General features: G+C 50.6%; 42 protein-coding genes and 2 tRNA genes (1 of these 44 only partly in view). 25 read left to right on the top strand and 19 right to left on the bottom strand.

Translation table 11 applies throughout. The annotated features are described in order from the left end of the window. Positions 1 to 96 precede the first annotated feature (96 nt). The 5 genes from CIK92_RS11610 to hpt all read right to left on the bottom strand — a co-directional run bounded on the left by CIK92_RS11610 (position 97) and on the right by hpt (position 4,479). Entirely contained in the window at positions 97 to 1,224 is a 1,128-nt protein-coding gene (locus CIK92_RS11610) for a M23 family metallopeptidase (RefSeq protein WP_022309488.1), read from the bottom strand. A gap of 53 nt (positions 1,225 to 1,277) precedes the next feature. Continuing rightward, complete coding sequence (pgeF, locus tag CIK92_RS11605; RefSeq protein ID WP_254046082.1) at positions 1,278 to 2,069, bottom strand: peptidoglycan editing factor PgeF; 792 nt, start codon at positions 2,067 to 2,069, stop codon at positions 1,278 to 1,280. Further along, positions 2,050 to 3,234 (bottom strand): GTPase ObgE, encoded by a 1,185-nt coding sequence (gene obgE / locus CIK92_RS11600; RefSeq protein WP_022309486.1) that lies wholly within the window; start codon positions 3,232 to 3,234, stop codon positions 2,050 to 2,052. The genes pgeF and obgE overlap by 20 nt, the downstream gene beginning before the upstream one ends. 136 nt (positions 3,235 to 3,370) lie before the next feature. Beyond that, positions 3,371 to 3,943: an adenylate kinase gene (locus CIK92_RS11595; RefSeq protein ID WP_094389170.1), complete on the bottom strand. Its 573-nt coding sequence runs from the start codon at positions 3,941 to 3,943 to the stop codon at positions 3,371 to 3,373. Then, the gene (hpt, locus tag CIK92_RS11590; RefSeq protein WP_022309484.1) at positions 3,940 to 4,479 is read right to left on the bottom strand and encodes a hypoxanthine phosphoribosyltransferase; all 540 of its coding nucleotides are present in this window, start codon (positions 4,477 to 4,479) and stop codon (positions 3,940 to 3,942) included. The genes CIK92_RS11595 and hpt overlap by 4 nt, the downstream gene beginning before the upstream one ends. 91 nt (positions 4,480 to 4,570) lie before the next feature. On the opposite strand from hpt, the gene CIK92_RS11585 reads away from it, so the two are divergent. From CIK92_RS11585 to CIK92_RS11550, 7 genes are all read left to right on the top strand, one after another. Continuing rightward, the gene (locus tag CIK92_RS11585; RefSeq protein ID WP_094389169.1) at positions 4,571 to 6,085 is read left to right on the top strand and encodes an NAD(P)H-hydrate dehydratase; all 1,515 of its coding nucleotides are present in this window, start codon (positions 4,571 to 4,573) and stop codon (positions 6,083 to 6,085) included. 41 nt (positions 6,086 to 6,126) lie between these two features. After that, positions 6,127 to 7,167, top strand: coding sequence for a DUF4831 family protein (locus CIK92_RS11580; protein ID WP_094389168.1), 1,041 nt, complete (start codon positions 6,127 to 6,129; stop codon positions 7,165 to 7,167). A 635-nt stretch (positions 7,168 to 7,802) separates the two neighbouring features. Beyond that, positions 7,803 to 8,123 (top strand): nucleoside triphosphate pyrophosphohydrolase family protein, encoded by a 321-nt coding sequence (locus CIK92_RS11575; protein WP_022309481.1) that lies wholly within the window; start codon positions 7,803 to 7,805, stop codon positions 8,121 to 8,123. Between the two features lie 798 nt (positions 8,124 to 8,921). Further along, positions 8,922 to 11,642, top strand: a complete 2,721-nt coding sequence (locus CIK92_RS11565) for a type I restriction endonuclease subunit R (protein ID WP_094389167.1) — start codon at positions 8,922 to 8,924, stop codon at positions 11,640 to 11,642. A gap of 10 nt (positions 11,643 to 11,652) precedes the next feature. Next, a complete protein-coding gene (locus tag CIK92_RS11560; protein ID WP_094389166.1) occupies positions 11,653 to 13,086 on the top strand; it encodes a type I restriction-modification system subunit M in 1,434 nt (477 codons plus the stop codon). 4 nt (positions 13,087 to 13,090) lie between these two features. Next, positions 13,091 to 14,263, top strand: a complete 1,173-nt coding sequence (locus CIK92_RS11555; protein WP_173823840.1) for a YhcG family protein — start codon at positions 13,091 to 13,093, stop codon at positions 14,261 to 14,263. Positions 14,264 to 14,266: 3 nt separating this feature from the next. After that, entirely contained in the window at positions 14,267 to 15,637 is a 1,371-nt protein-coding gene (locus tag CIK92_RS11550) for a restriction endonuclease subunit S (RefSeq protein WP_094389165.1), read from the top strand. Between the two features lie 57 nt (positions 15,638 to 15,694). Here the strand turns inward: CIK92_RS11550 and CIK92_RS11545 are convergent, their stop codons facing one another. Continuing rightward, the gene (locus tag CIK92_RS11545) at positions 15,695 to 16,498 is read right to left on the bottom strand and encodes a tyrosine-type recombinase/integrase (protein ID WP_094389164.1); all 804 of its coding nucleotides are present in this window, start codon (positions 16,496 to 16,498) and stop codon (positions 15,695 to 15,697) included. Between the two features lie 89 nt (positions 16,499 to 16,587). On the opposite strand from CIK92_RS11545, the gene CIK92_RS11540 reads away from it, so the two are divergent. Continuing rightward, complete coding sequence (locus tag CIK92_RS11540; protein ID WP_094389163.1) at positions 16,588 to 17,031, top strand: restriction endonuclease subunit S; 444 nt, start codon at positions 16,588 to 16,590, stop codon at positions 17,029 to 17,031. Here CIK92_RS11540 and CIK92_RS11535 read toward each other — a convergent pair. From CIK92_RS11535 to CIK92_RS11520, 4 genes are all read right to left on the bottom strand, one after another. Further along, entirely contained in the window at positions 17,026 to 18,303 is a 1,278-nt protein-coding gene (locus tag CIK92_RS11535; protein ID WP_254046081.1) for a restriction endonuclease subunit S, read from the bottom strand. The genes CIK92_RS11540 and CIK92_RS11535 overlap by 6 nt on opposite strands. A 396-nt stretch (positions 18,304 to 18,699) precedes the next feature. Continuing rightward, positions 18,700 to 18,772 (bottom strand) — tRNA-Lys (locus CIK92_RS11530). A gap of 241 nt (positions 18,773 to 19,013) precedes the next feature. Beyond that, positions 19,014 to 20,126 (bottom strand): AI-2E family transporter, encoded by a 1,113-nt coding sequence (locus tag CIK92_RS11525; protein ID WP_094389162.1) that lies wholly within the window; start codon positions 20,124 to 20,126, stop codon positions 19,014 to 19,016. A 7-nt stretch (positions 20,127 to 20,133) separates the two neighbouring features. Further along, positions 20,134 to 20,733, bottom strand: coding sequence for a thymidine kinase (locus tag CIK92_RS11520; protein ID WP_094389161.1), 600 nt, complete (start codon positions 20,731 to 20,733; stop codon positions 20,134 to 20,136). A gap of 158 nt (positions 20,734 to 20,891) precedes the next feature. Here CIK92_RS11520 and rsmI point away from each other — a divergent pair, with 158 nt between their 5' ends. From rsmI to CIK92_RS11505, 3 genes are all read left to right on the top strand, one after another. Then, the gene (gene rsmI / locus CIK92_RS11515) at positions 20,892 to 21,587 is read left to right on the top strand and encodes a 16S rRNA (cytidine(1402)-2'-O)-methyltransferase (RefSeq protein WP_094389160.1); all 696 of its coding nucleotides are present in this window, start codon (positions 20,892 to 20,894) and stop codon (positions 21,585 to 21,587) included. After that, on the top strand, positions 21,584 to 22,435 hold the full coding sequence (locus tag CIK92_RS11510) for a hypothetical protein (protein WP_094384717.1): 852 nt from the start codon (positions 21,584 to 21,586) through the stop codon (positions 22,433 to 22,435). Before rsmI ends, CIK92_RS11510 begins: the two co-directional genes overlap by 4 nt. Positions 22,436 to 22,601: 166 nt before the next feature. After that, positions 22,602 to 22,967 carry a hypothetical protein gene (locus CIK92_RS11505; RefSeq protein WP_094389159.1) on the top strand — a complete coding sequence of 122 codons (366 nt, stop codon included), beginning with the start codon at positions 22,602 to 22,604 and terminating at the stop codon, positions 22,965 to 22,967. 516 nt (positions 22,968 to 23,483) lie between these two features. Here the strand turns inward: CIK92_RS11505 and CIK92_RS11500 are convergent. From CIK92_RS11500 to CIK92_RS11480, 5 genes are all read right to left on the bottom strand, one after another. Next, positions 23,484 to 23,708: a hypothetical protein gene (locus CIK92_RS11500; RefSeq protein ID WP_022309562.1), complete on the bottom strand. Its 225-nt coding sequence runs from the start codon at positions 23,706 to 23,708 to the stop codon at positions 23,484 to 23,486. Between the two features lie 323 nt (positions 23,709 to 24,031). Further along, positions 24,032 to 24,271, bottom strand: a complete 240-nt coding sequence (locus tag CIK92_RS11495; RefSeq protein ID WP_094384721.1) for a DUF3791 domain-containing protein — start codon at positions 24,269 to 24,271, stop codon at positions 24,032 to 24,034. A gap of 4 nt (positions 24,272 to 24,275) precedes the next feature. After that, positions 24,276 to 24,749, bottom strand: coding sequence for a DUF3990 domain-containing protein (locus tag CIK92_RS11490; RefSeq protein ID WP_022309560.1), 474 nt, complete (start codon positions 24,747 to 24,749; stop codon positions 24,276 to 24,278). Next, positions 24,746 to 24,961: a DUF3791 domain-containing protein gene (locus CIK92_RS11485; protein ID WP_022309559.1), complete on the bottom strand. Its 216-nt coding sequence runs from the start codon at positions 24,959 to 24,961 to the stop codon at positions 24,746 to 24,748. The genes CIK92_RS11490 and CIK92_RS11485 overlap by 4 nt, the downstream gene beginning before the upstream one ends. 133 nt (positions 24,962 to 25,094) lie before the next feature. Continuing rightward, positions 25,095 to 25,168, bottom strand: a tRNA-Met gene (locus CIK92_RS11480). Between the two features lie 238 nt (positions 25,169 to 25,406). On the opposite strand from CIK92_RS11480, the gene CIK92_RS11475 reads away from it, so the two are divergent. The 13 genes from CIK92_RS11475 to CIK92_RS11415 all read left to right on the top strand — a co-directional run bounded on the left by CIK92_RS11475 (position 25,407) and on the right by CIK92_RS11415 (position 38,880). Continuing rightward, positions 25,407 to 27,305, top strand: coding sequence for an LptF/LptG family permease (locus CIK92_RS11475; RefSeq protein WP_022309558.1), 1,899 nt, complete (start codon positions 25,407 to 25,409; stop codon positions 27,303 to 27,305). 42 nt (positions 27,306 to 27,347) lie between these two features. Then, complete coding sequence (locus tag CIK92_RS11470; RefSeq protein WP_094389158.1) at positions 27,348 to 28,559, top strand: bifunctional 3,4-dihydroxy-2-butanone-4-phosphate synthase/GTP cyclohydrolase II; 1,212 nt, start codon at positions 27,348 to 27,350, stop codon at positions 28,557 to 28,559. Positions 28,560 to 28,656: 97 nt separating this feature from the next. After that, positions 28,657 to 29,850: a pyridoxal phosphate-dependent aminotransferase gene (locus CIK92_RS11465; RefSeq protein WP_094384728.1), complete on the top strand. Its 1,194-nt coding sequence runs from the start codon at positions 28,657 to 28,659 to the stop codon at positions 29,848 to 29,850. A 192-nt stretch (positions 29,851 to 30,042) separates the two neighbouring features. Continuing rightward, positions 30,043 to 30,864 carry a MotA/TolQ/ExbB proton channel family protein gene (locus tag CIK92_RS11460; protein ID WP_022309555.1) on the top strand — a complete coding sequence of 274 codons (822 nt, stop codon included), beginning with the start codon at positions 30,043 to 30,045 and terminating at the stop codon, positions 30,862 to 30,864. Between the two features lie 30 nt (positions 30,865 to 30,894). After that, positions 30,895 to 31,521: a biopolymer transporter ExbD gene (locus CIK92_RS11455; RefSeq protein WP_094389157.1), complete on the top strand. Its 627-nt coding sequence runs from the start codon at positions 30,895 to 30,897 to the stop codon at positions 31,519 to 31,521. A 3-nt stretch (positions 31,522 to 31,524) separates the two neighbouring features. Then, the gene (locus CIK92_RS11450) at positions 31,525 to 32,172 is read left to right on the top strand and encodes a biopolymer transporter ExbD (protein ID WP_094384732.1); all 648 of its coding nucleotides are present in this window, start codon (positions 31,525 to 31,527) and stop codon (positions 32,170 to 32,172) included. Between the two features lie 34 nt (positions 32,173 to 32,206). Next, positions 32,207 to 33,040, top strand: coding sequence for an energy transducer TonB (locus tag CIK92_RS11445; protein ID WP_094384735.1), 834 nt, complete (start codon positions 32,207 to 32,209; stop codon positions 33,038 to 33,040). 14 nt (positions 33,041 to 33,054) lie between these two features. Then, complete coding sequence (locus CIK92_RS11440; RefSeq protein WP_022309551.1) at positions 33,055 to 34,014, top strand: PstS family phosphate ABC transporter substrate-binding protein; 960 nt, start codon at positions 33,055 to 33,057, stop codon at positions 34,012 to 34,014. 59 nt (positions 34,015 to 34,073) lie between these two features. Further along, positions 34,074 to 35,498, top strand: a complete 1,425-nt coding sequence (locus tag CIK92_RS11435; protein WP_094389156.1) for a lipopolysaccharide assembly protein LapB — start codon at positions 34,074 to 34,076, stop codon at positions 35,496 to 35,498. 102 nt (positions 35,499 to 35,600) lie between these two features. Further along, positions 35,601 to 36,053, top strand: coding sequence for a nucleoside deaminase (locus CIK92_RS11430; protein ID WP_094389155.1), 453 nt, complete (start codon positions 35,601 to 35,603; stop codon positions 36,051 to 36,053). A gap of 57 nt (positions 36,054 to 36,110) precedes the next feature. Next, positions 36,111 to 36,716, top strand: coding sequence for a hypothetical protein (locus tag CIK92_RS11425; RefSeq protein ID WP_094389154.1), 606 nt, complete (start codon positions 36,111 to 36,113; stop codon positions 36,714 to 36,716). 449 nt (positions 36,717 to 37,165) lie between these two features. After that, the gene (locus CIK92_RS11420; protein WP_094389153.1) at positions 37,166 to 38,041 is read left to right on the top strand and encodes a HindIII family type II restriction endonuclease; all 876 of its coding nucleotides are present in this window, start codon (positions 37,166 to 37,168) and stop codon (positions 38,039 to 38,041) included. Further along, on the top strand, positions 38,038 to 38,880 hold the full coding sequence (locus CIK92_RS11415; RefSeq protein WP_173823838.1) for a site-specific DNA-methyltransferase: 843 nt from the start codon (positions 38,038 to 38,040) through the stop codon (positions 38,878 to 38,880). Before CIK92_RS11420 ends, CIK92_RS11415 begins: the two co-directional genes overlap by 4 nt. Positions 38,881 to 39,070: 190 nt before the next feature. Here CIK92_RS11415 and CIK92_RS11410 read toward each other — a convergent pair whose 3' ends face one another. From CIK92_RS11410 to CIK92_RS11400, 3 genes are read right to left on the bottom strand one after another with little or no spacing between them, the layout of a single operon-like run. Then, positions 39,071 to 39,340, bottom strand: a complete 270-nt coding sequence (locus CIK92_RS11410) for a hypothetical protein (protein ID WP_094389152.1) — start codon at positions 39,338 to 39,340, stop codon at positions 39,071 to 39,073. Then, positions 39,337 to 40,059, bottom strand: coding sequence for a phosphatidylcholine/phosphatidylserine synthase (locus CIK92_RS11405; protein ID WP_022309544.1), 723 nt, complete (start codon positions 40,057 to 40,059; stop codon positions 39,337 to 39,339). Before CIK92_RS11405 ends, CIK92_RS11410 begins: the two co-directional genes overlap by 4 nt. Positions 40,060 to 40,066: 7 nt before the next feature. Continuing rightward, complete coding sequence (locus CIK92_RS11400) at positions 40,067 to 40,762, bottom strand: phosphatidylserine decarboxylase family protein (RefSeq protein WP_094389151.1); 696 nt, start codon at positions 40,760 to 40,762, stop codon at positions 40,067 to 40,069. 130 nt (positions 40,763 to 40,892) lie between these two features. Between CIK92_RS11400 and dnaE the strand changes: the two genes are divergently transcribed. Beyond that, positions 40,893 to 44,612: a DNA polymerase III subunit alpha gene (dnaE, locus tag CIK92_RS11395; RefSeq protein WP_094389150.1), complete on the top strand. Its 3,720-nt coding sequence runs from the start codon at positions 40,893 to 40,895 to the stop codon at positions 44,610 to 44,612. 107 nt (positions 44,613 to 44,719) lie between these two features. Here dnaE and pyrH read toward each other — a convergent pair whose 3' ends face one another. Then, positions 44,720 to 45,230, bottom strand: the 3' portion of a protein-coding gene (gene pyrH / locus CIK92_RS11390; protein ID WP_022309541.1) for a UMP kinase. 200 nt of this gene lie beyond the right edge of the window; only the last 511 of its 711 coding nucleotides appear in the window; the start codon falls outside the window, past its right edge; its stop codon occupies positions 44,720 to 44,722.

Here is a 45,230-nt window from a genome sequence, read left to right as displayed (position 1 = left end):
CTGCTGTGGTCTGGAGTCTATGGATGGTCAGCCAGTGGTTGTCGCTGCCGTCGGCGGGGCGATGGCGGGCGGGACGGAGGCGTGGGGTAGCGGGGGCTATTTCTTGGTCTTCACGCTGCCGTTCTTTCCCAGCACGAGGGTGGTGGCTTTCAGACTGCGCTTGGTATGGTCGAAGATGGTGGACGGATTGATGCGCACGCCACGGTACTTGACCTCGAAGTGCAGGTGCTCGGTGGTGGCCCGGCCCGTGCGCCCCGTGAGTCCGATGACATCGCCAGCCTTGACCTTGTCGCCTACCTTGACCAGATTCTTGTACTGGTGGGAGTAGAGCGTCTCAAAACCGAAAGCGTGGCGGATGATGATGCAGTTGCCGTAGCCCGAGAAGGGGGCTGAGCGGGTGACGACGCCGTCGAAAGCAGCCACGATGTTGTCTTTGGGCTTGGTCTTGAGGTCTACGCCACTGTGGCGCCGTCTGCCGCCATAGGGGCTGATGACCTTGGCACCCGGGAGCGGGTAGGCCCAGTGCTCCTCCTCTATCTGGGTAAGGTCGAGCTCGAAGCTGCTGCTGTTTTCAAACGGGTTGGTTTCCTCGTCGGGGTCGAGGGTCAGTCCGCGCTTCTCGTTGCTCTCTCCGTCGATGTGGGTTATACGGATATTGGCGCCGCGCTTCTCGAACGCCAGCACCTGACGGTAGAGTCGGTGGTTGCGGGCATTGACGATGGTGGCGGGGTTGACGCGTGAGCCGTTGACCATGATGAAGAAGCGGCAGAGACCCTGCTCGCCGTCGTTGCCGATGATGGCGATGGTCTGTCCGGCCTTTACCGTCTGTCCGCTCTGCACCAGGTTCTGCGCATTGTTTTCATAGACAGTCTCCAGACCATTGTCGTGGCGTATCACGATGACATTGCCGTGGCGGTCCATCTTTCGCGCGAGTCGTACGCAGCCGTCAAACATGGCCTTGACGGCATCGCCCTTCTTGGAGGTGATTTCCAGCCGGTCTTCCTTGTCAGAGAGCGTAGCCTTGCCCACGGGCAGCGGGAAGCTGTAGGCTCGGTCGCCCATGCTGGTGAAGTCGATGCTGAAGGCTTTGCTCTTGTCAAAGAGTCCGGGGGTGCTGATACTTATCTGCTGGGTTTCGGCTGGGGTGAACTTGATGTTGGCTGGGGTGGATGCCGACAGCAATGTCGCCAGCAGGGCCCATGTCAGTGTATGCTTGATGTTCATATATATAAAGGTAGACTTTTAGGAGTAAGGGTTAATGGTCGGGGTGTGGGATGTCATTGCATCAGGATGCCAGTGTAGATGCGTCCGGAGTCGATGCCGAGACGGCGCGCCGAGAAGTAGTCGTCGGCATGGTCGAAGGTACAGATGCCGGCATGGTGGATATGCTCGGGCGCCACGCCGCAGCCGATGAGCTCCCGGATATTGATGCCGGGCAGGTCAAGGTGCCACTTGGTGTGCCACTCGGCGGTCTCGGTGAGGTCGAAGCCGGCCTGCAAGAACTGGTCGTAGACCTCCTGTCCCACTTCAAAGTTGGCGAGCGAGATGCCTGGTCCTACCACGGCGAGCAGCCTGTCGGGGGTGGTGCCGTAGTGGAGCTGCATGGCCATGACGGCACGCTGGCAGATGCGCTGCAGGGTGCCGCGCCATCCGGCATGGATGGCGGCGGTGGCGCGGGCCACGGGGTCGTAGAGCAATACAGGGATGCAGTCGGCGGTGGAGACTCCGATGCACACGCCGGTCATCGAGGTCGTCACCATGTCTACTCCGTCGAGTATCTTGTCGCGCACGGCGTTGCTCATGTCGAGCAGTTCGGCCGCCACGGCGCGGTGCTCGATGCCGTGGACCTGATGGGGGAGGACGATGTGGGAGGCGGGCAGTCCGAGCCTGTCGGCCAGCAGCTGGCGGTTGCGTGCCACGTGGTCGGCGCTGTCTCCGCAGTAGGGGTTGATGTTGAACGAGGCGTAGTTTGCCTCACTCACGCCGCCATGTCGGGTGGTGGAGAAGGCTGTGACCCCTTCGCCGAGGTCATAGCAGAGCAGACGGGGTTCAGTCTTGCTGGTCATCATAGTCCTCCTCGTCGTATTCGAAATCTTCCAGGTCTTCGATATCTTCGATGTCGTCTTCATCGACAAACTCGATATCCTCGCCCTCGTCGTGGAGCTCTTCGGCAAAGCGGCTCATATCCTTGTCGCGGTGCACCAGCGTGTCTTCGGCTGTGATGTCTGCCAACTTGTTGCTCTCGCTGTTGAGCTCACGCCACAGGATATCCTTGAGCTCGGGCAGTCCCTTGCCGGTGACGGCAGAGATGAACACCACGGGGAGATCGTCGGGCAGAGTCTCGCGCAGCATGTCGATAAGCTCGTCGTCGAGCAGGTCGCACTTGGTGACCGCCAGCACGCGGTGCTTGTCGAGCATCTCAGGGTTGAACTGCTGCAGTTCCTTGAGCAGCACTTCATATTCGCGCTTGATATCGTCGGTGTCGCCGGGCACCATGAAGAGCAGCAGCGAGTTGCGCTCGATGTGGCGGAGGAAGCGCAGTCCCAGTCCCTTGCCCTCGCTGGCTCCCTCGATGATGCCGGGGATGTCGGCCATGACAAACGACTGGTGGTCATGATAGTCTACGATGCCCAATGAGGGCTCGAGGGTGGTAAAGGGATAGTTGGCTATCTTGGGCCGTGCGCTCGAAAGCGACGAGAGCAGGGTGGACTTTCCGGCGTTGGGCAGACCTACCAGTCCGACGTCGGCAAGCAACTTGAGCTCGAGGATGATGGTCATCTCCTCCATCGGTTCGCCCGGCTGTGCGTAGCGAGGAGCCTGGTTGGTGGCTGTGCGGAACTGGAAGTTGCCCAATCCGCCGCGTCCGCCCTTGAGCAGCAATACAGTCTGTCCGTCATAGTTGACGTCGCACACGTATTTGCCCGTCTCGGCGTTGTAGACCACAGTGCCGCAGGGCACGTCGATATAGATGTCCTTACCATCGGTGCCGTGACACTTGTCGCGGCCACCATTGCCTCCATGTTCGGCAAATACGTGACGCTGGAACTTGAGGTGGAGCAGCGTCCAATAGTTGTGATTGCCACGGAGGTAGATGCTTCCTCCGCGTCCTCCATCGCCACCGTCTGGGCCACCATTAGGGTTGTACTTCACGTGGCGCAGGTGCATACTGCCGCGTCCGCCCTTGCCCGAGCGACAACAGATTTTTACATAGTCAACGAAATTGGATTCTGCCATAATTATAATAGATGATAAGGAGTTGGTGAAAAGTGGAGTCTAATAAAACGAAAAAAGGTTGAAGCGCCGTGTCGTGCTTGTCGTATCTATCTGCATAGGTACGTCTGCCGGCACGCTGCTTCAGCCTTTTATGATATTACAAATTGTCGATGACGGCAGTGATGTCGCCAAAGATGCGGTCGAGCTCACCCAGACCGTTGATGTGATGGTGTATGCCTTCTTTGGCGTACCATTCAATGAGGGGAGATGTCTGGTTGTGATAAACGTTGAGGCGCTTCTTGATAGTCTCTTCGTTGTCATCGCTGCGTCCGCTCTGCTGTCCGCGGAGTATGAGACGCTTCATCAGCTCGTCTTCGGGAACGTCGAGCTCAATCATGGCAGCCACCTTGTGTCCGCGCTCAGCCAGCATCTTCTTGAGGGCTTCAGCCTGGGGGATGGTGCGGGGGAATCCGTCGAAGATGACTCCCTTGTGCTCTTTGCCGAAGCTGTCGTATACGCTGGCAAGGATGTCTATCATCAGCTCGTCGGGGATAAGCTGTCCCTGGTCGATATAACTCTTGGCGGTCTTGCCCAGCTCGGTTCCGTTCTTGATTTCATTGCGCAACACGTCGCCGGTAGAGATGTGCTCAAAACCGTACTGAGCAATCATCTTGTCGCTTTGGGTGCCTTTGCCCGAACCGGGGGCACCGAAAATAACTATATTCTTCATCCTTCTACTAATGTATAAATGTCTCTGAGGTTACGACCCTCCTGGTCGTAGTCAAGTCCATAGCCCACGATGAAATCGTTGGGGATTTCCATGGCTGCATACTCTATGTTGAGGGGTATCTTCAGTTTCTCGGGTTTGAGCAGCAGCGTACAGATGTGCAGCGAGTTGGGGTTGCGGGTGCCCAGGGTGTCGAGCATGCGCTCCATGGTCTTGCCAGTGTCTACGATGTCTTCGACGATGATGACGTCGCGTCCGGTTATGTCTTCGTTGAGTCCCATCACTTCGACCACCTTGCCTGTAGAGACGGTGCCTTCATACGATGCCAACTTGACAAACGATATCTCGCATGGGATAGTGATGTGGCGCATCAAGTCAGCGGCAAAGACAAACGAGCCGTTGAGCACGGCCAGGAGCAGGGGCTTCTTGCCCTCCATGTCATGGTTGATCCTGTCGGCGACGGCCTTGACGCGTTGCTGGATTTCGTCCTCGCTAATAAACGTTTTGAACCTTTTGTCCTTAATCTGTACGATACTCATGAGTATGAATTTAATAATTTCTCGACAAAATTACAAAAAATATAGGAAAACAGCTACGATAGTTAGTCATTTTTTCGTATTTTTGCAAGGTATGAAAATATTTACGAGCAGACAGATAAAGGAGTGGGACAGATATACCATCGAACACGAGCCCGTGAAGAGCATCGACCTGATGGAACGCGCGGCGTCGGCAGTGGCCGATGAGATAGCCCGACGCTGGGTGCCCATGAGGGTAATTGTCTTTGCCGGACCCGGCAATAATGGCGGTGATGCCCTGGCTGTGGCGCGCTTGCTGGCAGAGCGCAGTTTTGCCGTGTCGGGCTATCTCTTCAACATCCACAATAACCTCTCGCCCGACTGTGCCGCCAACAAGAAACGGCTGGTCGAAAGCGTCAAGGTGGAAGAATTTGTCGAGGTCAAGGTAAACTTCGACCCGCCCGTGCTCGATGCCGATACGCTCGTTGTCGACGGACTCTTCGGGGCTGGGCTCGACAAGCCTCTCGCCGGAGGCTTCTCTTCGCTCGTCAAGTATATCAACCAGAGTGAAGCGCCCGTGGTGAGCATCGACCTGCCTTCGGGCCTGATGCCCGAAGACAATTCGAGCAATGTCAGAGCCAACATCGTGCGCGCCACCCTTACCCTCACTTTTCAGCAGCTCAAGCTCTCGATGCTCTTTGCTGAGAACCAGCCCTATCTGGGCGAGGTCAAGGTGCTTGACATCCGTCTCTCCAAGTCTTTTGCAGAGAGTAAGGACAGCCGCTTCTCGCTCGTCGAGGAGGGAGAGTTGCGCTCGTTTCTGCGCCGTCGTTGGCCCTTTGCCCACAAGGGAGAGATGGGCCATGCGCTGCTGATAGCCGGCAGCTACGGCATGTCGGGAGCGGCGATACTGTCAGCCCGAGCCTGTCTGCGCTCGGGAGTGGGCAAGCTGTCGGTGCATACGCCCAAGGCCAATTATACCGTCATGCAGATGGCGGTGCCCGAGGCAGTGCTGCAGATGGATGCCAGCGAACTCAGGTTTACCGAGGCGTTAGACACCATAGCCTATTCGGCCATGGGTGTAGGTCCCGGACTGGGTACCGACGAGACTACGGCCCTCTCGCTCATATCCCAGCTGCGCCGAGCCAACTGCCCGGTGGTCATCGACGCCGATGCCATCAACATACTGGCTGCCCATCGCGCTTGGTTGCAGCAGTTGCCCAAGGACTGCATCCTCACGCCCCATCCCAAGGAGATGGAGCGCCTGTTGGGGGCGGCGTCGCACGACAGCTGTGAACTGCTCAACCGCGCATCGGAAATGGCAGCGCGCCTCCAGGCATACATACTGCTCAAGGGACACTACACCGCCCTGTGCCTGCCTCGGGGACAAGTGATATTCAACACCACGGGCAACGCCGGAATGGCTACTGCCGGATGCGGCGATGTGCTCACGGGTGTCATCACCGGACTTCTGGCGCGGGGCTACCAGCATCAGCAGGCCTGCATGCTGGGTATGTATCTCCACGGACTTGCCGGAGACCTGGCAGTGCGCACCAAGGGAATGGAGAGCCTCGTGGCGAGCGACATTGTGGACTCCCTGCCCGCAGCGTTCCGCTACATCGAAGACTGATAACATCATAGACAATACAAAAGCAAATTATAACACACGCAATGAAAAAGTATATCCTTTCGGCGCTGATGCTGCTTGCCGGCATGGGCGTTTCCCTGGCCCAACAGACTGTGGCCGGAACCACTTACTTTCTGCCCAAGACGGCGCTGAGATTTGCCGTCAAGGTAGAGAAGACCACCTACACCCCCGGACAGTTTGCCATGTACGCCTTCCGCTACATGAAGAAGAAGGACGTGGCGCTCCATCCCGCCGAGACCTATAGGGTGGTAGACATCCGCATGAACACCATCGGTGTGCCCGATTCTACCAAGCAGTTTACCCTCAATCTGGATAAGAAAGTCAGCATCAGCGAGGTAGACCGCGACGAGAGCGGACTGCTGCTCGCCATCAATGCCAAGGGACGCCAGGTGGCGCTGCCCGAGCGGTTTGTGCCGGCTCCCAAGCAGCCACAGCCCAATCCCAACGACTATATGAACGAGGATATCCTCTCGGCTGGAAGCACCGCCAAGATGGCTGAGCTCACCGCCAAGGACATCTATGACATCCGCGAGAGCCGCAACCAGCTCGCACGCGGTCAGGCAGACTTTATGCCCAAAGACGGCACCCAGCTGCGCATCATGATGGAGAACCTCGATGCCCAGGAGCGTGCGCTGTTGCAGACCTTTGAGGGAACCATGGTGAGCGACACCGTCGAGACCATCATCACCTTTGTTCCCCAGCCCGACGAGGAGCGCAGCGTGCTCTTCCGCTTCTCCCAGCATCTGGGTATCACCGATGCCGACGACTTGGCGGGTACACCTTATTATATAATGGTGGCTCCAGAGGGCAATGTGCCCGAAGGCGGACCTGCCGAGAAGGAGTCCAAGGACAATTTCGGGCTCTGCGTCAACATCCCCGACAAAATCCAAGTCACGCTCACCCACGACAGCCGTATCGTGAAGACCTATGAGTGCTACGCCGGACAGTTTGGACGTACCGAGTATCTCAGCGCCGAGCTCTTCGGCAAGAAGAATACCAGCCACATCCTGCTCAATCCTATCAGCGGAAGCATCGAGAAGATAGAGAGCGAGACGCTGAAGTAGCCCCGCATCCCCCGCGGTCATCGGCTGATGGGCGGTCATAAAGTCCTCCGTCAGCCCCTTGCCAGCGGGCAAAATGAAGGCCATCGACACGCAATAAGAGATTTTTAATATATTAAAATCGGAAAATGCTATGCATATTTTGTAAAAAGTATGTAACTTTGCAGTCGTAATAGTGAAACAAAAAAGAAGCATTTATATGAAGTGTGTAACTATTTGGTTGAGAAAATGATGTAAAGATTTGAAATTCTGTAAACTTTTTAATCAGTCGGAGGACTGGAGGCGACGGGCAATGCCCACAGATGTTGTGATAACATTGCGTCGGGTGTTAAGGTGGTTACTTACAACCGCTCGTTGTTGATATTAAAAAGTCTTTTTCCTTAAACAAAACAAGTTTTTGTCCCGCCGAAGAGTATGATGTCGAGAGACATGGGCTTTCAGGCGTTTTTTTTATGCCCTTACGTGTAGCCTCCGCTGCGCCCTCGTGCCCTTTGCTCTCTTTCTTTTCCCTTGTCGTCGGGCGCCAAGCCAGATGGCAGGCTCTGGAAACTGCTCCCATTCTTTTTCCCGTTATCCATACAACATTTGCGAAGTTCGCGCGTTACCATTATAATAGAACTATACAACAAATACTGCTTATGGATTTTGATGAATATCAGCAGAAGGCACTCGCCACCGCCATCTATCCCCATCCCATCGTCTACCCCACATTGGGATTGACCGGTGAAGCCGGCGAGGTGGCCGACAAGGTAAAGAAAGTGATACGCGACAATCAGGGAGAGTTCAGCGACGAGCGCCGCCTCGAGATAGCCAAAGAGATAGGCGACGTACTCTGGTATTGTGCCATGCTCGCCCACGACCTCGGCTATACCTTTGACCAGATAGCCCAAATCAATTGCGACAAGATAGCAGCCCGCAAAAATGCCGGAACGATACACGGTGAGGGCGATAACCGATAGGGTGGAGACAGGTATCGTCTCGGAATCATATACCACCCGCATCATTTCCGCTTTCACTATGCCGAAATGAATAGAGATGATGTCTGTTTGTAATTCCTTGTCCTGTTTTTCTAAATCATTCTTGTATTTCTCGGTTTCGATATGCTAATTATCTAAATCATAGTTTGCCACCATGTATAACATAAGTGCCACATGTAAGTAGCCCGTCCTCTTGAATATGCCTATAACGACAGGTATAAGACTGATGATGCAGCAGAAGTCTGTTGAAGTTGCGTGTCTTCTATCGTGTATGCCGGTTTGTGGCGAAAGTTCTGGAGGCTTTATGGAGTGTAGGATAATTGACCCATTCGACAATTTTCTTTCTGATAATGTAAATTTTCAATAGATTTACAAAGCGTTCTCACATACTTTGTGTATCTTTGCCATACATATATTAAAAGGTATGCCAAAAGAACAGGTCATTAGATTGAAGATAGTTCTTGCCGAGAAGCAGAGATTCAATAAGTGGCTTGTCGAACAGTTGGGTAAGAACTTGGCAAGACATCCAAGTGGATGATAAATGCAAGTCTGCCAGACCTTAAAAACCTTCTGCGCATTGCGAAAGCATTGAGTGTAGATGAGGCAAGATTGTTAAATATTGAAGTGGTCATCGATGATGGCGTATGAAGCCAATGTGCCAAGCCGATTTCTTGCAAGGGAAAGGTAGGGGACATGATTCGTAGTGGAAAAGGGCATGATATGCTGCCGTTGATAACTTCCGATAATATGCTATTATCAGAAAAAGAGGAGGAATAACCTATGACGCCAGAGGAAAAAGCGAGAATAAAGATAGACCGTTGGTTCGCAGAAGCAGGTTGGCAGGTAGTCAACCGTGACGAGTTTGAACCTACGATGTCTGCTGTGGCTGTGCGTGAGGGATTGCTCGAAGGTAATCTCGAGGCCGACTATCTTATGTTTGTCAACGGCAAGGTTTGTGGTGTGCTGGAAGCCAAGCGTGAGGATGTCGATGTCGCTTCGGATATAGTGAGCGACCAGGTGGCCACTTACGCCAAGAGTGTTCCTGGCTGCTACCAGACTTGGCAGAAACCTACGCCCCTTTTATTTAAGTCTAATGGCAAGGTTGTCTTATTCCAAGATTTTCGCAAGACAAACACGGAATGGGATACAATCAACCGTATCCATACGCCCAAAGAGGTCGTAAGTATGCTTGGCATCGACGACCCGTTTGCCGGTTTGCCTACGTTGAGCAAGAAGGGATTACGTGACTGTCAGTATGAGGCTGTCACCGAGTTGGAAAAGAGTTTCCGTAGTGGGCAAAAGCGTGCCCTTATGGTACTGGCAACTGGTGCGGGAAAGACTTATACGGCGTGCCTTGCAGCCTATCGCATGCTGACGTACACCCCGATGCGTCGAGTGCTATTCCTCGTCGACCGCAACAATCTCGGACGGCAGGCCGAGAATGAGTTTGGTACGTTCCGCCTTACAGGCAATGGTGAGGCGTTCAACAATATCTATGGAGTGGAGCGCTTGAAGTCGGCAAAAATACCATCCGACTGCAATGTGCTGATTTCAACCATTCAGCGTCTGTTCTCACTGCTGAAAGGTGAGGACATCGTGGACAATGACGAGGATGACAATGACGAGGCGACAGCCGAAGTGAGGCTCCCTGCCACTCCCAAGCTGCCCCATGATTTCTTCGACTTGATTATCATCGACGAGTGTCACCGCAGTATTTACGGCAACTGGCGCAAGGTGCTTGAATACTTTGACACCGCCCGACTGATAGGTCTTACCGCAACGCCTATTCCCGAAACTATGGCTTTCTTCAACAACAACCGCATCGTAAACTATACGCTTGAGAAGAGTATCGTGGATGGTGTGAATGTGGACAACCGCGTGTATCGCATCATGACAGAGGTGACGGAGAATGGCGGCGCAATCTTGAGGGGCGACCGAGTGCGTGTGGAGACTCGTTATACGGGCCAGACGGTGGAGATAAGTACGCGCGAGACTAAGAATTATTCCAAGGCAGAGCTAAACCGCTCTATAATCAATCCCTCTCAGATAAAACTCATTCTTACCACATATCGCGATGCCGTGTATACGGAAATGTTCAATGACCCACAGCGTGAGCCAAACTTTGCCTATCTTCCCAAGACGCTTATTTTTGCGCTCAACGAGATGCATGCCACCAATATCGTGAACATAGCCAAAGAGGTATTTGGAGAGAAGTGTCCCGATGCCGATATGGACCGATATGTACAGAAGATTACCTATTCGTCGGGCGACAGCAATGAACTCATCCGCCAGTTCCGCAACGACCGCGACTTCCGTATCGCCGTCACTTGCACGCTGGTGGCTACGGGTACCGACGTGAAACCACTCGAAGTGGTAATGTTCATGCGTGACGTGGAGTCCGAACCGCTTTACATTCAGATGAAGGGACGCGGCGTGCGCACCATTGGTGACGAACAGCTTAGAGCAGTGACTCCCAATGCCTTCAGCAAGGATTACTTTTTCCTTGTCGATGCTGTGGGTGTCTCCGAGCACGCGAAGTCTGTTGCCAGACCAAGCGATAGTCCCGATATCGTCAGGTTGACACTGAAGCAATTGCTTGAGCGCATCGCTCATGGCAATCTGTCTGATGAGTATCTGAAACGTCTGGCTTCCACTTTGTCCCGATTGCACAATAAGTCCGACGACTCTCAGCGTGCAGAGTTCGAACGGTTGGCAAGCGACTCTATGAACGCTATTGCACAGCGTATATACGAGGCATTGGAGGGCGACACGCTGCCGCCTTACTATGATGTCAACGCCCCCAACAACGAGCGCAAAGGTCTTGTCGCACCTGTCGCCAATCATGCCGATGTGCGCCGATACATTCTTATTCTTGCGGCTGGCTTTGTCAATACGCTCATGCCTGGCGAAGATACGCTTATCTCTAAAGGCTTCTCATTGGAAGAAGCCGAAGAGACAACAGAGGCTTTTGAGCAGTACTGCAATGAACATGCAGACGAGATTGAGGCATTGCGCATCATCTATAACCAGAGTGGCGATCCTATCACTTATAGCATGATGAAAGACCTGGAGAACAAACTGAAGATGGAGAACTCTCGCTTCAGTACGAGGCAGTTGTGGAACTCTTACGCCATCGTTAGTCCTCATTGTGTGCGCCGTGCCACCAAGAAGGAAGAGAGCGAGGCAATTACCAACATCATACAGTTGGTGCGCTTTGCCTTCCACCAGATAGAACGGCTTGAAAGTGTCTGCACTACAGCCCGGCAGTATTTCAATCTTTGGTGCGGACAGTGGCACCGAGAGATAACGGATAGGCAGAAAGAACTGATGAGCCAGATTGTGGACTATGTGGCAAGCAATGGCGCTTGCACCATCGATGATATTCGCGACGACGACCGCACGCAGGCTGCACAGATGATAGCAGCGTTCGGTTCCAAGCAGAAAGCTGATGACGCTCTTCTCTCTTTGTTTAATTTTGTAGTTTTAGGTAAAACAGCATAACCATTTAAGTATGACAAACAATACATCTACCGAGCAGTCGCTCACCAAGAAAGTATGGACTCTTGCCACCACTCTTGCCGGAGTAGGAATTGGCTTTACTGACTATATCACCCAACTTACCTATCTGCTTTTCCTGAAGATGGATGCAGAGAATGTGGAAATGTTTGGTGAGAACTCGGCTATTCCTGACGGCTACCAGTGGCACGACCTTACCAGTCTGGATGGTCTGGACCTTATCACGCAGTACGAGGAAACGTTGAAGATTCTTAGCGCCCAAGGCAATCTTATCGGTACCATCTACACCAAGGCGCAGAACAAGATAGACAAACCCGTGTATCTGAAGAAAGTCATAACGATGATAGATGAGGAGCAATGGCTCGTTATGGATGGCGACGTGAAGGGTGCCATCTATGAGAGCATATTGGAGCGCAACGGCCAGGACAAGAAGAGCGGCGCTGGACAGTACTTCACGCCGCGTCCGCTCATCACGGCTATGGTCGACTGTGTCAATCCGCAGATTGGCGAGACCGTATGCGACCCTGCTTGTGGTACGGGTGGCTTCCTCCTTTCGGCCTACGATTATATGAAAAATCAATCGGCAAGCAAGGAGAAACGCGACTTCCTGCGTAACAAGGCTTTGCGTGGCATGGATATCACACCTCTTGTGGTCACGCTCGCCTCTATGAACCTCTATCTGCATGGTGTGGGCACAGACCGTAGCCCCATCACTTGCGAGGACTCGTTGGAACGAGAGCCTAAGTCGTTGGTGGATGTGATTCTTGCCAATCCGCCTTTCGGTCAGCGTCCAGCAGGTTCGGTGGACTTGAACCGACAGGACTTCTATGTAGAGACCAAGAACAACCAGCTTAACTTCCTCCAGCACATGATGCTGATGCTGAAGAATGGCGGCCGTGCCGCAGTGGTGCTTCCTGACAATGTGCTCTTTGAGGGTGGCGCCGGCGAGACTATCCGCAAACGCCTTCTCTCTGACTTCAATCTTCATACCATTCTCCGTCTGCCTACGGGAATTTTCTATGCACAGGGAGTGAAGGCCAATGTGCTGTTCTTCACCAAGGGGCAGCCCACCAAGGATGTCTGGTTCTACGATTACCGTACGGATGTCAAGCACACCCTTGCTACCAACAAGTTGGAGCGTCGTCATCTCGACGACTTCGTGAAGTGCTACAATCCCGCTGACATCAACAATCGCACCGAGACTTACGATGCAGATAGTAATCCATCGGGCCGTTGGCGCAAATACAGCATTGACGAGATAGTAGCCCGTGACAAAACTTCACTCGATATCACCTGGATTAAGCAAGGTGGCGAGGAAGAGGAACATACCTTGGAAGAGCTGATGGCTACTATAAAGGAGCAGAGCCAGAGTATCAGCAAGGCGGTGAGTGAGTTAGAGAAGTTGTTGGGAGATATTGACGAGGATTGATAAAATGGCAAACAACATTATAGATAATAATATAAGTTCTTTGCAAGAAAAGCAGTTCGCAGAGGTTGTAGAATTAATTATACAGCATAAATGCCGTGCTTCTGTAGCCGTGAATAATGAAACATTATTCACGGCATGGTCTGTAGGTAAGTATGTGTCTGCTAAACTCAAAAACGAAGAATGGGGAAGTAAGGTCGTTTCTCAATTATCGGAATATATTCGTGCAAAACGTCCAGATGTAAAAGGCTTTAGTCGAAGCAGTATTTATAATATGGTGATGTTTTATGAAGAGTACTCCTCTGACGCATTTCAAAAAGTCATCGGCATGTATCTTTCTGCAAATTCATCATCAAACAATGATATTGGGTATCGTAATTATTCAAACTTGCAAGATTCCGAACGCAACAATCAAGCAACGGAAATTGTCCAGATGCCGTCTGGACAATTTCCTGATGTGTTGTGTTTGACGACTTTATCTAATCATTATGACATCTTGTGTCGATGTCGTAGCTCTGAGGAACGTTTATTCTATATACTTTATGCACATAAAGAAAATCTGAAGAACAAGGAGTTGCAACGTGCTATTTCTACGCAAACATATGAAACATTATTGCGAAGAAAAATTAATCTGTCGAAAGGATTGCTTGAAACATACCCCGACTCACCAATAATGTTCAAAGATACTTACTTTGTGGATTTCCTCAACTTGCCAAAGAAACATAATGAGTTGCACCTTAAGCATGGACTGATAGAACATATGAAGCAATTTATCCTTGAGCTGGGGAAGGACTTCATATTTATGGATCAAGAATATTGTTTGACTGTTGGTGCTTCTTCGTTCAAGGCTGACTTGCTGTTCTTCCATCGCGGACTACAAGCTCTCGTTGCTGTAGAATTAAAGAAAACGAAGTTCCATCCGCGCGACCTCGGTCAGTTGGAATTCTATCTTGAGGCTCTTGACCGTGATGTAAAGCGTTCAAACGAAAACCCTTCTATTGGTATCATTCTATGTCCCGATGCCGACAAGGTGGTTGTTGAGTATGCTATGAGTCGTAGCATGAGTCCGACAATGATAGCAGAGTATAAACGCATCTTGATACCACAGGAACAAATGCAACAGCAGTTAAGAGAGTTTTGCCAATTCTTTTTAACTGAAGACAACCCGAAAAAGAAATAACAAATGAATACTAAAGCATTACGCCAAAAGATACTTGACCTTGCGATACATGGTAAACTTGTACCGCAAGACCCCAACGACGAGCCGGCATCTGTGCTCCTCGAGCGCATCCGTACCGAGAAAGAACGCCTTATCAAAGATGGCAAAATCAAACGCCCTAAAAAGTCTAAGGCAACTTCTGATAAGCCGCATTATGAGAATGTGCCCTTTGAAATTCCAGATAATTGGGTGTGGACGACATTGGGGGAAATTTTTACTTTGCAAGCAGGTAAAAATATAACGGCAAAGGATATATATACAGAAAAGTCGGAAGAATTCAAGTATCCTTGCTTCGGTGGAAATGGCATTCGCGGATATGTTGCCATAAGTAATAAAATAGGTGAATATCCTATAATAGGAAGACAAGGAGCTTTGTGTGGTAATATCAATCTGGTGCATGGAATCTTTTATGCAACAGAGCACGCAGTTGTAGTTGAACGATATTGTGATACAGATTTAATGTGGGGTTACTATACCTTGATAGCTTTAAACTTAAATCAGTATGCCACAGCAACAGCTCAACCAGGACTTGCCGTTAATGTAATAAATGATGTTGCAATTCCTCTACCTCCTCTCCATGAACAGCAAAGAATATCAAAATCAATAAAGATTTTGTTTTCTTTTTTAGACGCTATAGAATGTAAGAAACTTTATTTAAAGACAGCGATTTCACAGACAAAAACAAAAGTTCTCGATCTTGCCATTCACGGAAGACTCGTCCCTCAAGACCCTACGGACGAACCTGCTACAGAACTGCTCAAGCGCATCAATCCTAAGGCTGAAATCACATCTGATAACGGGCATTATCAGAAGTTGCCTGAAGGATGGGGTGTATGTACTCTAAAAAATATATGTAAAGTTATCACTGGTTCTACGCCTAGTAAGTCTAATCCTAGCTACTATGGTGGCAATATTCCTTTTTATAAACCTGCGGATTTGGACTTTGGGCGCTATGTTAAAAATGCTTCGGAGTATTTATCTGAGGAAGGAATGTGTGTGTCAAGAGTAGTTCCAGCAGGATCTACCGCTGTTTGTTGCATAGGCACAATTGGAAAAGTTGGATATTTGGTAAATGCAGGAACAACCAACCAACAAATAAACTGTGCAATTCCATCTAAAGCAGTATATGATGCCTTTCTTTTTTATTTGTGCAGTTCATCTTGGTTCTATAATAACCTAATAAGAAAATCTTCTGCTGTTACAATATCAATTGTTAATAAATCTAAGATGGAAAATATAGAAGTTCCTCTTCCTCCACTCGAAGAACAACACCGCATCGTTGCCAAAATAGAAGAGATATTTGTTCAGCTCGATACAATAGAGGCATCTTTGTAGGCGATAGAGTTAGCCATCGTAAGCGAAATACTTACGGTGGCTAAACCATACGTGCGATTACCAGACAACTACCTTGTCTACGATTTTCTGCTGTTCGCTTGCCGTGCGACGCAGATAGATACGAGTGGTTTCAAGGCGTTCATGTCCCATGAGGTCAGCAAGAAGGGCTATATCGTTAAACCGCTCGAGGAAGTTCTTGGCAAACCGATGACGGAAAGAATGTGGATATACAACATCCCTGTTCATTCCATATTTTTCAGCAAAGTGTTTGAGTTGGTGGGCTATGCCTCGTGTGGTGATGCGATTCCCGAAGCGGTTGAGGAATATATAACCCGATGAGATTTTTTCTTCTTCGAGCCATTTGATCGCTTCTGTCCGCAGATTCTTGGGGATATACAATCGGCGTATCTTACCACCTTTACTATAAAGGTCGAGATAGCCAACCTTAACATGCTCCACCTTGATATGGAGTAGTTCGCTTACACGAGCACCAGTAGCAGCCATAAACCACACTACAAAATACCAGGTGTCGTGTCCGTCACTCTTCAGCTTTCTCTTGAAGAACTTATAGTCTGCATCACTAATCACATTCTCCAAAAAGTTCTTCTGCTGAACTTTCACAAACTTCACCTTTAGCTTCTCCTGCTTGGCAAACTCCAGATACTTGTTGATTGCCTGCAACCGTAAGTTTACAGTTTGTGGCTTAAAGTTCTCTACTAAATACCCCTTGTATGCCAAAAGGTTTCGTTTGTTCACCACCTTGTAGTGCTCCATAAAATACTTCACCGTCCATTCATAAGAACGGATTGTGTTCTTGGTTAAGTTTCCCTTGACCAAATACTCATTGAATTGTGTTACCATATTGCTCTTGTTAAATAATAAAACATATAACAATATAGAAACGTAACGGGCATTATCAGAAGTTGCCTGATGGATGGGTGATTACACCTATGCAAACACTATGTACTTTGGTAGATGGAGAGAAGCAAAATGGCATTGAAAGAATAAATCTTGATGTAAAGTATCTGCGTGGAGAACGAGAAGCTAAAGTATTAACGTCAGGCAAATATACAGTTGCAAACACTTTACTGATTTTAGTGGATGGTGAAAACTCTGGAGAAGTTTTTCGTGCGCCAGTAGATAGCTATCAAGGTAGCACGTTCAAGCAACTTTCCATTCATGAAGAATTGTACACCGACTATGTTCTACAAGTAATAAACCTGCATCGAAAGACGCTAAGAGAGAATAAGGTCGGTTCGGCCATTCCGCACCTGAACAAGAAGTTATTCAAGGCTATCAATGTGCCTATTCCTCCATACGAAGAACAAAAAAGGATTGTAAATGCCATAAACCAAACATTTACAATCCTCGATAAGATAATGGAGAATCTATAGGTTCTCCATTATTAAATCTAAAACACCAAATGTTTCTTCTATTTTGTTGATTATGCGTTGCTGCTCTTGATACGGTGGAAGACACAACGGAATATCAAGATACTTATCGAGAATGAGATTATGCAATCCTGTTGTTTGGGTTTGCATTAATCTCATTTCTCCTTTCTGATATTTGCTCATAATATAATAGTACAAATACTTATAAGAAAGAACATCTTTATAGTGAATTCTTAACACCATCGTGAAATTGCTAAAAGAAAAGATAGCATCTTTACCTTCATACAAAATAGCACGTCCTACTGGATTATTATCACTACCACCAGATTTCTCCACAATCAAATCGCCATTCAAAAGATGACGTTTTTTGAAAGCTCGTTCTTCAACGTCAATGTATTCAATTTTTGAGTAATCCAATTTAAAATCCTTTGTAAAATTGGCATTGCGTATTACACCAACTTTCACAAATGGCTCCTTCTTACCTTTCCACAACCCATTGATATTTTCACACATCTCAGATATTGATGTAATCACCCATCCTTCGGGCAACTTCTGATAATGCCCGTTATCACAAGTGATTTCTGCCTTAGGATTGATGCGTTTGAGCAGTTCACTTGCAGACTCATCCATAGGGGCTTGAGGTACGAGTTTGCCATGAATAGCGAGGTCGAGGACTTTGGATTTTACTTGTTTGATAGTATCTTGTAGGTTGCCTTTATTATACTCTATGCAATCTACAAATGAAAACCAGTATTTAAGTTTTGCAACTATTCGTATTTGCTCATAAAGTGGAGGCAACGCTATGGGTATTTTATTCAGATTGTCTTGGGACAATTTAGGTTGGGCAGAGCCTGTAATATAGTCATCCAATTTCATAGCATTAATAACGATAGCTACAAAATCAAGCAAATTCTTATCTATTGCATCCAATACATGTGCATGATTGTTTACCCAATATTTTCCGTCAGCAAAAAAAGCATTATCTTTGCTTCTTGACAACAAATTCGCCCCATCCTCTCCGATAAGCAGCAATCTTTCATTAAAGAGATAACCATCAACCTTATCTATAATACCAGCTGCACCATAGTAATTATAAACTTTGTTTTTCTGCTTATTACGAATAGCGGAAGATACTGGTTTTCTCTCTCCATCACGATTAATTAAAAGTTCACCTATGTTTGTAAGACACCATCCATTTGGCAACTTGTTCTCATAATGCGGCTTATCAGAAGTCATCGGACTATCGCTGCGGCGAAAGATGATGTTGGTTATCATCTGTATATAAACAACAAAGAATAAATAGTAGTTTCAGTTTTCTCTTTATTGTGTGACTCGCATGAGCATGTGTTCTTTTGTTTTACTTATGGTCCAACCATATGGGAAAGTTATTCATATTATGGCTTCGCAATTCTACTGCTTTTGTATTATGTAGTGTCCAGCCTTCTATTGGGTGTGAGAAGCAGCATCGTTATGTTTGACGGGAAACGAGGTGGTAGCTGGTGTAGACCCCAAAATTGTCCGCCCCGCCCCCGCATTTCATCATTGTCCTGAATTATCCCCTGGTTTATCGGGTGAGCCGAGCCGTGTCCTGTACAGATGTAGAGCGTACTTCTGAAAGCCCAAAGTGTATGATTAACAAAAAAAGAGGAGAACTTATCGTTCTCCTCTTCGTGACTCGCATGGGGCTCGAACCCATGACCCCAACATTAAAAGTGTTGTGCTCTACCAGCTGAGCTAGCGAGTCGCTCACAGCTATCATTTCTGAAAGCGAGTGCAAAGTTACTAATATTTATTTTACTGTGCAAATAATTTCCTTACTTTTTTACCCGTTTCGTATTGTGATGGGTAACAGGGAGTTTATGCCTATTCTTGTTCTGGTCATTTGGCTCGCTGTGGGTGGTGGCGGTGGTAGGGCGGTGGGCCTGACCGAAGCTGCCAGTGTCGTGGCATCGCTGGAGGGTGTCATGGCGGTAATGGCGGGGGGCCTATTGCTGCTGAGGCTGTTGACTCTCAGCCTGGCTGGCGGGCTCACCAGCCTTCTCCTTGGTCACATAGCGTTGCCAGTAGGCGATGATGAGGGTGGTGAGGGGCAGGGCGATAATCAGTCCGATGAAGCCCAGCAGCGCACCCCATACCGACAGCGACAGCAGCAGTATGGCTGGGTTGAGGCCCATGGCCTTGCCCATAATCTTGGGCGTCACTATCATATCGGTAATCAGCTGTACCACAGCAAAGAGCCCCACAGCCAGTCCGAAGATGAGCCAGAAGCTCTGTCCCGTGTCGGCGGCTTTGAGCATGGCAAGAAATGCGGTGGGGATGAGGGCGAAGGTGTGGAGATAGGGCACCAGGTCCATGATGCCGATGAGGATGCCCAAGCCTATAGCCATGGGGAAGTCCATGATAGAGAAGCCTATGCAGAACATCACGCCCATACACAGTGCCACGAGACCCTGCCCGCGGATATAGTTGTTGAGTTCGCGCTCCACGTCTTTGGCCAGCACGCTCCAGAAGGGGCGGTTCTTCTTCGGGAATATGCGTATCCAGTTGGTGGTGAGGTATTCGTAGTCGAGCAGGATGAAGAACATATAGAGCAGCGTAATCATCGAGGCGATGATGCTGATGATGACGTTGGCGGTCTGACCCACAAAGCTGAACAGCTTGGGCATGGCGCTCTTGACGGCATTGTTGAAGTCGTCGCTGCGGAAGAAGCGCTCCACCTCGATATGGTTTTCCTCGACCCATGACGAGATATATGCCGTGAGGTCATTGGTGTGGGTGGTCTGTCTCACCCAGCGGGCGAGGATGTCGCCGAGCTTCTGAAACTGCTCAATCATAGGCGGGATGATGAGGTAGACCACTCCGCCGATGACCGCCAGCACCATGACCATGGTGATGACGATGGCGAGCGCACGTACCCTTACGCCCATCTTGTGCTGCACAAACTTGACGATGGGGTAGAGCAGATAGGCGAAGAGCCATGCCACACAGAAGGGCAGCAGCACTCCGCTGAGATAGTTGACCAGACAGAACACACCCAGGGTGAGTGCCACCAGTCCGGCGCGGCGTATAAACAGGTCAAAGGTTATCTCCTTGCTCATATTCTTGTCATTCTTCTTGGTTGTTTTGTCCTTCCTCCTTGACGGCTTGCTGATAGCAGGTGCGGCAGAGAGGCTCGTACTCCTGGGCCTCACCCAGCATTACCCGGCGGTCGTTCTTGACCAGTCGGTGACTCACGTAGGCCAGCGCGCCACACTTCACACAGATGGCATGCACCTTGGTCACCTCGTCGGCCACGGCACACAGCGCAGGGATTGGGCCGAAGGGCACTCCCTGAAAGTCCATGTCCAGTCCGGCGATGATGACGCGCACGCCGCGGTTGGCCAGCTGGTTGCACACGTCGACCAGGCTCTCGTCGAGGAACTGGGCCTCGTCGATGCCCACCACGTCGATGTCTGACGATAGCAGCAGTATCGATGCCGAGGCGTCGATGGGCGTGCTGGGGATGGCGTTATGGTCATGGCTTACCACGTCTTCGTCTGAGTAGCGGGTGTCTATCGCCGGCTTGAAGATTTCCACCTTCTGCTTGGCAAACTTCGCGCGCTTCATTCTCCTTATCAGTTCTTCGGTCTTGCCCGAGAACATCGAACCGCAAATCACCTCGATTCTTCCGGGACGATGGGTTTCTCTGTATATATTCTCCATCATAATGCTACAAAATTACGAAGAGCTTTTTAGTGGAGCAAGAGAAACGCCGCTTTTTTGTCTCAATCACCACGTTTTAACGTTTTTTCCTTTTTCCTAATTATTTTTTTTGACCTAATGGTTATCGATACCGATATTTTTGTGTAAGTTTGCAACCATATATGGGTACATTATATATTATACCGACACCTGTGGGCAATATGGAGGATATGACGCTCCGCGCCATACGCATATTGAAAGAGGCCGATGTAGTGCTTGCCGAAGACACGCGCACATCGGGCAATCTGCTCCGCCACTTCGACATCAAGAACCATCTGCTGGCCCATCACAAGTTCAACGAGCACGGCACCACCGCCGGCATCGTCGAGCGGCTCAAGGCAGGCCAGACCGTGGCATTGGTGAGCGACGCCGGCACTCCCGGCATCAGCGACCCCGGATTCTATCTGGCGCGCGAGGCAGCCAATGCCGGTGTCGAGGTAGTGTGTCTGCCCGGCGCCACAGCCTGTATCCCCGCCATCGTGGCGTCAGGTCTGCCCTGCGACAGGTTCTGCTTCGAAGGCTTTCTGCCACAGAAGAAAGGACGGCAGACGCTGCTCGAGTCGCTGCGCGAAGAGACACGCACGATGATATTCTACGAGTCGCCCTACCGAGTGCTCAAGACGCTCCAGCAGTTTGCCGAAGTCTTCGGCGAAGACCGCCAGGTGAGCGTGGCGCGCGAGATATCCAAGCTCCACGAGCAGCACGTGCGCGGTACTCTGGCCGAGGCCATCGCCCATTTCACCGAGAATTCGCCACGAGGAGAGTTTGTTATAGTAGTGGCTGGTAATAATAAGAAATCTAAAAAGGAAAAACTATGAAGCAATTGAAGTTATTCGCATGCCTGGCACTCCTGTTGCTTGGCGCTTGTACGGGCAAGAAGTCATCGCCTGACCTGGCAAATATGGAACAAAACGACTCGCTGCAGCGCATCATCGCCCAGCGCGACAGTGAAATCAATGACATGATGAGCACGCTCAATGAAATCCAGGAAGGGCTGAGCGCCATCAATCAGGCTGAAAACCGACTGAGCATAGCCCGTGAGGGCGAAGGCGCCAACAAGACGGCACAGATTAAGGAGAACATCAAGTTTATAGCCAATACTATGGCCCGCAACCGTGAGCTCATGAAGCGTCTGCAGCAGCAGTTGCGCGAGAGCCGCTTCAACGGCGACGAGCTGCGCAAGACCATTAGCAACCTCACCCAGCAGCTCGACGACAAGGCGCAGGAGCTGCAGCGGCTCAAGGCCGAACTCGACGCCAAGGATATACACATCGCCGAGCTCGACGAGAAGATAGACAACCTCAACGACAATGTCGAGAACCTGCAGACCGACGCCCAGCAGAAGGCGCAGACCATCAGCAACCAGGACAAGCAGCTCAACACCGCATGGTTTGTCTTCGGCACCAAGAAGGAACTCAAGGAACAGCATATCATGGAGAATGGCAAGGTGCTGCAGTCTAACTTCAACAAGAACTACTTTGCCAAGATTGACATCCGCATCGACAAGGAAATCAAGTTCTACTCCAAGTCGGCACGCATCCTCACCATGCACCCCTCGGGCAGTTACACCCTCACCCCCGATGTCAACAAGCAGTATGTGCTGCGCATTACCAATCCACAACTCTTCTGGTCTACCAGCAAGTATCTGGTGGTGCTCGTCAAGTAACCCCATACACCCACACCAAGGCCCTCCCTCATCACGAGTGGAGGGCTTTTTTCGTCTACGAATATTTTCTGCAAGAATTATTGGAATCTTTGGAAATATCCGATTGCGCAGATAAAACATGAGTATTTGCTGTCTAAAAGCATTGACTACATAAAACTACAAAACAATGATTGAAAAGATAATGGAACCCGCTGCCAAATGTGCAGAGGTGGTGTCTAAAGAATGTGTGAAAAAAGGTGCTGAAATTGCTGGTAAGATTATGGCTCTTATGATATCTTACCTCATTACAATATGGCTTACATCAAGATATAAAGACAAAGTCCATAAAGAATTGTTAGACAAGCATGACGAAGAGACTGCCAATAGACTGACCGAACAATTCAACATAGAAGTTGAAAAGCTCAAAAAGGAAATAGTGGAGTTGAAGAAGGAGCTAAACATAACAAAAGAAGAGGCGGAGTCTCGTTTCAGAGAAGGGGTTATTGGTATTTGCAAGAAATTTGGCATATCGCCTGATAGCGTCCTTAAATAAGGCTGCCAGCAACTGAAGGATATATTGCCCTCCGAGCCCATCGGGAGGCTTTTGGTATACGTTCGGCACGAGCATTGGCTGACGGGCAATCTCTCTTTGCCCTTGAGGATGATAGGGAAAGTCTCTATAGTTGTGGTGCCATCCTCGGCAGTGTCTCTTTCCCGCGCCAATGCTGTCGGAGTTGCCATTGGTGGAGCGTCAGACATCACTGGCAACGCCGGGACCATCATTGTTGGTTCGTATCGGACGATACTCGCATCCGCATCGGACGGTACGAGCATCCGTATCGGACGGCACGTGCATCCGTATCGGCCGATACGCGTCGGCAACAGTCATCTCCGCGCTGCTGAATGGCGTGAGCATGAGACTCTTTGGTGTCTCGTTGAGTGTGGGCGATATTGCGGTTCGCGTTGGCAGCGTTGTGGTTATCTACGCGTGTGGTTTCGCAAGGGGTCAACCCTGGTCAGAAATCTTCTGCAGGGCCTTTACTTGTTGGTCGTTCTTAGTAGGGTAGTGTCACGGGGCGTTCATCTCGTCGCGCGCCTTCTCCCACAGCTTTGCGAAAAGGAGGAACTGGTAGGCGTCGTCTCCCATATTCTTGCAGCAGGATGACTTGTGCGTTTTGAGTTCGTCAGCGGAGTAGGTGTAGACATAGTCCTCTATCTCGCGGTTGGAAATGGTCGTACGGGTCTGCGTCCGCCACAGTCTGATATCCTCCGTGCGGAAATACTCGTCGCTCACGGTGTTGCCGGCAGGGCTGAAGTAAAGTCAGACGTCAAACTGGTAATCCTGAATGGTTTAGGCGGTTGATATATGGTTGACAAGATGATGGATGGAGGCATTGCCTTTGTTTTGGATTAAATCTTTGAGGCAATATGTTTGTAAGATTTAGGGAGAGGGAGATGTGGTCTCCTTCTCCCGTTTTATATTCTCATTAAATTTCAATAGTTCCACAATCTGTGACACAAATCAAAATAGAATTGTCCAACAACTTGTTGGGAGAGTGTTTCGCCCCAATTTGGGCAAAGTCAACTGCGTTTAAGGTGTAGCCTATGGAAATGTATTTACGCCACAGTCTTTTCCGTTCCGGGCTGTTTCTTGTAGCCGTATTCTATGAGAAGTTCATCGGTGAGGTAGATGTCGCTCATGGCCTGCATATCGGCGATGCCCTCATCCATAAGGATAAAGGTATTTGAGTTGTAGAACTTGTCAAGAGCCTCGTCAAGGGAAATTCCAGCTTCCTTGGCGAATGCCTTGACGATGCGTCCATATTTCATCTGGAGGATAGTCTTGTTTGTTTCCATAACATTATAGTATTATAGATTTGACATAATGCAGGTTTCTGTCAAGAAGTTCTTGGCTCGTAATGCATATTTGGTTGTTCGGTTTCTTGTAAATCAGCATGTCAAGAGCCTGCTCTTTGGTATATATACCCTGCATGTACAGGTCAACGGTGTTGTAAACCTTATCGTCGGCTATACCACCTTCGATTATGTCATACAGTGTATGGCCTTGAAGCCTCCGGCATGCAACAATGTAATCAATCCAGTCGCCGTCATACTTTTCAAAGACATGGGATGTAAAGCCTTCCAGGTTCTCGTCAAAATGATAAATGTTGAGAACGGCAGAATTATAGAGTCTTATGAATCTCTCGGCGTATTTGTCAGCCTGAGACCGTAAGCGAGTAAGGTAAAAGCCTTTTCCGAAGTCAAGGCTCTCACGGGAGTGAAGGATGTCGGGCTTATCGACAACTACCCGGGAGGAATGGTACAACGTAATCATGCGACAACCCCTTTCTCCTTCATCACGGATATGAGATCGTCGGTGATATACTGCTTCGAGAACGTGTGGAGCACGTCATAACATGGGATTATGTAATTGCTGATAATCCCCGATTCGCTCATCTTGCGATAAACATCGCGTGCGCTCATCTTCATCCTCTCCGCTACGCTTGAGACGCAGAATATTACAAAGTCCAATGTTTCTGAATTCATATCCAGTCTTTTGTGCAAAAATAAGGATATTCGTTGGGATTAGCAAGGGAAATCCTGAAAATCTTATTAATTTCCATCGTTTTCCCACATAAAGTAAAAGGAGTTACGATAGTCTTCGTAACTCCTTTTGCAGTAGCGGGGGTGGGACCCGAACCCACGACCTCCGGATTATGAATCCGACGCTCTAACCAGCTGAGCTATCCCGCCATTTGTGCGATTGCGGATGCAAAGGTAGTGAAAATTTTCGTGCTTGCAAAATTTTCGGACACTTTTTGTCTCTTTTCCTATGTTTTTTTTTGTTGCGACGCCTTCCGGCGCCTCCTCGGATGGACGCAAAAGCGGCGGCGGCAGTAATAAAAAGTGAAAAAATAAGGAGAATATGAATAATTTATGCTAACTTTGCACTCAAAATTATGTACACGCGTATATAGTCACCACGTACATTATGCTGCGAATAAAGAAATTAGATATATTCATCCTCAGGCAATTCAGCCTGCTCTTCTGCGGTACGTTCTGCATCAGCCTCTTTGTTCTGATGATGCAGTTTCTGTGGAAGTTTGTAGACGAACTGATAGGCAAGGGTCTGACTCTCGACATTATGGGTCAGCTGTTCTGGTATATGGGCCTGATGTTCGTACCCCAGGCGCTTCCGCTGGCACTGTTGCTTTCTTCGCTTATCACTTTTGGCAACTTGGGCGAGAGCAGTGAGCTCACGGCCATCAAGGCTGCGGGAATCTCGCTGATGCAGACCTTCAGGTCGCTCATCGTCTTTGCAGTGGTCACCACCGGCGTGAGCTTCATATTCCAGAACCAAATAGGCCCTATAGCCAACCAGAAGATGGCCCAGCTGTTTATCTCGGTAAAGCAGAAGAGCCCTGAACTGGAGATACCCGAAGGCATCTTCTATAGCGGCATCCCCAACTGCAACCTCTATGTGCAGAAGAAGGACATGAAGACCGGTAAGCTCTATGGCATCATGATTTACCGCATGACGGCCAGCTATGAAGACCATGCCATCATCCTGGCCGACTCGGGTATGCTGCAGTCAACGGCAGAGAAGAAACACCTGCTGCTCACGTTGTGGAGCGGTGAGTGGTTTGAGAATATGCAGACCCAGAGCTTCGGCGATGCCGCCTCGGTGCCTTACCGCCGCGAGACGTTTACCGCCAAGCGCATCGTGCTCGACTTTGACGGCGACTTCAGTCTGATGGATGCCTCCAGTCTGTCCAACAATGCCAAGGGCAAGAGTCTGGCCGAGCTTCAGCGCGGCAAGGACTCGCTCACGCTGCACTACGACAGTGTGGGCGCCGACTATATGGACTATGCCCGCATGACCTACTACCGCCAGGACAGCATCACACCCCACCAGCGGCTGGCTGTGGCAAAGATTATCAAGAGCCAGTCGGTGGACTTTGACTCCGTGTGTGCCAAACTCTCGCCCGACGCTCGCAAGAATATGGTGAACAGCGCTCTCTCTGATGTGCAGAGCGCCAAGGTGGACTTGGACTTCAAGAAACTGATAACCAATGACGGTGACCGACTGATACGCGAGCACAAGCTCGAGTCTATCAAGAAGTTTGCCCTCGCCCTGTCGTGTCTGATATTCTTCTTCATCGGTGCGCCGCTCGGCACCATCATCCGCAAGGGTGGTCTGGGTATCCCCATCATCGTGTCGGTGTTTGTGTATATCATCTACTACATCCTGGACAGCACGGGATATAAGATGGCACGTTCGGGAATATGGTCAATATGGTATGGCACGGCACTTGCGCCGGTGGTGCTCATCCCCACGGCGGCATTTGTCACCTACAAGGCTTCGCACGACTCGATGGTGTTCAACCTCGACCTGTGGCGCAGTCTGGCCATGCGCCTGCTGGGTCTGCGTCTGAAGCGCCATGTGCCCATGAAGGAGGTTGTCGTAGACGAGCCCGACTATCGCGGCGATGCCGAGAAACTGGCGCAGATAAGCCGGGAGATACTGGAATACTCGCGTCGTCACCGTCTGCGCTCGGCGCCCAACGTGATAAAGGTGTTCTTCAAGTACTCGCCCGACCACGCCATAGAGAAAATCAATGCCCGACTGGAAGAGGTAATCGAAGACCTGTCCAACACGCGCGATGTGGTAATCATCAACGAGATGAACTTCTATCCCTACATCGCCACCAAGGCCCATACGCGCCCCTTCGAGCGCCGATGGCTCAACATTCTGGCTGCGCTGTGTCTGCCCCTGGGCCTGTTTCTGTACATTCGCATGTGGCAGTTCCGCATCCGTCTGTTCAATGATCTGCGCGACATCCAGCAGGCCAATGCCAACATCATATCGAGAATAGAGAAGATAGTATAATATATATAATAAGGTGTAATCACTCAGACAAGAACCAAGATTATGACTGATTTCAACATAGATAATATAGAGGCAGCCGTCAAGGACTTTGCCGAAGGTAAATTTGTGATTGTGGTCGACGATGAAGACCGCGAGAATGAAGGCGACCTGATTATCGCCGCCGAAAAGATAACACCCGAGAAGGTGAACTTCATGCTCAAGCATGCCCGCGGCGTGCTCTGTGCCCCCATCACCATCAGCCGTTGTGAAGAACTGGACCTGCCCCATCAGGTCTCTGACAATACCTCGATGCTTGGCACGCCGTTTACGGTAACGATAGACAAGCTGGAGGGCTGTAGCACAGGCGTGTCGGCACATGATCGAGCCGCCACCATACAGGCTCTGGCTGACCCCGCATCGACTCCGCAGACCTTTGGCCGTCCCGGCCATATCAATCCCCTCTACGCCCAGGACAACGGCGTGCTGCGCCGTAGTGGCCATACCGAAGCGGCCATCGATTTGTGCAAACTGGCAGGTCTCTATCCCGCCGGCGCACTCATGGAAATCATGAACGAAGACGGAACGATGGCTCGCATGCCCGAGTTGTGCAAGATGGCAGAAGAGTGGGGCATGCGCATCGTGTCTATCAAGGACCTTATCGCCTACAGACTCACCAAGGAGTCGATTATCGAGGTGGGCGACGAGGTGGAGATGCCTACCGAGTATGGCGACTTCAAACTCATCCCCTTCCGTCAGCAGAGTAACGGTCTGGAACACATGGCTCTCGTCAAGGGAGAGTGGCGTCCGGACGAGCCCATACTGGTGAGAGTGCACTCTTCGTGCGCCACCGGCGATATCCTGGGCAGCAAGCGCTGCGACTGCGGCGAACAGCTGCACAAGGCCATGCAGATGATAGACCGTGAAGGTAAAGGTGTGCTCATCTACATGCAGCAGGAAGGTCGCGGTATCGGACTGATGAACAAGATAGCTGCCTACAAACTGCAGGAGGAGGGGTATGACACGGTGGATGCCAATGTGCATCTCGGCTTTAAGCCCGACGAGCGCGACTATGGTTGTGGCGCGCAGATGCTGCGTCATCTCAATGTCCACAAGATGCGTCTGCTCACCAACAATCCCGTGAAGCGTGTGGGTCTGGAGGCTTACGGACTCGAAATCGTGGAGAACGTGCCCATCGAGATTACCCCCAATGTCTACAACGAGCGCTATCTCAAGACCAAGCGCGACCGTATGGGCCACACCCTCCATCTTAAATAATATAGGTTAAATCACCGTAGATGGGATAGGGTAGGCCGCGGCCGGGTTGTTTGCAATAATATAGAACAGCCTATATAAGAACGTTAAAAAGTATATTATGATTAATTTGTCAGATTGTATCAATCGCCTGGCTCCATCGGCTACGCTGGCGATGTCGCAGAAGAGTAGCGAGATGAAGGCCCAAGGCATTGATGTCATCAATCTCAGTGTGGGAGAACCAGACTTTAACACTCCCGACCACATCAAGGAAGCTGCCAAGAAGGCTATCGATGACAACTATTCGCGCTATTCGCCTGTGGCGGGCTATGCCTCGCTCAGGGAAGCCATTGTGCGAAAGCTCAAGCGCGAGAACGGACTTGACTACACGCCTGCCCAGATATCGGTGTCAAACGGCGCCAAGCAGGGTGTGTGCAATACGGTCATGGCGCTCGTCAACAAGGGAGACGAGGTCATCATCCCGGCTCCCTACTGGGTAAGTTATCCGCAGATGGTCAAGATGGCCGACGGCGAACCGGTCATCGTGAACACTGGATTTGAACAGGACTTCAAAATGACTGCCCAGCAACTCGAGCAGGCCATCACTCCCAAGACCCGCCTGCTCATACTCTGCTCGCCAAGCAATCCTACAGGAAGCGTCTATTCGCGTGAAGAACTGCGGGAATTGGCAGAAGTGATACTGCGCCACGACGGCGTCTATGTTCTGGCTGATGAAATCTACGAGCATATCAACTATACCGGACATCATGAGAGCATTGCTCAGTTTGAAGGCATGCAGGAGCGGTGCATCATCGTCAACGGTGTGTCCAAAGCCTATGCCATGACCGGCTGGCGTATCGGTTACATCGCTGCCCCTGAATGGATCGTCAAGGGATGCAACAAGTTGCAGGGCCAATACACCAGCGGCCCATGTTCGGTAAGCCAGAAAGCGGCTGAAGCTGCCTATGATTCGCCTCAGAGTTGCGTAGAGGAAATGCGAAAGGCGTTTGAGCGTCGTCGCAACCTTATCGTCGACCTGGCCAAAGATATCCCTGGCCTCGAGGTCAACTGTCCGCAAGGCGCTTTCTACCTCTTCCCCAAGTGCAGCAGCTTCTTCGGAAAGAGCGACGGCACGCGCGTCATCAACAGTTCTACCGACCTGGCCATGTATCTGCTCGAAGAAGCCCATGTAGCTACTGTCGGTGGCGATGCTTTCGGTGATTCCGATTGCTTCAGAATGAGTTACGCCACCAGCGATGAAAATATTCGCACGGCCATGGGACGCATTAAGGCTGCGCTTGGCAAACTCAAATGATATACGCCATCTAAAAAAGTCACAAATATCTTGTTAAAACTTCTTAATTAAGTGGCGGATATATATTAATTTGCTATCTTTGCTTGTCAAAAGATACAATCAGTTCAATTGTGCAAAACAAGGGAAAGAAAACAAGAAGAAATAGATTAACTTATAACATTTTATTAATAACCAAAAATTAATTGTAACATTATGGCAACTACAAAAAAAGCAGCCCCCAAGAAGGGCTTTCAGGGAGTTAGAGATGCAATTTGGATCATCGTTGTTTGCTTCGGTCTGGCCGTAGCTTTCTACGAGGGATTCCTCGGTAACGGAGCTAACTTCCACGGTGGAGACAACAGCGGTGAGCCCGCTAACCTGCTCGGTACAATCTACAAAGGTGGTATCGTAGTACCTGTAATCTTCACTCTGTTGTTCACCGTTATCGCACTCGGTGTTGAGCGTTTCTTCGCCCTCCGCTCTGCTTTCGGTAAGATGTCTCTCGCTAAGTTCACTGCTGAGGTTAAGGTAGCTATCAAGGCTGGCGATTTCGCTAAGGCTCACCAGCTCTGCGACAAGATGCAGGGTACTGTAGCTAACGTAGTTAACGCTTCTCTGAATACTTATGAGGAGATGGAGAAGACTACTGGCGTTAAGAAGAGCCAGAAGATCGCTAAGATTCAGCAGGCTCACGAGGAGGCTACTCAGCTTGAGATGCCTACTCTGCAGATGAACCTCCCCATCGTAGCAACTATCGTAACTCTCGGTACTCTTACCGCTCTGTTCGGTACCGTTGTTGGTATGATCCGTTCATTCGCCGCTCTGGCTGCAGGTGGTGGTGCTGACTCACAGGCACTTTCTACTGGTATTTCTGAGGCCTTGGTTAATACCGCATCTGGTATCTTGACATCTTGGTTCGCCGTTGTTATCTACAACTTCTTCACAAACAAGATTGATAAGCTGACTTACGCTCTTGATGAAGTTGGTTACACTATTGCTCAGACATACGAAGCCAACCACGGAGAAGAAGCTTAATTTTTGCTAACCCTTTAAAAATTTATCGCTATGGGTAAAGTAAAAATTGAGAAGAAAGATGTCTGGATCGACATGACTCCTATGTCCGATGTCATGGTGCTCCTGCTGACATTCTTCATGTTGACATCAACATTCGTGAAGAATGAGCCAGTAAAGGTGAACACCCCTGGATCGGTTTCGGAGATTAAAGTGCCCGAGAAGGACGTGCTGACCATCAGTGTAGCCAAGGATGGCAAGGTATTCATGAGCATCGAAAATGCCAACGACCTCGTTAGTGTTGTTGATGCCATGACCAGCCGATTTGGTGTGACTTTGAATGGAGCACAGCGTGAAGCTCTCAAGAAGCATTCAATGCTTGGTGTGAGCGTAGAAAAATTGCCCGCATATCTGAGTCTTCCCGAAGACCAGATGACTGACGCCATACAGAAAGAAGGTATTCCTACCGACAGTATCGACAATGGCGATGGCAAGAAGGGTATGAGCGAGTTCCAGTTGTGGGTTGCTGAAGCTGTCTTAGTCAATGAGGATATGAAGATTGCCATCAAGGCAGACTCTGACACTCCTTACAAGACAGTGAAGACTGTAATGTCTGAGCTTCAGGATATGAACCAGAACCGCTATTATCTTATCACTTCTTTAAAGAAAGAGGAGGACTAAAGAATGGCAAAGCAGAAAGCAAGTAAACAAAAGAAAATGAATGTCCGCGTAGACTTTACGCCTATGGTGGATATGATGATGCTTCTTATCACGTTCTTTATGCTCTGTACGTCTTTGGCCAAACCTCAGACTATGGAATTGAGTATGCCAAGTAATGACAAGAACACGAAAGATGAAGACAAGTCTGTGACCAAGGCTTCTTACACCATTACAATATATGTAGGTGCCGATGACCAGATTTACTACATCGCTGGTTTGCCCAAATACGATGACCCTACCTGCCTGAAGAAGACAACTTGGGGTAAGGACGGTATTCGTAAGGTGCTCATTACCCACGTTACTGAAGATGGCACTCAGCCTGTACAGCAAGTGATGTTGGCCAAGGCTAAACTTGATGAAAAGAAGCTCAACGAGCCCAACTTCCCCGACACGCTCTACAACAGCGAGCTGTCTAAGATTAAGGCCGGTGACCTCGGTAATGGCCAGAAGATTTCGACCATGACCATCATCATCAAGGCTACTGACAAGGCCAGCTACAAGAACTTGATAGATGCTCTCGATGAAATGCAGTTGTGCAGCATCGGTAAGTATGTGATTGATAAAGTTAACCCAGACGACCAAAAGCTGCTTGATAAGGCAGGCGTTAAGTAGTCGTTATTGTTGAATTATTAAAATTAAGAAGACTATGTCAAAAATTGATTTGATTTCTTCAGACTGGGTTGATTTGGTATTTGAAGGGCGCAATAAGGCCTACGGTGCCTATAGACTCCGTAAGAGCACTACCAAGCGTAACATCCTCGCTATGGTTGCAGTTGTAATACTGTTGATTGTTGCCTTTATCATTCTCACAGTCAAGAATTTTGTAGACGAGCAGCGTGCCAAGGTCGCAATGACCCAGGTGGCTGAGCTTACTAACTATGACCAGCCCAAGAAGAAGGCTGAGGTTAAGCAGAAGAAAGTCGAGGTTGAACCCGAGCGTGTTGTAGAGCGCGTAAAGAGCTCTATCAAGTTTACCGCTCCTGTCATCAAGAAGGATGAAGAGGTGAAGCCCGATGAAGAGCTTAAGACTCAGGACGAATTGATGAGTACCAAGACCGCCATCGGTACCTTTGATGTAAAGGGTAACGATGATGCCAATGGTGAGATTCTCAAGGCCAAGGAAGTTATTGCCGAGCCCGAGCCACCTAAGCATGAGGAGGAAAACAAGGTATTCGATATCGTAGAGCAGCAGCCTTTGTTCCCCGGTGGTCCTGCGGCGCTTATGAAGTATCTCTCTGAGAATACTAAGTATCCCGTTGTAGCCCAGGAGAATGGTGTTCAGGGCCGTGTAACTGTACAGTTCGTGGTTGAGAAGGATGGTTCTATCTCAGACGTACACGTTTTGAGAGGTGTAGACCCATCACTCGACAAGGAAGCCGTACGCGTGGTTAAGTCAATGCCACGTTGGACTCCTGGTAAGCAGAATGGTATTACCGTTCGTGTGAACTACCGCGTTCCTGTATTGTTCAGATTGCAATAGTAAACGTTTGAATAATGAAGAAGACCGTATTCTACAGTATTGTAGGATTAACACTTTTCGCCTGCTTTTGTCTTTCTTGCTCCGGTAAGAAAAACAAAAGCGGACGAACAGATACATATTCGTCAGGGGTGGCCAGTTTCGCCTCTGACGAAAGTTTTAGCCCCATTATTGATGAGGAAGTTGAGCTCTTCCAATTCACTTACCCCCAGGCTACGCTCAAGCCTATCTACACCAACGAGTCAGACGCTATCACGATGTTGCTGCAAGGAAAGATTTGTCTTGCCGTGACAGCCCGCGATTATAGGGATATGGAGCGTCAGAGCTTGCGTGACAAGAGTTTCAATCCCCGTGCCATACCTATCGCTTACGATGGCTTGGCGCTTATTGTCAACAAGGCCAACAATGACACCTGTATATCTGTCAAGGATTTTGCTGCCATCATGTCGGGTAAGATTACCCAGTGGAAGCAACTCAATCCCAAGTCAGACAAAGGCGAGGTGCTCATAGTCTTTGACAATAAGAAATCCAGTACCGTCCACTTTGTGGAAGACAGTATCCTTGGCGGCAAGCCCATTACCAACCCCAATATGGCAGCCACCAACAACACCGCCGACGTCATCAAGTATGTTGAAGAGAATGTCAATGCCATTGGCATTATCGGCAGCAACTGGCTCAATGACAAGCGCGACACCACCAACCTCACATTCAAGAAGAATATCCGTACGATGTCGGTTTCCCGGCTTGACAAGGCTACGCCCGAGAACAGCTGGAAGCCCTATCAATACTATATTTATAATGGCAACTATCCCCTTTCGCGCACCATCTATGCGCTTCTCAACGACCCGTTGCGTGGTCTGCCGTGGGGCTTTGCCAACTTCATGCACTCCCCCAAGGGCCAGCTCATTATTTTCAAGTCCGGCCTGCTCCCTGTTCAGGGCAACATCACCATTCGTGATGTTAATATAACCAAATAGCCGTAACATTGAGAATTGGTACAACGTCCTATAATTAAGTAACCCTAAAAGTTAGAATTATGAAGTCGATTAAATATTTCTTTATCGGAGCTCTGCTGATGGGTTTCAGCGCTCCCGCAATGTCACAGGATATGAAGAGTGACATCGAGAACATTAGTAAACTGGTTAAGGAAAACAAGTCCAATCCTGCTGCTATCAAGGATGAGATTAAGGCTTTCCGCAAGAACTACAAGAAGAACGCTGAGGCACTGACAGCCCTCGGCCGCGCTTATCTTGATGTCAAGGATACCGCCAATGCCGTGGCTTTGGCCGAGAATGCCTTGAAGGTCAACAGCAAGTATGGTCCTGGCTACGTGCTCATGGGCGATATCGAAGTTGCCAAGGACAATGGTGGTAGCGCATCCGCTTGGTTTGAGCAGGCCACTATGATGGACCCCCAGAACATTGAGGGCTACCGTCGTTATGCCCAGGTCAACAGCAAGGCCAACCCCACTATGGCTGTGATGAAACTCGAGGAACTCCGCAAGGTTCGCCCCGACTATCCCGTTGACATCATTTCTGCCGAGATTTTCGACAAGGCTGGTCGCCTCGAGAAAGCTGTCGAGTATTATGACAAGGTTGACCGCAGCCAGATGGAAGACTATCAGCTGGCAGCCTATGCCACCGACTGCTTCCTGCTCGGCAAGTACGAGAAGAGTCTTGAGATAGCCCAGATGGGTGCTGGCAAATTCCCTTCCAACTCTGCCCTCAACCGTCTGTGCATGTTCAACAACACCGAGTTGAAGAAATTCCCCGAGGCAGTGGCTGCCGGCAAGGCTCTCTTCGCTTGCGAGGGTGCCAAGATTTCTGGCAACGACCACCTCTATTACGCTTCTGCGCTTAAGGGTAACAAGGAGCTTGACAGCGCTATCGAGCAGTACATCAAGGCTGCAGAGGTGGCTCCCGAGGACAAGGACCTGCAGATTTCTGTTTACAGAGACCTCGCCGAGGTTTATGGCCAGAAGGGCGACATCGACAAGGCTGTTGAAAACTTCAACAAGTACATCGAAATCTCTTCCAAGCGCACCGCTTCTATGTATGGTCAGCTCGCTGCTCTCTACAAAAACCAGGCTGCCAAGGTAGAGGGAGCCGAAATGGAGAAGTATCTGCTCGAGGCCGACAAGGTATATGCTACCATCGCCGAGCAGTTCTCAACCTTTGCTGACTACGCTACTCTCCAGCGTGCTCACATCGGCTTCCAGCTCGACCCAGAGACCAAGACCGGTGCTGCCAAGCCCCACTACGAGAAGCTCGTAGAGATTATCAAGGGTCACGAGACCATGGATGACCGCGACAAGGCCAACCTCCTCGAGGCTTACAGATACCTCGGCTACTATTACACTCTCGCCAAAGAGAACGACAAGGCAGCCGAATACTGGCACAAGGTGCTCGAGCTCGACCCAGAGAATGCTGCCGCTAAGGCCGCTCTCGGTATCAAGGAGTAAGACAACCATTCAACCATAATAGCAGAGCGGGAATAAGTTCACACTATTCCCGCTCTCTTTTTTACCCGTTTCCTTATCCCCTTTATCCCATTCCTATCCCCAATGAGTGCAGAAGAACAGCAGAAGAAAGACCTCTTCTATATGTCAAAGGCCCTCGAGCAGGCCCGCATAGCCCTCGATGCTGACGAGATACCCATCGGATCCGTCATCGTGTGTGGCGACCGCATCATCGCCCGCGCCTCCAACCTCACCGAAGCCCTCCACGATGTCACCGCCCATGCCGAGATGCAGGCTATCACCTCTGCCGCCAACCTTCTCGGTGGAAAATATCTCAAGGGCTGCACCCTCTATGTCACCGTCGAACCCTGCGTGATGTGCGCTGGAGCCCTCGGCTGGTCCCAGATAGACCGAGTCGTCTATGGCGCCCCCGATGCCAAGCGCGGCTATGCCCTCTATGCTCCCCATGCCTTCCATCCCAAGACCCGCGTCACCGCCGGAGTGATGGAAGACGAGTGTCGGCAGCTGATGCAAGATTTCTTTAAGGCCAAGCGTTGACCGGCACCCGCTTCGTTACAGTTGCACGGGCTGACGCCACTATTTATTTGGCTTCCTATGAGACGTTACCTCTTTCTTGTCATCCTCGCCCTGTGCTGCGCAGCGTGCACCGGGCGCCGGTCGGCCTCCGAGCCAGCGCTCCCTGCCGAAAAAAAGCCCTTTACCATCTACCTGCAGCCCTATGAAGATTTTCCTCAACGCGAGGCAGAGGCGCTGCGAGCCTCTATCACCCAGGCACTTGGCAGAGTCTATCGCGGCGACTGGTCGCATGTCGAGGTGCTACCCAGCCGCCCCCTGCCGGCTCACGCCTATTACAAGCCACGCCAGCGCTATCTCGCCAGTGCCTTGCTTCGCGACCTCTCCGTTGCCGGTCCCGACGCTTTTGTTATAGGACTCACCCACAAAGACATCTCCTTCAACATCCACAACACCAAGAACTACGGCATTATGGGCCTTACCACCCGTGGCCACTTCAAGACCATCGTGTCAGACTATCGTGCCAAGGGCGATAACTTCCTTGCCGTCATAGTCCACGAGTTTGGCCATGGCTACTACAAAGCCCCACACTGCACCGACCCCACTTGCATCATGTGCGATTACCAGGCGCATAAAGGCAAGCCCTTCGTCTTCGGCCTGTGCCCCGCCCATCAGTACATGCATTAACCCCCTCACCATTATCCATTCCCCCCTTCTGCCCCTTGCGGTCGCTGCAGAAAGGGAGATTGCGTTTCCCCTCTCCGCCATTGCCTTTGTCCCCTCGTAGCAGCCCGTCGTCGGCTCGTAACGGAAGGAACGAGCCCTCGTGCCTATTGCCACGTGCTTCCGTATCGTATGTCACGAGCCCACGTGTCAATTGATACGAGCTGCCAACATGCATCTCAGTGGCGACAGACGGCGTCTGCGTGGGGATGAAGTCCAATGAAAATGCTCACGGTACAATGATATGGAGTTTCATCTATATGTAGAAAACTACTTTACCCTCCTTTCTTAATTTACAACTGAAATCAATATTAGGACAGTCTATTGTCATAAATATCCAAAAAACCAGCTCAAAAATCTGGAATTATGCTTTTAATACTGTATCTTTGTAGATAATTTAATGATGGTGAGTTATGAACTTTGCAGAATTAAGGGCAGCGATAAAGAACAGTATTGACCTGGACTTTCAGGTAGCCAGCAGCCGACTCCAGACCACAATATTCGGTCTTGACAGGGCCGACATATTGCCGCTTGTAGTAGAAATCGGCATCATACCAGAGGATATAAAGCACGACTCAACAGAGGAGAAGCTATATACCAAGGTGTCTGACATCCTTTTGGCCAAGTCACTCAGTGAGATGAATCTCGAGGTCGCTGTATTGACGCAACGGAGTGACAGTGCTGATATTATAGCGCAAAGTCGTTATCATGGTTATAGCCTGGTCGGTGATGCTAAAACCTTCAGGCTCAGCAGGACCGCCAAAAATGCCAAGGACTTCAAAGTAGTTTCTATGGCTCAGTGGAAGGGCGATTGCGATTACTCTGTTTTGGTTTGCCCTTACTACCAATATCCCAAAAGCGTTAGCACGATTTATAAGGAAGCTCTCGACCACAATGTCTCTTTGTTCAGCTGGGAATACCTTTATATGTTGCTAAAAGAGGGAGTAAAAGAAAGCCCTTCCTGCAATCTTAGAGAATTGTTCAACCAAAGTGCGATAATAGCCAATGCTACTACAGTGGTCAATGCCAAAGCCAACTTCTTGCAGCAGCAGAACGTGAATATCGCCGATATTGTTAATATGCCGCAAAGTAGGTTTGACGATTATCTTAAGGAAATCGTCAAGATACTCGTAGAACGCGGCAATGCCGAAATTGGTTATTACGAGAGTGAGCAGCAGCGCGTAAAGCAGTTGAGTAGAGAGGATGCTATCAACGAGCTCCTTAAATGTCTGAAGCTGGATAACAAAATCTCAACGATTAAGCAATTTATTGAGCAAATACAAAAATGATAACGGACTATATTGATAAGATAATCAATGGTAATTGCGTGGATGTGATGAAGCAGTTACCGGACAACTCCATTGATTTGGTCGTAACTTCACCTCCATACGACAATCTGAGAACATATAAAGGCTATACCTTCCCTTTCGAGGATATCGTTGCCCAATTGTATAGGATTATCAAGGAAGGCGGTGTGGTTGTCTGGGTCGTTTCCGACGCTACTGTCAATGGTAGCGAGACCTGTACCAGTTTCAGACAGGTACTAACCTTCGTTGCAAAAGGTTTCAAGTTGCACGATACGATGATATTCCAGAAAACCAATCCCGTACCCCAAATATACAGGAAGAGATATACCAACGTGTTTGAGTATATGTTTGTTTTCTCAAAAGGCAATGTGGCTACCCACAATCCTATTAAGGTCCCCTGCCTCCATGCGGGATTAGAGCTAAAGGGCACAACCTATAAAAACTATTCCAAAGGTGAACAATGTCGAACTAAATTGGCCAATCCTGTAAAGGCCGAAAAACTTAAGGGTAATATCTGGGAATATGTTGTTGGTAAAAAGGCTGTAGACCAAGAGGCCAAGAAGCACCCGGCTCCTTTCCCTTATGACCTCGCTTTAGATCATATAAGAAGTTGGTCTAATGAGGGTGATGTCGTTCTTGACCCTATGTGTGGTAGTGGTACAACCTGTGTGGCTGCCAAAGACTCTGGTAGGAAATACATAGGTATTGATATCAGTAAAGAGTACTGCCAGTTGGCTGAGAGCAGAATTAAGATGCACTCCAATACAGAGCCGTCACTATTTGTCAACATGGGTGGTTTCGCCGTTTGTCATAAGTGCTAATGGCATTGGGGGTAGTATTTGCAGACAGCTACATACAGCCAGCGGTCATATCTTTATTCTCCTTGTCGCCACCTCCGCCTCCGCCATCATCTACATAACGCCAAACGAGCACGGCCTTTTGGGTCGTGCTCGTTTGGCTTATTGGTGGGGCGGTATGTGGGCTGCTGTCGGCTTGTCTTTGGCGGTGTGGCTATTGGGCCTTGTCGTCGTCTTCGTCCACATAGTCTACATATTCGCCTTCGTCGCTGCCGAATATCTTCTGGTTTGACTGCTCCGGTGTGCGCTGGTCTATCACGCCGTCGCCTCTGCCGTTGTCGGTCTTGCGGTTGGTGCGCTGGGCGTTGCCGCCACGTAGCTGGTCTATGGCGCTTCTTACGCGTACCCACAGACCTACGCCCATCACGATGATGGCTATGATGCCTACGATGAAGATGAAGGCTATGAGCTTGAAGAGTATCATTGCTGCTTGAGTTTGTCAGTGAAATTCTTGAACACCGAGACCAGTATGTACCACACGATGATGAGCGATATGCCAGCTACTCCACACACGAGCAGGATGGGGATGCAACAGAGGATGAAGATGTACTTCAACTGGTTTTCGGCCCATCCCCAGTGCTTGAACTTGAGTGCAAACATGGGTATCTCGGCTATGAGCAGATAGCAGCTCAGCAGTATCAGCACCAGCAGTAGGGGGAGTGCCCAGGGCGAGCTCTCCAGCTGGTCGCGCCATCCGAGGATGAACGAGCCCCAGAAGAGGGCGTTGGCGGGGGTGGGCAGTCCGATGAAGCCCATGGACTGGCGCTCGTCGAGATTGAACTTGGCCAGACGCAGTGCTGAGAAGGCTGCCATGACAAAGGCTGCGAAGGGGATGTAATCGCTCACGGGCATGAGGAAGGCGGGGTAGTGTACCATGGTGAGCTCGAAGCCCACGATGGCTGCGGGTGCCAGTCCGAAGGTGATGTCGTCGGCCAGCGAGTCGAGCTCCTTGCCTATGGGTGATGACACGTGGAGCAGTCGGGCGCTCATGCCGTCGAAGAAGTCGAAGGCTGCGCCTATGACAATCCACAGGAGTGCGATGCCTACATTGCCTGTGAAGGCATGGAATGTAGCAATACATCCTGCAATGAGATTGCAGGATGTCAGTGTGTTGGGGATGATTTTCTTGATGGTCTGTAACATGGTTGTATCAGTCCTTTAGTTTGGCTATCACTGTCTGGTCGCCCGTGGTGGTCTGGCCCATCTTGACACACACCTCGGTGCCTATGGGCAGATATACGTCTACGCGCGAACCGAACTTGATGAAGCCCAGATGTTCGTCGATGAAGCATTCCTCTCCGGGCTTGGCGTAGGTCACGATGCGGCGTGCCACGGCGCCGGCTATCTGTCGGCAGAGGATGTCGGTACCCTCGGGCGTGGTAATCATGATGTCGGCGTGCTCGTTCTCCTCGCTTGCCTTGGGCAGCCATGCCTTGTGGAAGTTACCGTTGCGGTGGTTTACAAACTTCACCTTGCCGTCTACGGGGAACCAGTTGGCATGCACGTTGAAGAGGCTCATGAAGATAGACACCATGAGGCGGCGCTCATGGAAGTACTCGTTCTCCTCTACCTCTTCGATTACTACTATCTTGCCGTCGGCGGGCGCTACGACCAGCCGCTCGGTGTCCTCGCTGCCGAAGTAGCGTATAGGACATCTGAAGAAGTTGAGGATGATGGCATATATGGAGCCGAAAATGACAAGGAACGACCAGAAGGGAATCTTGGTCTCAAACGTACGGTGCAATATCAGCGCGACGGCGGCAATGAAAATGAAACCATAGATGATGGTGTCTGTGCCCTCGCGGTGGATACGTATCTTTTTTAGTTTTTTAATTCTATTGCCCATAAGGTTACTCTATATTCTATGCAAAGATACATTAATTAATGTGATGTCGCAAATATTGGCCGCGTTTTTTTTGTGGATGTCGGCAAATGTATGTAACTTTGAAACCCCAAACACAATTTTCGCCACCATTATGGAAGATTTTATACACCTGCACGTACACACCCACTACTCTATACTCGACGGTCAGTCCAAGATACCCCACCTGGTCGACAAGGCCATTGCCGACGGCATGCGCGGTATGGCGGTCACCGACCACGGCGTGATGTATGGCATCAAGGAACTGGCCGACTACTGCGCCGGCGTCAACAAGAAGCGCAAGGAGGAGGGGCTCGAGCCTTTCAAGCCCATCCTGGGTTGTGAGATGTATGTGGCGCGCCGCCGCAAGGAAGACAAGGTCAAGGAGATGGGCGACAACAGCGGTTACCACCTCATCGTGCTGGCCAAGAACTATAATGGTTACAAGAATCTCATCAAGCTCGTCTCCAATGCGTGGACAGATGGCTACTACTATCGTCCGCGTACCGACCGCGCCGACCTCGAGCGCTACCACGAAGACCTCATCGTCTGCTCGGCATGTATCGCCGGCGAGGTACCCTCCAAGATTCTGCATGGCGACATCGAGGGAGCCCGCGAGGCGTGTGAGTGGTATCATCGCGTGTTTGGCGACGACTATTACCTCGAGCTCCAGCGCCACGAGGTGACCGACCCCACCATCCTGGCCAACCGCGAAGCCTTCCCCCTGCAGCAGAAGGCCAACAAGGTGCTCATCGAGATGGCCCGCGAGTATGGCATCAAGCTCGTCTGCACCAACGACTGCCACTTTGAGGACAAGGAGACCGCCGAAGCCCACGACCATCTGCTCTGTATCTCTACGGGCAAGGACCTGGACGACCCCAACCGCATGCGCTACTCCAAGCAGGAGTGGTTTAAGACCCGCCAGGAGATGAACGACATCTTCAGCGATGTGCCCGAGGCGCTTGCCAACACCACCGAGATACTCGACAAGGTCGAGATATACAGCATCGACCACGGCCCCATCATGCCCTTCTTCCCCATCCCCGAAGACTTTGGTACCGAGGAAGAGTGGCGCCGCCGCTTCACCGAGGAGCAGCTCTTCCACGAGTTTACCTCCGACGAGAACGGTGAAAACCCGCTGCCTCCTGACGAGGCCCAGAAGGTGATAGACCGCCTGGGCGGCTACGACAAGATATACCGCATCAAGTTTGAGGCCGACTATCTGGCCCACCTCGCCTACGAGGGTGCCAAGGAGCTCTACGGCGACCCGCTGCCCGACAATGTGAAGGAGCATATCAACTTCGAGCTCCATGTCATGAAGACCATGGGTTTCCCCGGTTACTTCCTTATCGTGTCAGACTTCATCAATGCCGCCCGTCGCGACCTCGGCGTGTGGGTAGGTCCGGGCCGTGGCTCGGCTGCGGGTTCGGTTGTGGCCTACTGTCTGGGCATTACGCGCATAGACCCGCTCAAGTACGACCTGCTGTTCGAGCGTTTCCTCAACCCCGACCGTGTGAACCTCCCCGATATCGATACCGACTTCGACGACGACGGCCGAGGCAAGGTGCTGCGCTGGGTGATGGACAAGTACGGCCATGAGAACTGTGCCCATATCATTACCTATCAGGCCATGGCCACCAAGAACTCCATCAAGGATGTGGCGCGCGTGGAGCGTCTGCCCCTCGACAAGGCCAACGCCCTCTGCAAGGCCATCCCTGATCGTCTGCCCGACGGCATGAAGATGAATCTCACCAATGCCATCAAGGCCACACCCGAACTGCGTGATGCCGAGGCGTCGTCCAATCCCCAGGAGCGCAATACCATCAAGTATGCCAAGATGCTCGAGGGTACCGTGCGCGGTGTGGGTCTCCATGCTTGCGGCTTCATTATCTGCCGCGACCCCATCAGCAACTGGGTACCCGTGTCTACTGCCGACGACCCCGACTTCCCTGAGTTCAAGACGGCTGTCACCCAGTACGACGGCCACGTCATCGAGTCTACCGGCCTTATCAAGATGGACTTCCTGGGACTGAAGACTCTCTCCGAGTTGAAAGAGGCGGTAAAGAACGTGAAGCTGACCAAGGGCATCGATGTCGACATCGACACCATACCCATCGACGACGAGCTCACCTACAAGCTCTATCAGGAGGGCCGCACCATCGGAACCTTCCAGTTTGAGTCGCCCGGCATGCAGAAGTATCTGCGTGAGCTCCATCCCACCGTGTTCGAGGACCTCATCGCCATGAACGCCCTCTATCGTCCGGGTCCTATGGACTACATTCCCGACTTCATCAAGCGCAAGCACGACCCCTCGCTGGTGACCTACGACATACCCTGCATGGAGAAATATCTCAAGGACACCTATGGCATCACCGTCTACCAGGAGCAGGTGATGCTCCTGTCGCGCCAGCTGGCCAGCTTCACCCGAGGTGAGAGCGATGCCCTGCGTAAGGCTATGGGTAAGAAGAAGAAAGCCATCGTAGACGCCATGAAACCCAAGTTTATCAAGCAGGGACAGGCCAACGGCCACGACCCCCAGGTGCTCGAGAAAATCTGGGGCGACTGGGAGAAGTTTGCCTCCTATGCCTTCAACAAGTCTCATGCCACCTGCTACTCCTGGGTGGCCTACCAGACCGCCTATATGAAGGCTCACTATCCAGCCGAGTTTATGGCTGCCATCATGACCCGCCGCAAGAGCGACATCAAGGAGATTACCAAACTCATGGACGAATGTCGCACCTACGGTGTGCCCACCCTGGGCCCCGATGTCAATGAGAGTTACGAGAACTTCGGTGTAAACCACCATGGCGAGATACGCTTCGGACTGGCTGCCATCAAGGGTATGGGCGAGGCTGCCGCCACCGCCATCATCAACGAGCGCGAGGCCAACGGCCCCTTTGCCGATATCTATGACTTCGCCGAGCGCGTGGACTTCCGCAATGTCAACCGCAAAGCCTTTGAAAGCCTTGCCTACAGCGGAGGCTTCGACAGCTTCGGGCTCTATCGTGAGCAGTATTTTGCACCTTGTGGCAAGGAGGGCTCGTTCCTCGATGCCATCGTGCGTTATGGCCAGCGCTTCCAGGCGTCCAAGGCCGAGGCTGCCACTTCGCTCTTCGGTGCAGACGATGTAGAGATAGCCCATCCACAACCATCCAAGCCAGAGCTGTGGAACACGCTCGAACGACTCAACAAGGAGCGCGAACTGGTGGGCATCTATCTCTCAGCCCATCCGCTCGACGACTACGAGGTGGCGCTCAAGCACCTCTGCAATACCCAGTGTATCGACATCCGCGGTCGCGACACCGACATGGAGCCGCTGAGCAAACTGCAGGAGGTAACCTTCGGCGGAATCATCACCGAGTCGACCGAGCGCTTCTCCAACTACAGTGGCAAGCCCTTCGGTATCATCCAGATAGAAGATTACAGCGGCACTGGCGAGTTGAGTATCTTTGATGCCGAATGGCCCAAGTGGAACGGCATGCTCAAGAAGGAATATCTCGTGCGCATCACCGCCAAGTGCGTGGAGCGCTACCGTGGTTCGGGCAAGTTCCAGCTCAATATCGTCAACGTAGAGTTCCTCGTCGATGTCAAGAACCGCGGCATCACCAGCATGACGATAGGCATAGACTGCGACAAGTTTGACGAGCAGCTTGAAGACAACCTCGCCACCAAGCTCAACGACAACCTCGGCCAGACCCCCCTGCTCATACGCTTCTACAACTGTATGGACCAGAGGGGCGAGATAGTGATGCGCTCGGCCAAGAGCGTCAATGTGACCAGGAAACTGCTCGACTTCCTCGACGAATATCACTTCAGCTATCAGTTCAATACCTGACGACTCCCTCCGCTGCGTAGCGGCGGTTGCAGATACGAGAAATGGTTCGACAGCAGCTCAATGCAAGCTCTGTCGAACCATTTCTCGTATCTGTAGTAAGGGTGTTATCAGTTGTGGACCAGCGTGCCTATCTCTTCGCCGTCCATCACGCGCTTGAGGTTGCCCACCACATCCATGTTGAATACATAGATAGGCAGATTGTTCTCCTTGCACATCGTGGTGGCGGTGAGGTCCATCACGCGCAGGTTGCGGGTATAAATCTCGTCGAAGGTGATGTCGTGAAACTTGGTGGCAGTGGGGTCCTTCTCGGGGTCGGCGGTGTAGATGCCGTCTACGCGGGTGCCCTTGAGCATCACATCGGCCTCAATCTCTATGCCTCGCAGCGACGAGCCGGTGTCGGTGGTGAAGTAGGGGCTGCCCGTGCCGCCCGAGAAGATGCACACGCGGCCGTCTTCCATAGCCTCGATGGCCTTCCACTTGCTGTAGAACTCGCCGATGGGCTCCATGCGTATGGCGGTGAGCACCTTGGTCTTTACGCCCTCGGCCTCGAGAGCCGAACTCAGCGCCAGCGAGTTGATTACCGTGGCACACATGCCCATCTGGTCGCCCTTGACGCGG

The sequence above is a fragment of the Prevotella sp. P4-67 genome (assembly GCF_002251325.1).
GTDB lineage: Bacteria > Bacteroidota > Bacteroidia > Bacteroidales > Bacteroidaceae > Prevotella.
Note: the sequence above shows the minus strand (reverse complement) of the source record. Positions and strands in the feature narration are given on the sequence as shown.

Excerpts from the sequence above, each read along its gene's own strand:
- CIK92_RS11610 (WP_022309488.1), bottom strand. The coding sequence starts at position 1,224 with ATGAACATCAAGCATACACTGACATGGGCCCTGCTGGCGACATTGCTG.
- pgeF (WP_254046082.1), bottom strand. The coding sequence starts at position 2,069 with ATGATGACCAGCAAGACTGAACCCCGTCTGCTCTGCTATGACCTCGGC.
- obgE (WP_022309486.1), bottom strand. The coding sequence starts at position 3,234 with ATGGCAGAATCCAATTTCGTTGACTATGTAAAAATCTGTTGTCGCTCG.
- CIK92_RS11595 (WP_094389170.1), bottom strand. The coding sequence starts at position 3,943 with ATGAAGAATATAGTTATTTTCGGTGCCCCCGGTTCGGGCAAAGGCACC.
- hpt (WP_022309484.1), bottom strand. The coding sequence starts at position 4,479 with ATGAGTATCGTACAGATTAAGGACAAAAGGTTCAAAACGTTTATTAGC.
- CIK92_RS11585 (WP_094389169.1), top strand. The coding sequence starts at position 4,571 with ATGAAAATATTTACGAGCAGACAGATAAAGGAGTGGGACAGATATACC.
- CIK92_RS11580 (WP_094389168.1), top strand. The coding sequence starts at position 6,127 with ATGAAAAAGTATATCCTTTCGGCGCTGATGCTGCTTGCCGGCATGGGC.
- CIK92_RS11575 (WP_022309481.1), top strand. The coding sequence starts at position 7,803 with ATGGATTTTGATGAATATCAGCAGAAGGCACTCGCCACCGCCATCTAT.
- CIK92_RS11565 (WP_094389167.1), top strand. The coding sequence starts at position 8,922 with ATGACGCCAGAGGAAAAAGCGAGAATAAAGATAGACCGTTGGTTCGCA.
- CIK92_RS11560 (WP_094389166.1), top strand. The coding sequence starts at position 11,653 with ATGACAAACAATACATCTACCGAGCAGTCGCTCACCAAGAAAGTATGG.
- CIK92_RS11555 (WP_173823840.1), top strand. The coding sequence starts at position 13,091 with ATGGCAAACAACATTATAGATAATAATATAAGTTCTTTGCAAGAAAAG.
- CIK92_RS11550 (WP_094389165.1), top strand. The coding sequence starts at position 14,267 with ATGAATACTAAAGCATTACGCCAAAAGATACTTGACCTTGCGATACAT.
- CIK92_RS11545 (WP_094389164.1), bottom strand. The coding sequence starts at position 16,498 with ATGGTAACACAATTCAATGAGTATTTGGTCAAGGGAAACTTAACCAAG.
- CIK92_RS11540 (WP_094389163.1), top strand. The coding sequence starts at position 16,588 with ATGCAAACACTATGTACTTTGGTAGATGGAGAGAAGCAAAATGGCATT.
- CIK92_RS11535 (WP_254046081.1), bottom strand. The coding sequence starts at position 18,303 with ATGATAACCAACATCATCTTTCGCCGCAGCGATAGTCCGATGACTTCT.
- CIK92_RS11525 (WP_094389162.1), bottom strand. The coding sequence starts at position 20,126 with ATGAGCAAGGAGATAACCTTTGACCTGTTTATACGCCGCGCCGGACTG.
- CIK92_RS11520 (WP_094389161.1), bottom strand. The coding sequence starts at position 20,733 with ATGATGGAGAATATATACAGAGAAACCCATCGTCCCGGAAGAATCGAG.
- rsmI (WP_094389160.1), top strand. The coding sequence starts at position 20,892 with ATGGGTACATTATATATTATACCGACACCTGTGGGCAATATGGAGGAT.
- CIK92_RS11510 (WP_094384717.1), top strand. The coding sequence starts at position 21,584 with ATGAAGCAATTGAAGTTATTCGCATGCCTGGCACTCCTGTTGCTTGGC.
- CIK92_RS11505 (WP_094389159.1), top strand. The coding sequence starts at position 22,602 with ATGATTGAAAAGATAATGGAACCCGCTGCCAAATGTGCAGAGGTGGTG.
- CIK92_RS11495 (WP_094384721.1), bottom strand. The coding sequence starts at position 24,271 with ATGGAAACAAACAAGACTATCCTCCAGATGAAATATGGACGCATCGTC.
- CIK92_RS11490 (WP_022309560.1), bottom strand. The coding sequence starts at position 24,749 with ATGATTACGTTGTACCATTCCTCCCGGGTAGTTGTCGATAAGCCCGAC.
- CIK92_RS11485 (WP_022309559.1), bottom strand. The coding sequence starts at position 24,961 with ATGAATTCAGAAACATTGGACTTTGTAATATTCTGCGTCTCAAGCGTA.
- CIK92_RS11475 (WP_022309558.1), top strand. The coding sequence starts at position 25,407 with ATGCTGCGAATAAAGAAATTAGATATATTCATCCTCAGGCAATTCAGC.
- CIK92_RS11470 (WP_094389158.1), top strand. The coding sequence starts at position 27,348 with ATGACTGATTTCAACATAGATAATATAGAGGCAGCCGTCAAGGACTTT.
- CIK92_RS11465 (WP_094384728.1), top strand. The coding sequence starts at position 28,657 with ATGATTAATTTGTCAGATTGTATCAATCGCCTGGCTCCATCGGCTACG.
- CIK92_RS11460 (WP_022309555.1), top strand. The coding sequence starts at position 30,043 with ATGGCAACTACAAAAAAAGCAGCCCCCAAGAAGGGCTTTCAGGGAGTT.
- CIK92_RS11455 (WP_094389157.1), top strand. The coding sequence starts at position 30,895 with ATGGGTAAAGTAAAAATTGAGAAGAAAGATGTCTGGATCGACATGACT.
- CIK92_RS11450 (WP_094384732.1), top strand. The coding sequence starts at position 31,525 with ATGGCAAAGCAGAAAGCAAGTAAACAAAAGAAAATGAATGTCCGCGTA.
- CIK92_RS11445 (WP_094384735.1), top strand. The coding sequence starts at position 32,207 with ATGTCAAAAATTGATTTGATTTCTTCAGACTGGGTTGATTTGGTATTT.
- CIK92_RS11440 (WP_022309551.1), top strand. The coding sequence starts at position 33,055 with ATGAAGAAGACCGTATTCTACAGTATTGTAGGATTAACACTTTTCGCC.
- CIK92_RS11435 (WP_094389156.1), top strand. The coding sequence starts at position 34,074 with ATGAAGTCGATTAAATATTTCTTTATCGGAGCTCTGCTGATGGGTTTC.
- CIK92_RS11430 (WP_094389155.1), top strand. The coding sequence starts at position 35,601 with ATGAGTGCAGAAGAACAGCAGAAGAAAGACCTCTTCTATATGTCAAAG.
- CIK92_RS11425 (WP_094389154.1), top strand. The coding sequence starts at position 36,111 with ATGAGACGTTACCTCTTTCTTGTCATCCTCGCCCTGTGCTGCGCAGCG.
- CIK92_RS11420 (WP_094389153.1), top strand. The coding sequence starts at position 37,166 with ATGAACTTTGCAGAATTAAGGGCAGCGATAAAGAACAGTATTGACCTG.
- CIK92_RS11415 (WP_173823838.1), top strand. The coding sequence starts at position 38,038 with ATGATAACGGACTATATTGATAAGATAATCAATGGTAATTGCGTGGAT.
- CIK92_RS11410 (WP_094389152.1), bottom strand. The coding sequence starts at position 39,340 with ATGATACTCTTCAAGCTCATAGCCTTCATCTTCATCGTAGGCATCATA.
- CIK92_RS11405 (WP_022309544.1), bottom strand. The coding sequence starts at position 40,059 with ATGTTACAGACCATCAAGAAAATCATCCCCAACACACTGACATCCTGC.
- CIK92_RS11400 (WP_094389151.1), bottom strand. The coding sequence starts at position 40,762 with ATGGGCAATAGAATTAAAAAACTAAAAAAGATACGTATCCACCGCGAG.
- dnaE (WP_094389150.1), top strand. The coding sequence starts at position 40,893 with ATGGAAGATTTTATACACCTGCACGTACACACCCACTACTCTATACTC.